Below are 54,182 nucleotides of genomic sequence, written 5' to 3'. Positions count from 1 at the left end.
AACTGGCTGATCAGGTCTTCCAGCAACGCCTCGTAGAGCATCTTCTCGCGGGCCAGGGCACGGCTTTTGGCCGACAGTGCCTTGTCTTCAAACTCTTTCAGCTCCGGGGTGATAAAGCGCTCGGCACCTTTGAGGGTCTGGCGGCGGATGTAATCTGCCGGCGCCGATTCAGCCTGTTTGCTCGGCAACTCGATGAAGTAACCGTGGATACGGTTGTAGCCGACTTTCAGGTTGGCGAGGCCTGTGCGGGCCTTTTCCCGGGCTTCCAGATCGATCAGGAACTGACCGGCGTTCTCGCTCAGCGATTGCAGCTCGTCGAGTTCGCTGTCGTAACCGGTTTTCAGCACGCCGCCGTCGCGGATCACCGCCGGCGGGTTGTCGATGATGGCTTTTTCCAGCAGCGCCGCCAGTTCCGGGTAAGTGCTGGTGGTGGCCGCCAGGCGTTGCAGGTGCGGCGCTTCCAGGTCAGCCATTGCCACTTGCAGTTGAGGCAACGCGCCGAGTGCATCACGCAGGCGGGCGAGGTCGCGAGGGCGGGCATTGCGCAGGCCGATCCGCGCCAGAATCCGCTCGATGTCGCCGATTTCCTTGAGCTGCGGCTGCAGGTTTTCAAAGCGATAGCGGTCGAGCAGGCAAGTGATCGAGGTCTGACGAGCAAGCAACACGGTCAGGTCGCGCAGCGGACGGTTGAGCCAGCGAGTCAGCAAACGGCTGCCCATGGCGGTCTGGCAACGGTCGACCACCGATTGCAGGGTGTTGTCGCGGCCACCCGCCAGGTTGGTGTCGAGTTCCAGGTTGCGGCGGCTGGCGCCGTCCAGCACCACGGTGTCGTCCAGCCGTTCATGACGCAGGCTGCGCAGATGGGGCAGGGCGGTGCGCTGGGTTTCCTTGGCATACGCCAGCAGGCAACCGGCGGCGCCGATGGCCAGGGTCAGGGTTTCGCAGCCGAAGCCTTTGAGGTCTTGGGTGGAGAATTGCTGACAGAGACTTTTCAGCGCCGAGTCGCGCTCGAAATCCCACGGTGCACGGCGACGTACCCCACGGCGTTTTTCGGCCGGCAAATCCTTTGGCCAGTCATCCGGGATCAACAGCTCAACCGGATTGACCCGCTCCAGCTCTGCCAGCAGGTTTTCCCAGCCCTTGATCTCCAGTACGGTGAAGTTGCCGCTGGTGATGTCCAGCACAGCCAGGCCGAACAGGCGCTCATCGCCCAGCACCGCCGCGATCAGGTTATCGCGACGCTCATCCAGCAACGCCTCGTCGCTGACCGTACCGGGGGTGATGATCCGCACCACTTGGCGTTCCACCGGCCCCTTGCTGGTGGCCGGATCACCGACCTGCTCGCAGATCACCACCGACTCGCCGAGCTTGACCAGCTTCGCCAGATAACCTTCCGCCGCGTGATACGGAATCCCGCACATCGGAATCGCCTGACCCGCCGACTGCCCGCGCGCGGTCAGGGTGATGTCCAGCAACTTGGCCGCCTTCTTCGCGTCTTCGTAGAAGATCTCGTAGAAGTCGCCCATGCGGTAGAACATCAGCTGGTCCGGGTGCTGATTCTTCAGGCGCCAGTACTGCTGCATCATCGGAGTGTGGGAGGACAGGTCGGAGACGGCTTTATTCATCGGATTGTCAGGCAACTCGTTCAAAGGTGTGGGGCAAAAGCGCGGCAGTGGCCGGGCTTTTCCGCGATGGGCGCAAGGTTACCATGGGCGGTCTGTCGGACGCAGGCATCGCGGCCGGGTGACAGCTATGTGGCGCAAAAGCTCGAGCATGCACGATTTATGCAAATCAGCATTTGTCTTCGCGAAAAACTTCAAGCACTATGCGCGTTATGCAAAAACGCAACGTATCTACCGTCTTAAGAGCACTGCTCGACCAGCACGGGATCTCCCCCACGGAGCTCCACCGTCGCACCGGCGTGCCTCAATCCACGCTCTCGCGGATTCTCAGCGGGAAGATCGTCGATCCTTCGGATAAACACATCTCGAAGATCGCCGAGTACTTTGCCGTGAGCACCGATCAGTTGCGCGGGCGCGCGGATGTTGCGCCCGCCGCCAACGGCGGACGCGACGAGTTACATTCCGAACTCAAGGACATAAGCCTGTGGGACGACGACACGCCAGTCGATGACGACGAGGTGTCGGTGCCCTTTCTTCGCGAGGTTGAATTGGCTGCTGGATCAGGAAGATTCGTCATCGAAGAGAGCGAACGCTCCAGCCTGCGCTTCGGCAAGCGCAGCCTGCGCCATAACGGTGTGCAGTTCGATCAGGCCAAATGCGTGACAGTGCGGGGCAACAGCATGTTGCCGGTGCTGCGCGACGGCGCCACGGTCGGGGTCAATGCCGGCAAATGCGGGATCGGCGACATCATTGATGGCGACCTTTATGCGATCAACCACAACGGTCAACTTCGGGTGAAGCAGCTCTATCGCCTGCCTACCGGTATCCGTCTGCGCAGCTTCAACCGCGATGAACACCCGGATGAGGACTACAGCTTTCAGGACATGCAGGAAGAGCAGATCGTCATCCTCGGTCACGTCTTCTGGTGGGGCATGTACGCCCGGTAACCGGATTCCTCGCTGACAAAACCCGCCTCGGCGGGTTTTTTTTCGCCTGTAGAAAACCGGCTAACCCTTGAATCGCGGGGCTTTCATGCATTCGCGCATTTCTTGTGCATAAATAAATGCATTTACGCATTGACTGTATATGCATCCATGCATATTCTTGCCACCAAGCCGCTCGACAAAGCGGCTGGCAACAACAGCTCTTTAGTTCCACAAGAACAGGCAGCGATGAACCGGCCTCAACGGTTCAGAGGGTTGGCAACTGACCCGGGTGTGCAGCGTAAAGCACCAGAAGCAGTTATCCGGCGGGCAGGGACCGCGGTCGGAAAAACAATTTGAATGGACTCGTACCGCGCCAGTAGCGCCGAAAAGTCAGCTCCTTCTCGTACACAGGATTGAAGGAAGGCGAAGGAGCGCATTACTGAAAAGCCCGGCGAGTTGCCGGGCTTTTTGGAATGCCTGCCCGATGCAGACAGATAAACCCAAGCCGCGATACAGGCGATCAAATAAGGATGTCAGCAATGAGTTTGAAAAAATATGCACGCGTAGTGAATGGCAAGGTCGACAACATTTTCGAAACGGTCAATCCGATCACCGAAGAGTTTCCCGGCGATCAGGTGTGGGTCGACGTTACCGCTATAGCTGGCCAGGTTGACTACGGCCACAACGCGATCAACACCGACGGTGTCTGGTCTTTCGCCCCCGAGTTTCCTTGGGGCCAATCGGCGTTGAGTGAACAACTGCGCAATGAAAAAACGCGTCGGTTCGACAACGTAATCACCCGTGTTGCCTCCGCCGGGCTGCAATACAAAGTTGATCTGGGCATTGCTACTACTGCGGAGCAACTGTACCTGAGCGCGTTCAAGGAGTACTGCGTGGCCTTCACTCAGGTCAATAAGCAGCCGGACTTTCCGGTGACCATCGTTTGGCCAGAGTTGCCGTAGGTCGCCAGAGATCAGTACTGAAAAGCCCGGCCATTTGCCGGGCTTTTTGGAATGCCCGCCTGGCGCACCCATCGCGCCATGGATCGTCAGGTTTGCACAGAACAATGCAGTGCCTGAACTTTATAAGGAGATGAAAATGAATCGTTATGTCTACGTTGGCAGTGCCTATCCCACCGGCTTTGCGATGGTTATCCAGATTCTGGATACGGAGGAGGGCCTGCCGACTGCGCCGATCGAGGGAGTATCGGGCGTATGGGTTGATGCGACAGGCAATACGACAGTTCAAGTCGGCTGGAAGGCTTTTCAGTCCTGGCAACCTAATGGCACTGTCATATTTGTTTTTGTTGAGCTGACCGACGAAGACCACCTCGCGCTCGCACGTGCCCGTCTTCGCAAGGAAATGGATGACGCCGTCGAATGGCTGAATTTCCACCCTCTGCATTACAAGCACGATCTGGGTATTGCCACGTCTGAAGAAGAGGCGAAGTTGCTCGCTTACAAACAGTACTTCGTTGCTCTTGGCGAGGTGAACAGTCAACCGGGCTACCCAGCCTCGATCAACTGGCCAGTGATCCCCTTCTGATTCCGTCATGAGCGGCAGTGCAAAACTGAGCGTGCATTACTGAAAAGCCCGGCCAATGCGCCGGGCTTTTTGGAATGCCTGCCTCAAGAGAAAACGATTGAAACCAACACACACACACCACTCATCAATCACCCACGGAGGCGTGACATGACAAACGAGCAACAAGCGTTGGCGGACATGCCGATCTGGCTGGTCATCCTCCTGGCCGTCGTGGGCGGGGTGTCCGGCGAAATGTGGCGTGCCGACAAGGAGGGCGCTCGCGGCTGGTCACTGTTGCGGCGCCTGGCCTTGCGCTCCGGCGCCTGCATGATCTGCGGTGTCTCGGCGATCATGCTGCTGTATGCCGCCGGGCTGTCGATCTGGGCCGCTGGGGCATTTGGTTGTCTCACCGCAATGGCCGGTGCCGACGTGGCCATCGGTCTTTACGAACGCTGGGCCGCCAAGCGCATCGGCGTCTGCGAAGTTCCGCCGCGCGATCCGCAATAACCCCTCACTTTCCTGTCTCGCTGCACGCCGTGCGGCGGGACTTCGCGTGGACATCAGAAAAAGGAGGTCAAGCATGCCCGCACCGATCCAGCAGCCTTCGCAACTGTTCATGGCGATGGCGACAGCCTTGCGCAACAGCTCCGAGCTGAACGTGCAGGTCGGCAGTCACGATGACTTCACGGCCCCCGGCGACAAGGCCTGGGTGCTGATCGACATCGAGCGAAATGCACCGGGAGAGCGCGCCGCCAATGGGCGCATCGCCCATGTGCTGACGCTGTCGTTGCAAGTCATTCCGGCGCTGTCCGCCACGGCGTTTGCCGCCTGTGACCTGATCGCCGCCCTGAAGAATCTGGTCACCGACAACCGCTGGGGCCTGTCCGGCGATCAATGCGATCTGCCGATGAACATCGATGGATTGCCGTCATTGCTCATCCGCGCCGACCAGCCGAACAAAGCCTGGACATTGTCTTTCAACCAGACCCTCTACTTGGGCCCGACCCTGCTGGACGACCCGCTCGGTACACCGAAATTCGCCCGCACCTGGGAAGTCAGCGACATCGACGATCCCGACCAATACACCACGCTGGAGGCCTGACCGATGTTCGACGCGTTACTGCGAATGCAGCTGGGCCCGATCATCGAACGCCTGGCCGAGATGGAAGCGGAAATCGAAGACCTGCACCGGCGTGCCGAAAGTTATTGCCGCATCGGCATCTGTCAGGAAGTCGATGCCGCCAGTAACACCTGCAGAGTCAGCCATGGCGGATTGCTGACACCGGCCATCAAGTTCTTCAACCCGAGTGCCGGCGCGCAGAGCGAGTCACGGATCCCGACGGTGGGTGAGCAGTGTCTGCTGTTCAACTACGGCAGCGGCGAAAGCGGCGCGCAGAGCGTGGCGTTGTTCGGCCTCAACAGTGACCGTTTTCCACCGACCTCGACGGTGCCGACGTTGACTCGTCGCGTCCATCAGGACGGCAGCGAAAGCGGCTACGACGACGCCACGCACACGCTGCATTGGCAAAACGGCCCGGCCGCCTTCAACGGTTCTCGCGAGTCGCTTGAGCTGAGCATCGGGCCGGCACGGCTGGCGATGACCCCGCAAGCGATCAACCTGCAACTGGGCGCGGTCGGGCTGACCATCGACGCCTCGGGCGTGCACTTCAGCGGCCCGTTGGTGGATCACCAGGGCCGCGTCATCAGCCCCTGAATCAAGAGCTTCCCATGATCGGAATCGAAAGAGACAGCGGGGCCACGGTCGACGACTGGCTGCAATTCGTGCAGCGCGCGACTCGGGCCCTGACCACGCCGCTGGGCACCCGGCAAAAACGGCCCTTGTACGGTTCGCTGATCCCCACGCTGCTGGGGCAGAACCTGGGCGACGACATCCTGTTACTCGCCCAGAGCCACGCGGCCCAGGCGTTCTATAACCCGCAAAACGGCATCGGCGATTTCCAGCCCGGCGTGATCGTCGCCACCCGACAGGGCGCCGGTTTGCTGCTGCGGTTTGCCGGTACCTGGAAAAACCGCCAACAGACTTTCGAGGTCGTGACATGAGCATGTTGATCCCCGGCCAGAATCAGTTGGCCGAACCCTCCTTGATCAAGGTCGATGCCTTCGAGGATCTGCTCGCCGAGTTCAAGACCTTCGTGGTCGAGTACGTCGGCGCACGTTCGCCGCAGAGCGCGGAAAAGCTCAAGACCAGCCTGGAAAACGAAAGCGAACTGCTGACCCTGGCTCTGGAGGCCTTTTGCGTTCGCCTGCAAACCCACGAACGCAAATACAACGCCCGCATCAAGCAGATGCTGGCGTGGTGGGCCACCGGCAGCAACCTTGATGCGCGGCTCGCGGACATGGGCCTGGAGCGCCAGTTGCTCGACCCGGGCGATCCGGCGGCATTCCCGCCGGTGCCGGCGATTTACGAGAGCGACGACGATGCCCGGCTGCGCTATTACCTGGCGCCCCATGCGCCGGCAGCAGGTTCGCGGATGCAGTATCGCCGCGAGGTGTTCACCCTGGGCGAACGGCCGACGGTGAAAGTCGAATCCACCGATGCGGGGGTTGTGAACGTCACTTACACCTTCGACCCGGACGGCCTCGCCGCACAGGTCAAGGACGGTAACGGTCGTCGCACCGCGCCCGGCGAAGTGCAAGTCACCGTGCTTGCCCGCGAGGGTGACGGGACGCCGTCCACGACTCTTCTCGAAGGCGTGCGTCGACACTTTGCACGGCCCGACGTTTGTCCCGAGACGGACAAGGTAACGGTGCAGGCCGCCGAGATTCAGCGCTACAAAATCCGCGTCGTGGCGAAGATTAATTCCGGCCCGGATTCGGGCCTGACCAAAGTCGCCGCCGAGCAGCATCTGCAAGCCTACGCCGACAGCTGCCATCGCCTGGAAGGCCGGGTCGACCCGAGCTGGATCGACTACACGCTGCACAGCGCCGGCGCCGTGCAATTGCAGATTCTTGAACCTCTGGATTCCGTTGTGTGCTCGGCGTTTCAAGCACCGTACTGCACGGCGGTAGAAGTCGAGGTGCAGACGCTATGACCGATCAGACACCGCGTCCGACCCTGCTGCCGGCCAACAGCTCGGCGCTGGAACGGGCACTCGACATCGGCTTCGGCGCACTACTTGATCGCGTTGCGCCGCCGTTTCCAGAACTGATGAACCCGGCCTCAACCCCCGTCGCCTTCCTGCCGTATCTCGCAGCGGATCGTGGCGTTGCCGAATGGAGCACCGACGCACCGGAAGCGGAAAAGCGCCTGACCGTCGAACTGGCCTGGCCCACCGCGCGCCAGGCCGGCACTCGCAAGGCGCTGGAGAACGCCGCCAAGGGTTTGCAGCTCAGGCCGGAAATCCGCGCCTGGTACGAACAGACCCCGCCCGGCGAGCCTTACAGCTTTTCCGTGCGGGCCTTCAGCGAACAACCCTACAGCGAAGAAATCGACGCCCGTCTCGACCGGCGCCTGGCGGATGCCAAGAGCGAACGGGACGTGCTGTCGGTGTCGGTCGGCCTCAGCGCCTTCGGCAATCACGTCATCGGCGCCGCGACCTTCTGCGGTGAGTTGACCACGGTTTATCCGGTTTTCCTCGAAGGGCTTGAGACATCCGGCGAGGCCTTCATGGCGGCGGCGCTGTACACCGTCGAAACATCCACTATTTATCCTCAGGGGGCCTGAATGGCTGACTATTACACCCTGCTCACCAACGCAGGGATTGCCTACGAAACCGCCTGCAAGGCGGCGGGCGTACCGATCAAGCTGACGCAGATTTCCGTCGGCGACGGCGGTGGCTCGGTCTACAACCCGGCCGCAACCGCCACCGCGCTGAAACGCGAAGTCTGGCGCGGACCGCTCAACGCGCTGTTCCAGGACGAGAAGAATCCGAGCTGGCTGCTCGCCGAAGTCACAATCCCGCCGGACGTCGGCGGCTGGTACGTGCGTGAAGCCGGTCTGTGGACCGACACCGGGATTCTCTACGCCATCGTCAAATACCCGGAGTCTTTCAAACCGGTGCTGGCCACGTCCGGCTCGGGCAAAGAGTTTTATATCCGCTCGATTTTCGAGACCAGCAATGCTTCGCTGGTGACGCTGCTGATCGATGACACGGTGGTCAAGGCCACCCGCGCTTGGGTCATGAGTTACCTCGCCGAAGAACTCGGCAAACTCGATGGCAAACAGTCGGTGCGTGTCGCCGCCACCGCCAACGTGGTGTTGAACGGCGCGCAGCAGATCGACGGCGTGGCGGTGATCGCCGGTGACCGCGTGCTGCTGCCGAATCAGACCCTGGCCAAGGACAACGGCCTGTGGATCGTGGCCAACGGCGACTGGGTTCGGGCCAACGATGCCAACGTCAGCGCCAAGGTCACCCCGGGCCTGACGGTGATGGTGGAAGAGGGCACGCTCAACGGCGATTCGCTGTGGCATCTGACCACAAATGCGCCGATTACCCTTGGCACAACAGCGCTGACATTCAAGATGCTGGCAGGGCGCACCGGGATTGCCGCCGGGACTTACAAGAGTCTGAGCGTCGACGAATACGGCCGCGCGACGGCCGGCTCGAATCCGGACACGCTGGCCGGTTTCGGCATCAAGGATTCGTACACCAAGGCTGAAGTCGAGGCGCTGATTGCCAAGGCCTCGGCATTGCCGGTGGGGTCGATTGTCGCGTTCCCGGTTGACTCGCCACCTCCGGGCTTTCTGGAGTTGGACAACAGCGTCAGGAGCAGCGCGACCTACCCGGACTTGAGTGCCTATCTGGGCGGCAAGTTCAACAAGGGGGATGAGGGCGTCGGGAATTTCCGGTTGCCGGAGGCGCGTGGGGAGTTTTTGCGCGGTTGGGATCATGGGCGGGGGGTGGATGCCGGTCGGGCGATTGGTAGCTGGCAGGCGGACGACAACAAGGCGCATACACACGGGACGGTCTATGACGTTATTGTCGATACATTCGCGCCCGGCGAGACCAGGCGTAACTTTCTTCAGCAATACAACAATATGGACGATGTTGTAACCAAGGCTTCGGGTGGAGCAGAAGCACGTCCCCGCAACCTCGCAGTGATGTGGTGCATCAAAGCCTGGAACGCTCCGGTCAATCAGGGAAACATCGACGTCGCCGCCCTGACCGCCGAGCTGGAAAAAATGAAATCGGCGGTACCGGTGGGCGCCTTGATGCCGTTCCCGGCTGGTGTAGTGCCGCCTGGCTATCTGGAAGCGAACGGCAGTCTTTTTCAGGACGCGCTCTATCCGCATCTTGCGACGTACCTGAACAAGAAATTCAACATCGTCGGTGACGACGCGAGCTATACGCGACTGCCGGACACTCGCGGCGAGTTTTTTCGTGGCTGGGATCACAACCGCGGTGTCGATCCAGGCCGTGCAATTGGGAGTTATCAGCTGGGTCAGGTTGAGGCGCACGAACACGGCGCGCGCGCTGGGTTGGGTATTACGGGCTCTGGCAGCAATGCGTTGGTGGCTTTCGCCAATACGGGCGTAGGGAGCTCGCTGCCGAGCGGCGCAGTTGCTCCGTATGGCGGCGCTGAAACGCGCCCGCGCAACTTGGCGGTGATGTGGTGCATCAAGGCCTGGAACACACCGGTTAACCAGGGAACGATTGATATCGCCGCGCTTGAGCAGCGGGTGATTAAACAGGAGTTTGGGCGCCTTCTGAATATTCAGAAATTCACGGAAAACGGCACCTACATTCCGACGCCGGGAATGAAGAAGGTTCGGATTCGTATTGTGGGGGGAGGGGGGGGATCTGGCGGCGCGTCGGCTACAACCGCTTCCCAGACTTCTGCGTCTGGCGGTGGTGCGGCAGGAAGCTATGCGGAAACGCTAATAACGGCGGCAGATATTGGCGCTAGCCAAGCGGTCATTGTAGGTGCTGGCGGAATCGCGGGCACGGCTTCGGGAACCAACGGAACTGGCGGCGGCGCAGGGGGGGCAAGTTCGGTAGGAGCGTTGCTGTCTGCGCCGGGTGGTTTGGGGTCAATCTACGCTATCGGGATAACTACTACAGCGTTTGGACTGATGGTGGGCGGTTATCCGGGTGCGTCAGCCTATGGAGGCAATATTGTCAACATGGCAGGCGCTCCGGGGACCCCCGGCATTACCGTGAGTGCGTCGACGCTGGCCGGCCATGGTGGTAGCGGCCCACTGGGTTCGGGTGGGAATGGAGCTGGCACCAACGGAGCGCTTCCGCCCGGTTTAGGGTATGGGGGTGGGGGTGGCGGTGTGGCCGTCGGCCCATCTTTGGCAGCGCGCAACGGCGCACCGGGCGCTGGCGGTGTTGCTATTTTCGAGGAATACGCCTGATGAAAAAATACGCCCTTCTTTACATGGGTAAGGCCGTTCAGTTGTTCGAAACCGACGGCGACATAAAGACGATGTTTCACCCGGATATGAATTGGATCGAATGCCCCGGCGAGGTCGAAGAGGGTTGGCTGTACGACGGCGAGCGTTTTGCGCCAGAAGGCGTTCCGGTGGTCTCGCTGGATGAACTCAAGGCCGCTGTGGCGGCTGAGCGCTTCGCTCGGGAGGGCGTCGGCATTGTCGTCGGCGGCCTGCAAATCGAAACGACACGCGACAGCCAGGCGCTGATTGCAAGCACCGGTCTTTCAGCCGTACTCGATCCTGAATATCGCTGCAACTTCAAAACAGTGAAGGGATTCGTCGAGATTGGCGCCGCGCAAATCATCGAAATTGCGAAAGCCGTGCGGGCGCACGTGCAGGCCTGCTTTGACCGCGAGCTGACGTTGTTACGCGCAATCGAGGCAGGCGAGTACCACGACGAAATGCTGACCGAGGGTTGGCCAGACTCATTGTCGCCCGATACCGCAGATCTCAAATAAACGCCCCGCATCCCCGGGGCGTTTTCTTTCACCCCTAAAACTTTCAACACCCGCCAAGCCCCTCCCAACGAGGGGCTTTCCCGTTTATGGAGAAACGAAAAATGGCAACCCGCCAAACCTACACCGTGCTCGTTCCATTCCCCACCGGCGGTGGGCACTGGTCGAGCGTCGGCCAGGAACTCGATCTGCTCGATGTCGAGGCCAGTGCCCTGCACAGCGCCGGTCGACTGGAGCTGAAAACAACTACCACCAAGGCCGTGAAGGCCGCTGCCAAGAAGGCTGACTGACTATGGCTGAGGTTCTGAACTTCGAGCACAACGGCATTACCGTCAATGCCACCGAATCCCCCGAGGCCATGGGTGGCCTGGGCGACAACGTCATCGGTCTGGTCGGCACCGCGCCGAAAGCCGATCCGCTGATTCCGCGTAACGCACCGTTTCGCATCAACAGCTTCACCACCCACGCACTGCTCGATCCGACAGGTTCGGAAGAGGGCACCCTGTACCACGCCGTTTACCAGATCCTCAAAGTGGTCAAGGTGCCGGTGTACGTGGTGATCGTCGAAGCGGGCGCGACCCCGGCTGACACCGTCAACGCGGTAATCGGCGGTGTTGAACCGGCCACCGGCCGCAAGCTCGGTCTGGCGGCACTGGGCAGCGTCCCGGAAGACCTGACCATCATCGGCGCGCCGGGCTTTACCGGCACCAAAGCTGTGGCCAGCGAGTTCGCCTCGTTCGGCAAGCGCATCAAGGCCCGTGTGGTGCTGGACGGCAAGGACGTCTCGGTCGCCGATCAGGTGCTGTACAGCCAGGAGCTGGGCGGTGCGGATCTGGGTTTCGACCGTTGCCTGGTGGTGCACAACATGCCGGCCGTGTACTCGAAAGCCGCGAAGAAAAACGTATTCCTCGCGCCATCCAGCCTGGCAATTGCCGCGCTGGCCAAGGTCAAGCAATGGGAAAGCCCGGGCAACCAGGTGACCTACGCCGAGGACGTGTCGCGGGTCGTTGAATACAACATCCTCGACACCTCCACCGAAGGCGATCTGCTCAACCGCTACGGCGTTAGCTACTACGCCCGCACCATCCTTGGCGGCTTCTCGCTGCTGGGCAACCGCTCGATCACCGGCAAGTTCATCAGCTACGTCGGTCTGGAAGACGCCATCAGCCGCAAGCTGGTGAAAGCCGGCCAGAAAGCCATGGCCAAGAACCTGACCAAGTCGTTCATGGATCAGGAAGTCAAACGCATCAACGACTGGCTGCAAACCCTGGTCGCCGACGAAACCATTCCCGGCGGCAGCGTGTATCTGCACCCGGAACTCAACAGCGTCGAGAAGTACAAGAACGGCACCTGGTACGTGGTCATCGACTACGGCCGCTACGCGCCGAACGAACACATGGTTTATCAACTCAACGCCCGCGATGAAATCATCGAGCAGTTCCTGGAGGACGTTCTCTAATGTTTACCAACCGCGTAAGACAGGCCATCGCGGCCACCCTGCAAGGCCTGCCGTTGTCGGCGACCGTGGAGGAATTCACTCCGCCGAAGATCGAATTCGATGTGGAAGAGATGCGTGGCGGCCGTTTCATCGTCGAAGAAATGGCCAAGGGCGGCAAAGCGCTCAATGCCAAGTTGACCCTGCAAGGCATGGGCACCGAAGTCATGCTCGCACTGGGTGTGAAGCTGGGCGACGACATCCTGCTGAACGTGCGTGAAGGCGGTCAGGATCAGGATGGCAACACCTGGTTCACCTACCACACCGTCGGCGGCAAGCTGAAATCCCTGGAGGAAACCGCGGTGAAGATGGGTGAAAAACCCAAGACCAACCTGGAGCTCTCCTGCCGCACCTACAACCGCCTGGAAAACGGCGTGCCGGTGATCGACATCGACGTGCGCACCCAGAAGTTCGTGCTCAACGGCGTCGACATCCTCGGTGATGCCCGTCGTGCGGTGCTGATGCCGTAAGCCTCGGCCAAAGGCAATCACAAAACCCTGCGGGAGTGGGCAAACCCCGCTCCCACAAGGGACTGCAACACCCCCTCAAGAATTACCAAGGAATTCATACATGTCGTGGATGCCACCCAAGCATGACCTGCTGTCGCCGATCACCGGTGACGACGGCTCGCAGATCGAATCGATCCAGCTCAAGCCGCTGTTCTACGCCGCCCAGAAAGAAGCGCTGGAACGCGCAGGCGACGATGAAGACGACCAGTTCTTTGAACTGGCGCTGCTGGCCACCGGCTTGTCGGTCAAGGAACTCGACCAGCTCAAGCGTCCGGACTACGTGACCATCGCGCAGTACGTGCACGAATTCTCGACCCGTCCGGCGTCGTACTTTCTCGAACAGGTCGAAGACGCGGAACAGTCCGACGATCCCGATCAGGTGCAACTGCTGTTGCCGCTCGCCGTCACCGGCCGCACCGTAACTTCGCTGAGCCTGGAAATGCCGGCGCTGCGGGCCACCAAAGTGATGAAGAAACTGAAAACGGCCAAGGAACGTGCCGAATTCATCACCGCCCATTGCACCGGCCTGATGATCCCCGATCTGGCCCTGTTGAGCGTGCCGGACTGGACGCAATTGCAGGTGCGCATCGACGATTTTTTAAACCAGCCGGCGGCCTTCTTTCAGAACGCGACATCGAAGTAATCCTCGATATCGTGCCGCTCATTTACCCGGTAAGTGAGGCGGAAATTCTGGAGTGGGACGCCGAAAAGGCGTTGCGCCGCTACGACATAGCGATCACTCGCCTTGGCGTGAAACAGGAGTAGAGCGGCATGGCAGAGAGCAAATTTGCGCTCACATACGCCAATGAGAGTGGCAACGCAGCAGCCGGGTTGGCGGTGGCCGATGGCTTTGGCAAACCGCTGCAGGACTTGAATCTGACTATGGCGCTGGTCAGCGTGGATATTCGCTTGCTCACGCAGGAGCAGATTAAGCTGCGGGAACTGCTGGTCAGCCAGCAGTCGTTGTTCAAGGTCGTCACGGCGCCGCCAGCCGCCAATAGTGAGCCGAAGTCAAAACTCAAGGCGGAAATCGAGCAGCGCCCGCCACCGAAAAGACTGCAATCGGCGATGGCCAACGAGACGGCGCTGGTTGAATTGAATCAGGTGCTGCACCTGAGCACGAAATCGCTTCAGGGTCTTTCGGAAAAGAACCTGGAAATCGCTAGTGATAAACGGGTTGCCCCCAGCGGGGCTACCGGCGCGGATCTGTTGCAAGTGCAACTCGCAGGGCTGCGGTCCGGCATCAGTGATGGTCTGAAGGGCGAGCAGAAAACCGAGGCGTTACAGGATTTCTCCCGTGATGCCGCCATCAATGCCTCGGCCTTCAAGATGGATGTCAAGGCGGCTGGCGAAATGTTGTCGGGCTGGCGCACCGCTTTGAAGCTTGATCAGGTGCAGAGCCAGGATCTGGCAGACGCAACCAACTACCTTGGCAACAGTGGCCTGAACGTCAAAGCCGCGGACATCGGCTCCGTCGTTCAAAGCGCCGGTCAGGACGCCAAGGCTGCCGGGATGACACCCGAACAAGTGGCTGCACTTGCGGCGGCGTTCCTCAACAGCGGCGCTGACAAGACCGATGCCGGAGCGGCGCTGAAGAGTTTCACGACGGTTCTGGGCAAGGGAGAATCCGCGTCATCGGCGCAGCGCTCGGCCTGGGCCGACATAGGTCTGAACCCGGAGTCGCTCGCGCACGGGATGAGTGGCGATGCACCCGAAACGATCAAGCTGGTTCTGGAACAACTCAAGCAACAGCCTGAGGAGAAACAGGCTTCGCTGACTAAAACGCTGTTTGGCAACAATGATGCAATCCTCGAGTTGTTGAAGAAGCCTGAGGATGTTCAAACGGCGTTCAAGCTGGTTGCTGACAAGTCCCTGTATGCAGGCTCGGCGGGAGCAACCGCTGAGGCTTATGGCAATACATCGCAGGGACGCTGGAATGCGCTGGATGCGAGTCTAAACCGGCTGTCCACGGCAGTCGGCAATGCATTGGCCCCGGTGACAGACGGCATTGCCACCGGGCTTACTGCGGTGGTCAATGGACTGAGCGCAGCGGCCGAAACCTTCCCGTTCGTCACCGCTGCACTGACATTGCTTGGGGTGGCTGCCACGCCGTTCGTGGCGGGGGCACTGAAAACCGGCGTGTCTGCAGTGCTTGATGCGGTCTCCACGAGGCTTCTGCGCCTGGCCGCAGCACGTCTTCCGTCCGAAGTCGGCGATATGATCACCGGTGACGATGACAACGGTGGCGGTCGCAAAAAGAAACGTTCGGCTCGCAAGTCGGGTCAGGGCAAGCAGGCTAAAACCACTGCGAAAAGTGCCAAGCCCCGCACGCCCGCTGTTCGTCAAAGCCTGGGCAATCGCCTGCGCGGTGCAGCGATGAAGGTCATGCCTTCGATCAAGCGTGCGGCTGCCAGGGTCTTGCCTGCGGTGCGGAGCGCCGGTGCCAAGGTCATGCCTGCGGTGCGGAGTTTCGGAGCCAAAGTCATGCCTGCGGTGCGGAGCTTCGGAGCCAAGATCATGCCGATGCTGTCCCGGATGACACCTTTGGTGGGTAAGGTCGCTGCCCCGTTAGTGGTGGCGCACGCCGCTTACACAGGCCTGAAAGGCCTGCGTGAAGGTGATGAAAAAGCGGTGGGAAGCGCAAAAGCCGAGCTGGCAGGGGCAGCCATTGGCGCTGTGATCGGCGGGTTTGTTTTTCCAGGTGTCGGCATAGGCATCGGGAGTGCCTTGGGCGGAATGGCGGGCTCATGGCTATCAGAAAAACTCGCGGACCCGCCCACCGACAAACTCGCTGCACCGGGAGATGTCGCGAAAAACCTGGTCAACGCTCCCACTCAAAGTCAAAACCAGCAAGTCACCTTCTCCCCACTGATCCAGGTCACCTGTCCGGCACCGGACACTGCCGAGCAGATTCGCTCGATCATCGGGCAACAACTGAGCGGACAATTCCACGGCGAGTTCCTGCCGCTGTTGACCAACAACCCGCTCGCCACCCGCCGCGACGCAGCCCTGACCGATGGAGTCGCCCAATGAAACAACAAATGGCACTGGGCAGTTTCATCTTCGGTCTGTCCCGGGATTTTGCGTACAGCACGCTGTCGCGAAAATCCGAGGGTGGCTGGACCGAGTTGCAGATCCTCAACAGCAAACCCAGATCCCATCAGACAGGGCAGAAGCCTGAAACCCTGACCATCTCCGGCACCTCGATGTACGCCGTGGGGATGGAACGGCTCGATGAATTGCGTGCGCTGCAAGCACTGCGTGTACCGTTGCCGTTGATTGACGGCATCGGTCGCAACTGGGGTTTGTGGCGGATCAACAGCATCGACGAAAACCAGAGCGAGGTCATCGATGACGGCACCGCGATGGTGATCAAGTGGGTCATCGGATTGTCGGAGTTCAACAATGCGTAAGGTACGAAGCGTGGCCGGTGACTCGGTGAATATGTTGCTCTACCGCGAAACCGGTCGCAGCGATGACAGCGCCGAAGAAGCCCTGTGGACACTCAACCCGACCCTGGCCGAGCACGGCCCGATCCTGCCGGCAGGTGTCTGGGTGACGCTGCCGGAACTCGATTCGAAACCCGCCGCAATCAAACCGGTTCTGGCCTGGGATTAAGGAGGCTGCATGGCACAGGGATTTACGCCGGCGATCGAAATCTACGGCGCCCACAAGGACCTGCTGAACCAGCGCCTGATCAGTTGGGAACACATCGATGCCGCTGGAATGGAGTCCGATCAACTGACGCTGGTGCTCGATCTGGAAGGCCTTGAAGGCTTGCCGACCCTGGGCGGAACCATCGGCCTGCGGGTGGGCTATCTGGAGACCGGACTGGTCGAAAAGGGCCAGTTCAAGGTGACCCGACTGACGCCGACGCTGTTCCCACTGCGCCTGACGCTTGTCGCGACCGCCGCGCCTTTCAGCGGCAAGGACGACACCGGATTCAAGGAACGGCGCACGGCCAGTCATGGCCCTATAACCCTTGGCGGACTGTTTCGCGAGCTGGTCTCGAGACACGGATTCTCGCCGCGCGTGGATCCCGAACTGGCGCTGATCAGGATCGCTCATGTCGACCAGTCGAACGAAACCGACATGGGCTTCATCACACGCCTGGCGAAAAAGTACGACGCGGTGGCCAAACCGTTCAACGACCTCTATGTACTGGCGAAACCGGCGCAGCTCAAAAACCTGTCGGGCCAGGTGATACCGGACGTCAGGCTGTCGGTGACCCAAAACAATCGGCCGGGCGATCACGCCTTCATCAGCGCCACGCTGGAAGAAACCGCCCGCACCCAGAATCAGGGTTGCAAAACCTCATTCTGGGACGGTGCTCTCGGCAAGCTGCGGGAGGTGATCACCGGTTCCGAACCCTACAAGGTCATTCGCCAGAAACTGGCCAGCGAAGAAGAAGCCAAAGCCATCGGCGAGGCCGAAGTGCGCAAGATGCTGCGCGAGAAATACAAGCTGAAGGTCACCTGCCCGGGCGATCCACTGCTGGCAGCCGAAGGTCTGCTGGTACTCGACGATACCTGGCCGGACTTCATGCGCGGTCGCTGGTCGATTGAAAAGGTCACGGCCAGCGGCAAGCGCGAGGAAAGCTATCGCTGCCTGATCGAAGCGACCGGCCGGGATCCCGAGGCAAAAGCCAAGGACTGATCCTCCGATCTCACCGCCACACGCATCACTGTGGCCACTCCCACATCCTGGAACGCTCCCCATGAAGATCTCTCCGATCCTCACGCAGCTGCGTGCGCAATGCCCAAGCCTTGCCGGCCATATCGCGACAGGTGTCGACCTGGCGCTGCTGCAAGGCGACCCGAATCTGCCGATGCCCTCGGCCCATGTTTTACCGCTGTCGGACGTAGCTAGCGCCAGCTCTTCACAGAACTCCCTCAGCCAACCGATCCGCGACCGCTTCGAAATCATCCTGGCACTCGATGCCACGGACGCCACAAAAGCGCTGGATCTGTTGCACGACCTGCGCGCCGAACTGTGGCGTGCACTGGTGGGTTTCAAACCCGATTCCAACTACAGCGCCATCGTTTATGACGGCGGCGAAACGGTCTCGATCAACAGCAGCCGCGCGTTCTACCGGCTGCGCTTTTTTGCCGAGTTCCAGCTGGGCCGCAATCTGCCAAGTCAGCCTGCGGAGAGTTGGCACGAACGCGAACTGGACGGTTTGTCGTCCTTTACCGGGGCCACCGTGCGGGTCGATGCGATCGACCCGGCCGACCCCAACCTGAAACGCCCGGGCCCTGACGGGCGCGTGGAAATGACTTTCTCTGGAGACGTAACCCCATGAGCAACCGCATCACCGTAGTGCCGGCCCCTGGCCGTGCCGTGCCGGACCCGGAAGCCGGCGACCTGCTGCCACTGGAAGGCCGTGAAGTGCTGGACAGCGCCTGGTGGCGCCGGCGTCTGGCCGACGGCGATATCACCCTCAAAACCGCAACAGCCAAACAAAAGGGAGCCAAATAATGGCGATCGGATTCAGTAACATCCCTGCGGACATTCGTGTACCGCTGTTCTATGCCGAAATGGACAACTCGGCCGCCAATAGCGCGTCCTCGTCCATGCGTCGCCTGATCGTGGCGCAGGTCAACGACAACATCGCCCCGAGCGAAGTCGGCAAACTGGTGCTGGTCTCCAGCGTGGCGCTGGCCAAGAGCATTGGCGGCCAGGGCTCGATGCTCGCCTCGATGTACGAGACCTTCCGCAAGGCCGACCCGATCGGTGAGATCTGGTGCCTGCCGCTGCACAACGCCACCGGCGCCATCGCCAAAGGCGTGCTGACCCTGACCGGCACCGCGACCCAGGCTGGCGTGCTCAACCTGTATGTCGGCGGCGTCCGCGTCCAGGCCACTGTGGTCAACGGTGCCACTGCGGCACAAGCGGCGATTGCCCTGGCACAGAAAATCAACGCCACCGCCGATCTGCCGGTGAGCGCAGCAGCGGCCGAAGGCGTCGTCACTCTGAACGCCAAATGGACCGGCGAGAGCGGCAACGACATCAGCCTGCAATTCAATCGCCTGGGCAAGAGCAACGGTGAAGAAACCCCGGCCGGCCTGACCACCGCAATCACCGCCATGACCGGCGGCGTCGGTGTGCCTGACCAGGTTGAAGCGGTTGCTGCACTGGGTGATGAGCCGTTCGAGTTCATCACACTGCCATGGTCCGACCTGGCCACCCTCAACACCTGGCAAGCGGTCATGGACGACAGCACCGGCCGCTGGTCGTGGGCCAAGCAACTGTTCGGTCACGTTTACAGCGCCAAGCGCGGCACCGTCGGCACGCTGGTGGCAGCCGGTCAGGCTCGCAACGACCAGCACATGACCATTCAGGCGCTGGAACCGGGCGTTCCGCAACCGGTGTGGGTACAAGCTGCAGCACTGACCGCGCGCACGGCGGTGTTCATCTCGGCTGACGCCAGCCGTCCGACCCAGAGCGGCAGCCTGCCGGGTGTCGATCCGGCGCCGGCGAGCGAGCGCTTCACCCTGACCGAGCGTCAGTCGCTGCTCAACTACGGCATCGCCACCGCGTACTACGAAGGCGGCTACGTGCGCATCCAGCGCTCGATTACCACCTACCAGAAAAACGCCTACGGCCAGGCTGACAACTCGTACCTGGACAGCGAAACCATGCACCAGTCGGCGTTCATCGTGCGTCGTCTGCAAAGCGTGATCACCAGCAAGTACGGTCGCCACAAACTGGCTTCCGACGGCACCCGTTTTGGCGCCGGCCAGCCGATCGTCACCCCGGCGACCATTCGCGGTGAGCTGATCGCCCAGTACGCCAAGCTCGAACTCGAAGGCCACGTGGAAAACGCCGAGCTGTTCGCCGAGCACCTGATCGTCGAGCGCGACGTGCAGGACCCGAGCCGCGTGAACGTGCTGTTCCCGCCGGATTACATCAACGGTCTGCGCGTGTTCGCACTGCTCAACCAGTTCCGCCTGCAGTACGACGACGTCGCCTGATCGGCGCGTCTGACACTGTGATTTCAGCCCACCTTGCGTGGGCTTTTTATTTGAAGGGAGTAACACCATGGGTCAACTGATTGCAGGCACCTGCTACGTCAAGGTCGACGGTGCACAACTGACTATCAACGGCGGCTGCGAAGCCCCGCTGATGGCCGTCAAACGCGAAACCGTCGTACCGGGTTTCTACAAGGAAACCGACATCGCGCCATCGTTCAAGGTGACCGCGCTGCACACCGCCGACTTCCCGCTGAAGAAGCTGATCGAAGGCACCGACATCACCGTCACCTGTGAATTCAGCAACGGCAAAGTCTATGTACTGGCCGGTGCCTACCTGGTCGAAGAGCCCGTCTCCAAAGGCGATGACGCCACCATCGAACTGAAATTCGAAGGCATCAAGGGGACCTGGCAATGAGCGGCGCCGTGAAGCTTCAGGTTGCGATCGAAGCTCACGGCGAGCCCCTGACCGAACTCGTCCTGCGCCGTCCGACGGTGCAGGAGGTGCGAGCGATCAAGGCGCTGCCGTACAAGATCGACAAGAGCGAAGAGGTCAGCCTCGACATGGACGTGGCGGCCAAATACATCGCCGTGTGCGCCGGCATTCCGCCGTCGTCGGTCAACCAGCTGGATCTGGCTGACCTCAACGCGCTGAGCTGGGCCGTTGCGAGTTTTTTCATGAGTGCGGCGTCGGAGCCATCACCGACCTGATTTCGGTCGCCTATGACCTGGCCTGGTTCTGGAAGGTTGACCCCGAACAGATGATGGCCAGGCCACTGGATGTGCTTCGCGAATCGCTGGAGCACGCGCAACGGATCAATGCGATGCAGCAGGTGCAGTGATGGCAGAAGAAACCAAAGCTAAAGCGTCGGTGCTGCTTACAGGCATCGACGAACTGTCACCCAAACTCGGCGCCCTGCGAGTGAAGGTCGATGACTTCAAGAAAAACCTCGAACAGACTGGCCTCGGCAAACTCGACATCAGCGGTCTGTTCAAGGGCGGCAGCGTGATTACGCCGTTCGTGGACGGCATCAAATCCGCCGCAGCCTTTCAGGGCAAGCTTGCCGAGGTCAGCGAGACGGCGAAAACCGTCGACCTGCCGGACACGCCCAAAGCCGCCGCGCAGAACATGAACGTGTTCAGCGCATCCATGGAGAAGGTATCCGCTGCGGTGGACGCCGCACTGGTGCCGGCGGTGGGCGCATTGGTGGTCGGGCTGGAGCCGATGCTGACCCAGGTCGGCAGCCTGCTGGCCGACAATCCGAAACTGGTCGAAGGGCTGGCGGCGGGGGCGATTGCGTTTTCCGCCATGCAGACCGCCGTCACCGGTATGACTCAGGTGATGGACGTCATGAGCATGGTGCTCAAGACCAACCCGATCATGCTGATCGCCATGGGCGTTGCGCTGGCGGCCGGTTTGATCGTGGCCAACTGGACACCAATTTCCGCGTTCTTCACCGGATTGTGGGAGGGCGTGAAAAATGCCGGGGCCAGTGCAATGGCGACATTGCGCTCAGTGCTCGACTGGCGGCCGCTGGATGCACTGGCGGCGCTGTGGGAACCGGTCACGGGGTTCTTCTCGGGAATCTGGGACAAGGTCAAGGTCGTGACCGCGCCGGTGATCGACTTCTTCAAGTCGGTTTTCTCGTGGTCGCCCGCCGGCATGATCCTGGAAAACTGGGGACCGCTGACGGGACTGTTTTCGGCGATCTGGGAACTGCTCAAGGCCTTGAGTGTGCCGGTGATGGCGTTCCTCAGAAACCTGTTTGACTTCTCGCCAATGCAGATGATCGACAGTGCATGGGGTGGTGTGGTCCGGTTCTTCGAACCGATGTTCAGCAGCCTGCGAAAAGCCGCGCAACCGGCCAAAGAATTCCTGGTGTCGTTGTTCGACTTCTCGCCGATGCAGATGATCACCAGCGCTTGGGGCGGTGTTGTTGCGTACTTCCAGCCGGTGTGGACGACGCTGCAATCGGCCGTGCAAAGCACCCGGGATACGTTGCGGGCACTGTTCGATTTTTTCCCGATGGAAATGATCACCAGCGCCTGGGGTGGTGTTGTCGGATTCTTCGAACCGATCTGGACGGCACTGCAAACGTCAGTGCAACAGGTCAAAGGCTTTTTCACCGGTCTGTTCGAGTGGTCGCCGCTGGAGCAGATTGCGCAGTACTGGCAGCCCATCGGTGAGGTTTTCTCGGCGCTGTGGGGTGTTGTGCTGGCGCTGTCCGCGCCGGTCGTGGATTTTTTGCACGGCCTGTTTGAATGGAAACCCCTGGATCAGATCATTGAGAGCTGGGGGCCGATTGTCGGGTGGTTCGGCGAGCTGTGGCAAAAGCTGCAAACCGTCATCGCACCGATCAAGGAACTGTTCGACGGTGGCTTCGCCGGGCTGATCGCCAAGGTCACCGGCAAGGTCGAAACCCTGACCGAAGCGCAACGCCAGACCAATGCCGAAGGCAAGGGGGAACTGGCGCCGGCATTTTTCGGTGCCAGCTCGAAACCCGAGGGCGGCAGTGCGTTGCAGGGCGGCTCGTTGCCGCAATCTTCCAGCGCACTGATCCAGCAAAGCGCCGCCAACAACCGTACGCAACTCGAAGGCGGCCTGACGGTGCGCTTCGAAAACGCACCGGCGGGGCTGCGCACCGATCAACCGCAAACCAATCAACCGGGGCTGGCGCTCAATTCGCGCATCGGCTATCGCTCGCTGTCCATGGGAGGTTCCAATGAACTGGCGTGACCGTTTGTTGCCGGCATCCTTTCGCGGTGTCGGCTTCTGGATCGACCAGGCGAAAACCCCGGTCGGTCGCAAGGGGCAGTTGCACGAATACCCGCAACGCGACCTGCCGTTTTTCGAGGACCTCGGCCAGCAGGCCAAGACCCACGACCTGACGGCGTTCATCATCGGTGCCGATTGCCTGGAGCAGCGCGACAAGCTGCTCCAGGCCCTGGAACAGGGCAGCGGCGAACTGGTGCATCCGTGGCTGGGGCGCTTGCAGGTCAAGGTAGGCGAGTGCGACATGACCCATACCCGCCAGGACGGCGGGATGGTGACGTTCAGTCTGAAGTTCTACCCGGACCGACCTCTGCCGTTTCCGACGGCGACGGTCAGCACGCAAAAAGTCCTGCTGATCAAGGCCGAAGGTTTACTCGGCTCGGCGGTGGCGCGCTTCGAACAGGCGATGACCCTGATCAAGGCGGCGCGGATCGGCATCGCCAATCTGCGCAACAGCCTCACCGGCGTGTACGACGTGATCAAGGAGCAGTTGAAGCCGCTGATCGCGCAGTACAAGCAGATCACCGAGCTGGTCAGGGCCGTGAAGGAGCTGCCCAAGGAAGTGGCGGCGGAGTTCAAGGGGTTGCTCGGCGATATCAAGGAGCTGAAAGCATTCGCGAAGGAGGGCTACCGTGGCGTGATTGCCGACGTGTCCCAACAGATCGAAGCCATCCGCAAGGCCGACGCGCCGAAAATCACCACCGGCAAGGACACCAACGCCGCCGCGCAGGCGATGGCCAACCTGGTGCAGGACACCCTGATCGTCAAAGTGGCGCAATGGGTGGCCTCGATGCCGGTGGCGTCGACGCCGGTGAAACTGACCTCGACACCTTCGCTGGACCAGCAATCGAAGCAGCCGGTCACGCGTCAGGAAGTGCCGGTCACCGACGATCTGCAAACGCTGCAAAAAGAGTTGAACGAAGCGCTGCAAAAGGCCCAGGACAAGGCCGACCCCGCGCACTACCAGGCCATCGCCGATGTGAAGGAAGCGCTGATCGCGCACCTCAAGGCCGTGGCTTCATCCGGTGTGCGACTGGTCAGCAAAACCTTTCAGGAAACCTTTCCGGCAGTGGTCGTGGCCTACAAACAGTTTGGCGACGCCACCCGTGTGACCGAGGTCATTCAGCGCAACGGTCTGTCTCATCCGAGCTTCCCACCCAACGAAGTCAAAGTTTCCAGGGAGTGAGCCATGAGTGAGATGGACAACCGCGTCACGCTGACCGTCAACAACATGGAATACGGCGGCTGGAAAAGCGTGCAGATCACCGCGGACCTGGAGCGCCAGTTCCGCACCTTCAAACTCGACATCACCTGGCAATGGCCGGGGCAGACCGTGGATCAGCGGATCAAGGCCGGCGACCCGTGCGAAGTGCGGATCGGCCAGGATCTGGTGCTCACCGGTTATGTGTTCAAGGCCCCGATCAGCTATGACGGGCGGCAGATCAGCCTGAGCATCGAAGGCAGTTCCAAGACCCAGGATCTGGTCGATTGTGCGGCGCGAAACATCCCCGGCCAATGGCAGGAACAGCCGCTGTTGAACATCGTCCAGGCCCTGGCCGGGGAATACTCGCAGTTTGTGGTCAACGAAATTCCCGAGACCGCGCGCCTGAGCAAACACACCATCGTCCCGGGTGAAACCGTGTTTCAGTCGATCGACCGTCTGCTCTCGCTGTACCGGGTGTTTTCCACCGATGACGCCGAAGGTCGGCTGGTGCTGGCCAAACCGGGCAGCGGCGGCCGCGCGAGCGATGCGCTGGAGCTGGGCAAGAACATTCTCTCGGCCAATGCGCCGATGGATCACAGCCAGGTGTTCTCCGAATACAAGGTGATCGGCCAGCAGAAGGGCAACGACAAGAAGAGCGGGGCGGCGGTCAGCGAGGTTGAATCCAGCGCCACCGACCTGAGCTTCAAGCGTCGGCGCACCACGATCATCAACGAAGGCTCGCAACTGACGTTCGAACTGGCCCAGCAGCGGGCCCAGTGGGAAAGCGCCACGCGCATGGGCCGGGCGCTGACCACCACGTATCAGGTGCAGGGCTGGCGCCAGTCCAACGGCGATCTGTGGCGCCACAACACGCTGGTGAAGGTCAAGGATCCGGTACTCGGTTTCGATGGCGACATGCTGATCTCCAAGGTGACGTATTCGCTGTCGGCACAAGGCTCGGTGACCACGCTGCAAGTGGCGCCGCCGCATACCTTCGACGCCAATCCGACTCCACCGAAATAGCCACCAGCCTGACATTACCTTGTGGGAGCGAGCCTGCTCGCGATAGCGGTAGACCTGTCAGTGCAGAAGTGTCTGCCAGATCGCCATCGCGAGCAGGCTCGCTCCCACAGGTGGGCGGTGGGCTGACATTCCAAGGAAACCCTATGAGCCTACTGACACGCCTGCTGGCGCGCGGCACTGTCGTGCTCGCCAATTCGGCATCCAAGCTGCAATCGCTGCAAATGCGCCTCACCGCCGGTGAAGTGAACGACGACCTGGAGCACTTCGAACCCTACGGCTTCACCAGCCACCCGCTGGCCGGTGCCGAAGGCGTCGTCACGTTTCTCGGCGGCGACCGTTCCCACGCCATCGCCCTGGTGGTCGCCGACCGCCGTTACCGCCTGCAATCGCTGGCGGCCGGCGAGGTGGCGATCTACACCGACGAGGGCGACAAAATTCACTTCAAGCGGGGGCGGATCATCGACATCGAAACCGCCACGCTCAACATCCGCGCCAGCACCGCCGTGAACTTCGAGACGCCAGTGATCAACCAGACCGGCAAGATCGTTTCCAAAGGCGATCAAGTGGCCGGCGGCATCAGTCAGATCAAGCACGTGCACGTTGGCGTGCAGGCCGGCAATGGCCAGACCGGCGCGCCGGCGGGAGGTCAGTGATGCTTTTCAGTCAGAACCTCCACGCCGCGCTGACCCGTGCGGTGCTGATCAGCCTGTTCACCTGGCGCCGTGCCGCCGACGACGATGCCCTCGACGACGAGGAGCGTTTCGGCTGGTGGGGCGACACCTTTCCCACCGTGGCTGACGATCGCATCGGCTCACGGCTGTGGCTGTTGCGCCGGGTCAAGCTGACCCGCCAGACCCAGATGGACGCCGAGTTCTATGCCCGCGAAGCCTTGCAATGGCTGATCGACGACGGCCATTGCAGCGCCATCGACATCATCAGCGAACGCCTCGACGCCCAGCGCCTGAACCTGCGCACGGTCCTGACCCTGGCCGACGGCGAGCGCCTGGACATCAACCCCGATAACAGTTGGCAGGTGATCTATGCCGTTTGAAACCCCTTCGCTGCCGGTGCTGATCAAGCGCACCCAAAGCGACCTGGCCGGCGATTCGCTGCGCCAGTCCGATGCGCAAGTCCTGGCCCGCACACTCGGCGGCGCCGCTTATGGTCTGTACGGCTACCTCGACTGGATTGCCGAGCAGATCCTGCCCGACACCGCCGATGAATCGACCCTGGAACGCATCGCCGCACTGCGCCTGAACCAGCCGCGCAAACCGGCGCAGGTCGCCACCGGCAACGTCAGCTTCAACGCGACGGCGGGCGCGGTGCTGGACGCCGATACGTTGCTGCAGTCGAGTGACGGTCGCACCTTCAAAGTCACCGCCACCCGCACCACCGTCAATGGCGTCAACAGCACCAGCATCGCCGCGCTGGAGGCCGGCAGCCTGGGCAATGCCGAGGCCGGGCTGGCGCTGACGCCGGTGCAGCCGATCACCGGCGTAGTCGGCAACAGTTTTGTGGTGCTGGCGCCGGGACTGAACGGCGGCGTGGCGCGGGAAAGCCTGGAGTCGTTGCGCTCGCGGGTCATTCGTTCCTATCGCGTGATCCCCCACGGCGGTTCGGCCAGCGACTACGAGACCTGGGCGCTGGAAGTGCCGGGCGTGACTCGTGCCTGGTGCCGAGGCGGCTTCCTCGGGCCGGGCACCGTCGGCGTGTACATCATGCGCGACGACGATCCGCAACCGGTGCCGAATGCCGATCAACTGGCCGAAGTGCAGGCTTATATCGAGCCGTTGCGCCCGGTGACTGCCGAAGTGCATGTACGTCCGCCGGTGCAGAAACCGGTGACCTATCAACTGAAGCTGACCCCCGACACCACCGCCGTGCGCGCCGCCGTCGAAACCCAGTTGCGCGACCTGCATAACCGTGAAGCCGACCTGGGCGAGGATCTGTTGATCAGCCATATCCGCGAAGCGATCAGCAGCGCGGCGGGTGAAACCGATCACGTGCTGTCGGCGCCGGTGGCGAACGTGGCCGCGGGTGACAGCGAACTGCTCACCTTCGGGGGTTGCGTATGGCTGCCATAAGAACCGCCGCGCAATACCAGGCGCAATTGCGTGCCTTGCTGCCGAGCGGCCCGGCATGGGATCCGGAGCGCGTGCCGGAGCTTGAGGAGGTGCTGGAAGGCGTCGCCGTCGAGCTCGCCCGCCTCGACGCCCGCGCCGCCGATCTGCTCAACGAGATGGACCCGGCCGGCGTCAGCGAACTGGTGCCGGACTGGGAACAGGTGATGAACCTGCCCGACCCGTGCCTCGGCGCCACGCCGCTGTTCGACGACCGTCGCCTCGCCGTGCGCCGCCGCTTGCTGGCGGTCGGCAGCCAGGCCGTCGGCTACTACCTGGAAATCGCCAAAAGCCAGGGTTACCCCAACGCCACCATCACCGAACTCGAAGCCCCGCGCATGGGCCGTTCGCGCTTCGGCGCAGCGCATTGGGGCACCTGGGAAGCGCAGTTCATGTGGACGCTCAACACTGGCGGCCGGCTGTTGCTCGGGCGGCGTTATGGCGCGAGTTACTGGGGCGAGCGCTTCGGCGTCAATCCGGGCTCGGCGCTGGAATGCCTGATCCACCGGGCGGCACCGGCGCACACCAAGGTGCACATCAACTATGACTAGGAAGGAGTGACGGGATGGATTATCCGAAGAGTGTGCCCAGCGCCGGTCTGGTGAACGGGAAATTTATCGATGAAAACCCGCTGACCGGCAAACCGGGATCGCTGATTCCGGCAGATTGGGGCAATGGCGTGACCGATGAGATCGTCAATGTGATCAGCGCTGCGGGTCTTACGCCGAATGAAAGTGACAACACCCAACTGAAAGCGGCGATTTCGACGCTTGTCGAAAAGAACAGAAACGAATCTTTTGCCAGTAAGGAAGAAGCCGAGTCGGGTACCAGCAGCAATCGGCTGATGTCGCCGCTGCGAGTGTTTCAGGCGATTGAAAAGAAACTGGTGCAAGCGACGGAAACGCTTTTTGGCTGGGCGCGCATCGCTTCGCAGGCGCAGGTCAATGCCATCGCGGATGACGCCACGATTGTGACGCCGAAAAAGCTGGGTCTGGGCGTGGCCTACAGCTTTGGCGAAAACGGCTACGTCGTTTTACCGAGCTGGCTGGGTGGCTTCACGATCCAGTGGGTGCTCATCACGGTCAGCGTCGATAAGACCTATGAATCCAAGCCCTGGCCGCTGGCGTTCAGGAACCAATGTCGCGGGGCATGGGCAAGCTACTCGCACAGCGGAAACGCCCCCTTTTTTGATATCACCACACCTCCGCTGGTGACCTACTTCGACGCAAGCCAGGTTCAGATACTGAGTAATTCCGGCGGTACGGGTTATGTCAGTGTCCTGAGTGTGGGGAACTGACATGAAACGTTTCTACAGCCGTACTACCGGCAATACCTACCTGGCGGGTTATCACACAAGCCTGCCTGACGACGCCGTCGAAATTGACGATGAACGCTACGAGGCGGTGATCGCCAATCCGGCAGCGGGCATGGATCGATCCCACGATGAGCATGGCTTGCCGACTCTGGTGGAGTTCGCTCCGGTTTCGGATGAACAGGCTGCCAGGGACGCCAAGGCCTGGCGCGACAAAGAGTTCGAACGAGTGGTCTGGCTGCGCGACCGGCATCGGGATGAATTGGAATTGATGAAGGCCACGACACTTTCCGATGCCGACTATCAGACCCTGCTCGTCTATCTGCAGGCCCTGCGCAAATGGCCGCAGGCCAAGAAGTTTCCCTCCAAACGCTCTCGGCCAAAGAAGCCGGCATGGATGGCTCTCGACTGAACGCCTGCCGCGTTCTCGACATTTGCAATCAGCGCTTCAGGTAAAGGATTGAAATATGGATTACCCAAAAAGTGTCCCCAGCGTCGGCCTGGTCGATGGCCGGTTCGTCGATGAAAACCCGGTGGCCGGAACGCCCGGTTCCTTGATTCCGGCGGTGTGGGGCAACAGCGTTACACAAGAAATTCTCAACGTGATTACCGGCGCCGGGCTGACAGCCGCCGAGGCCGATACCGGTCAGCTGCTCAAAGCCATTCAATCGATTGTCGGAAATGGCAGTCCGATGCGTTCGGTAGTAACGCGGCTGACTGCATCCAAGGCGCTGACCGATCCGGAGCTGGGGCTGGTGCTGATCGATGGCGGATCCAGTGCCGTGACGGTGACGTTGCCGCCGGCAAACGCGGCGCTGGGTGTGCGCGATGTGATTGTTCGGCGCATGGACAACAGTGGCAACCGATTGATCGTTCAGGCGTCGGGTACCGACCGCATCCGTTTTCACACGCATCTTTCACCCAGCGGTTATCCGTTTTTGGTGTTGATGGGCGGCGGTGACTGGTGGCAGTTGCGCAGCGATGCCGCCGGTAGCTGGTGGCCGGTCGGCCGGTTTGACAACACTCCACTTGGCCGGCCGTTTTTCGAGACAACCACCTTGCTCAGTCCCGGTGGTTACGGTGCGCTCAATGGCACGGTCATGAAACGTGCCGAGTGGCCCTGGTTGTGGGACCACGCCCAGCTTTCCGGAATGTTGGGCACCGAGGCCGCGCGCGCGGGCAACGAAGGTAAATGGACGTCGGGTGATGGTGCCGCAACCTTCCGTGGCCCTGAAGGGCGCGGCGAGTTTTTGCGAGTGCTGGACGAGGGGCGGGGTGTGGATGCGGCACGTGCGATGGGTTCTTTTCAGGTGGGCTCGACGCATTCGTATGCCATGGGCGCCAATGGTGCCGGAGCGGTCGGCGCGTGGTGGTCGGACAGCCTGACGAGTTTTGGTGCCGATACTCGTGAAGAACCGCAATACGTGTCCGGGCTGTACAACGGTGGCCCGGTCTTCCCTGCCGGTACGAGTTATCAGCGGGATGCCGCCAATGCCCTGCTGCTGGCATTCAAGTCCCGCCCTCGCAACATCGCCTATCCCGGCCGTATCAAGCTCATCTGAGGTGCCTATGTTCAATTATCTGTTTGACGGCTCGGGCGCCTTGTCCGGGCCTGTCGAGTTTTTTGTGACCCCGGGCATCGGTATTCAACTGCCCAGCAATGCGGTGGAGTTGTCCTTCGAGTTGCCCGCGCCAGAAGCCGGTCGTACCTGGGCCCTGATCAACGGTGTACCGCGAGAGGTGATTGACCGGCGCGGTCCGGTTTTCCGCAAGGATGGCGGCGGGCAGCAGATCTGGAGTGAGTTGGGGGAGTTGCCCGATACCCTCACAACGCAGCCCTGGCCGGGGGAATTTCATGTGTGGCGCGGCGACGCCTGGCAAGTGGATGAACAGGCCCGATTGCTCAGCATCAGCCAGCAGATGCTTGAGCAGCGCGACACGTTGCTGCGCGACGCCGTCCTGCGCATCGCCCCCCTGCAATACGCCGAAGACATCGGCGACGCCAGCCATGAAGAGCAACTGCAATTGCTCGAGTGGAAGCTTTACAGCGTGGAGCTGAATCGCATCGAAAAACAGGCCGGATTTCCCGGCGAAGTCATATGGCCGGCGGTGCCCGGCACAACCGTAACCAACTGACTGCAGCACAGGGAACCGTGTAATGGATTATCCAAACAGCATCCCCGGCGTCGGCCTGGTCAATGGCGGTTTTGTCGATGAAAACCCGGTTGCCGGCACGCCCGGATCATTGATCCCCGCCGCCTGGGGCAACAGTGTCACGCAAGAAATTCTCAACGCCATCAAGGCCGCCGGACTGACGCCGGACGAGAGCAAAACCAATCAGTTGGCAACGGCCATTGGCGCTCTCGTCGACTTCACCAAATTGAAAAACACCCCGACCACGCTGGCGGGCTACGGCATCACCGATGCAGTGGGAAGGTTGCTGGCGGTAAGGCAGATTGATGCAGTCGGGATCACGGTTTACAAGCCGAACCCGAGGGCGAAACGGATTCGCGTTCGATTGGTCGGGGCGGGTGGATCGGGGGGCGGATGCGAACCTGTTCCGACAGGCACTCAAATTCTCGGCGGTGGTGGCGGGTCCGGCGCGTATGCGGAAAGCCTGTATGACGTCACCGCGCAAATGCTCGCCGGCGTACCGGTTTCGCTGGGCGCCGGGGGCGCTGTCAGCAACACCACGGGCCTTGCGGGCGGCGGCGCTTCCTTTGGTAGCTACATGAGTGTTTCGGGAGGTGGTGGCGGGCAGAAACTGGGGATCGTGGTCACGGGCACTTCGTCAGGATTCATTCAGGGCGGGGTAGGTGGATTACTGGCTGGAGGCAATCTCTGCAGTGCTCGCGGTATCACCGGAGGTTTCGGAATGAGCAACGCCAATTGGGGGTTGCTGTCGGGTTTCGGAGCTCCGAGTCCGTTCGATGGTGGTGGCCCTTTCAGCGGGTCAAACACCGTTGGCAATGCAGGTGTTCGAGGTTCGGGCGGCAGTGGTTCCTGCTCGGTTCACGCTTCTGCGTCAATCGTGAGCGGCGCCGGCGGCAATGCCTTCTGTGAAATCTGGGAGTACGAGTAATGGCCCGTTATGCACGTATTGAAAACGGTGTTGCGATCGAAGTGATCGACACCGGTGACTACGCGATCGAGCAACTGTTCGCGCCTGCTTTCGTCGCGGCGATGGTGCAGGTGCCCGAGGGTGTGAGCGTCGAAATCGGCGCGCCGATGCCCGAGGCGGCTCGCGCTATCGAGCCTTTGCGGGAACCGCAAAGTCCTGTCATCGCTCAACCCCCAATGGTCGAGGACAAGGAGCCTCTGGCGGCAGAGCGAGTCTGGCGCCAGTCCGCGCTCGCAGCCACCGAATGGCAAGTCACCCGCCACCGCGACGAGCAGGAACTGGGACGCGGAACAACGCTCAAGGCCCAGCAATATCTGGAGCTGCTTGAGTACCGCCAGGCGTTGCGCGACTGGCCTGGTGTCCGCGCATTTGCGTCATCCGCTTCGCGGCCGTCAGTGCCGCTGTGGCTGGCCGGCCCGATGGGCTGAAGCCGTCACGCTACCCATATTTTCAGATAAGGAGATTACCCTTGGACTATCCCAAAAGCGTACCCAGCGTCGGGCTGGTGAACGGGCAATTTGTCGATGAGGATCCTGTCGCCGGAAAACCCGGCTCGCTGATTCCCGCCACATGGGGCAATGGCGTCACGCAGGAAATTCTCAGCGTCGTGCAGGCCGCCGGCATGACCCCTAACGAGGGGAACACTCATCAACTGCTCGACGCACTGCGCAGTCCGGCGTTGTTCACGACGGCTGCACAATTTGATGTCAGTCGCTCTGCCGCGACTGCCGAGTTTGTCCAGCGGGCGCTTGGCAACTACGCCAGCGCGCGCGGCATCTCCGGCTCGACCCAACTGACCCTGGCGGATATCGGCTGTTCGGTCGGGATGGGCGGAAATGCTGCGTACACCGTGACCTTGCCGGACGCCACTGCGGTGCCCAGCGGTGCAACGATCAGCCTGCATTGCCGAAACAGCGCAGCGGTCACGGTTGCCAGTAAAACCGGTACGCAGATCAGCCCCCAGGGGGCGTATCTGGGGTCGATCACGATGAACGGCGGTGAGAGTGCGACCTTCGTCCGGGAGTCGGGTGTCTGGGTCGTTTACGGCACCGCTGCGTTGAAGTATTCGGCGCTCTATGCGTCGCAGTTCGCCACGGCCGGATATCAGAAACTTCCCAGCGGCTTGATTGTGCAGTGGGTGACCGGGGGCTCCGATGCGAATGGAATCATGACGGTGTCGTTACCGATGATGTTTCCCAATGCTGTCCTCGGCGGGATCGCCAATGAAGGCTATCCGGCAGGCTGGGGCAGTTCCAACGTCACTGTCTGGGCATTCGACGGGGCCAACTCCACGACATCGACGGTTGTTGCCAGGGTTCGCAATGTCCTGGCGTCGAGTGTGAAGGCTGAACCTGGAATCTCGGGGCGCATATTGGTTTGGGGACGATAACCATGGCTATTTATTTTCATGCACAGACACGCGGCTTTGAACTGGTCGACAGCCCCTATCCGGAACCGCCTGAAGGCGCTGTGGAAATCACCCGCGCCCAATACGCCGAACTGTTTGCCGGACAGGCAAGCGGCAAGGTCATCTGCGCCAGTGCCAGCGGTCAGCCCGTTTTGATCGACCCGGTCATCTCCCCGCAGGCACTGGCTTCCCGGGAGCGCGCGTGGCGCGACAACGTCCTGCAAGACACTCAATGGCTGGTATGGCGCGACGCTGAAGAACTGGAAGTCGGCGAGGGCACGACGCTGCGAACCGAAGAATTCAAACAGCTTCTTGCCTATCGGCAGGCCCTGCGCGACTGGCCCACTGATCCGGAATTTCCGGATGTCCAGGCTCGCCCGGTAGAGCCAGACTGGCTTGAAGGCTTGCTGCGGTCGAACGGCTGAGCCGTTGACTCATTCAATGAGGAATCAATATGGATTATCCGAAAAGCATTCCCGGCTCAGGCCTGGAGAATGGCCGGTTCGTCGATGAGGACCCCATTGCCGGAAAACCGGGATCGTTGATCCCGGCCAGTTGGGGCAACAGTGTGACCCAGGAAATTCTCAACGCGATCACGGCCGCCGGTCTGACGCCGGATGAGGAGCAGACCGATCAACTGGCACAGGCCATTCGGCAACTGGCCAAGCCCGATCCGCTGCAGCAGTTTCCTGTGCAGGTGTATCGCAAGAATCTGTTGATCAATGGTGGATTCAATATCTGGCAACGCGGCACGACCAATCAAGGGCCGAACATCGGTGGCTATGTGGCGGATCGTTTTCGATGCGACTGGAACGGCAACGCAGGTGTCAGCATTTCGCGCCAGGATTTTCCCCTCGGTCAAACGGAAGTCGTGGGTGAACCCGCTTATTTCCTGCGCTGGCAGCAGGCCACCGCAGGCACGGGAGCAACGGTGCATAAAGTCGCCCAGAGCATTGAATCGGTCAGAACTCTGGCCGGGCGAACGGCTACGGTCAGCTTCTGGGCGCGATCCGATGCGACGCGTCCTTTGCGCGTCACGATTGCTCAGCAGTTCGGAACGGGCGGTTCGGAGGGTGTAGTGAAGGTTGTCGACGTCTTTCAACTGAGTACGTCGTGGAAGAAATACAGCGCAACGTTTCAGGTGCCAACCATCGCCGGGAAAATGCTGGGCGTGAATGACTGCCTGACCTTGTCGTTCGATCTGCCGCTCAACGTGTTGCAGACCGTCGATCTGGCACAGATGCAATTGGAGGAGGGGCCGGTTGCGACACCATTTGAATACCGTCCGGCGGCGGAAGAGCTGAGCCTTTGCCAGCGTTATTTTGAGAAGTCTTTTGCTAACCGTCTGCAGATCCGTTCGAACAATGGTGCCGCAACCTGCATTGGTAACTTCACCCAGGCTGCGGCAGCCAATACCGGTCAGTACGGTATGAGCATCGATATGCAGGTGCTCAAGCGCGTACAACCTACCATCGTGCTGTATTGCCCGGGAGATGCGAGCAATCAAGTCTGGCATCAGGGCCTGATGAAGGCGTGTACGGGAACCGTTTTGCAAAGCGTGACCGAGAGAAGCTTTGCCATTGCCACTGTGACTCCTGTCGGCAGTGTTCCCGGGCAGATTTTGCAGATCGAATGGACCGCGGACGCGGAAATCTAGGAGGCAAGTCCATGAGCTATCAGCTCACATCGTCTGGCGTTCTGCGCCTGGGTGATTCAGCGTTCATTCCACAGGATCCGACCAACCGTGACTGGCTCGAGTACCAGGAGTGGCTGGTTTCCGGGGGACAGGTACTGCCACTGGATCCGCCGCTAGAGAGTGCGACGGCCAATCAGGGCATGCTGGGTTTGTTCAAGCGAATGATCCAGGTGTCCCCGGACAGCACGCTGAAAACTGAGGTAAACAATGGCTGATCAGCTTTGGTCGCCAACCGTGATTCAATCGGAGCATCCAGGGAGGATCGAGCATTATGCAAATCACTGAAGACAATCTACTCACCATCATGCCCAACGCCCGCCGCCAAGCGGGCGTTTTTGTTTCTGCACTCAACGATGCGATGGCGCGCCATCGCATCGACACGCCCAAGCGTATTGCCGCGTTTCTCGCCCAGATCGGACACGAATCGGGGCAATTGCAGTACGTGCGTGAACTGGGCAACAACCAATACCTGAGCAAATACGACACAGGCACGCTGGCGTTGCGATTGGGCAACACGCCCGAGGCCGATGGCGACGGGCAGAAGTATCGCGGGCGCGGGCTGATCCAGATCACCGGCCGCACCAACTATCGCCAGTGCAGCCTCGGGCTGTTTGGTGACGAGCGCTTGCTGGCGCTGCCGGAACTGCTGGAGCAACCGCTATGGGCGGCCGAGTCCGCCGCGTGGTTCTGGGCGCAGAACGGCCTGAACGAACTGGCGGATCAGGACCAGTTCAACAGCATCACCCGGCGGATCAACGGCGGGTTGAACGGCTTGCAGGATCGACTGGAGCTTTGGGGGCGGGCGAGGGCGGTGTTATGCCAGCCTTCGGTTTGAGCGTCTGGCGGCTGCTCGGTCTGGTGCTGCTGGCCGCAGTATCGGCAGCGCTGGCCTGGCAGTTTCAGGACTGGCGCTACGGTCGCCAACTGGCCGAGCAGGCGCGGTTGCATGCCGAAACCCTCAATCAGCTGACTTCGGCCGCTGCCACCGCGCAACAGGCCGAGCAGGACAAGCGTCTGGCCCTGGAGCAACGGCTCGCGGCCAGCGAACAAACCCATTACCGAGCACTGAACGATGCCCAACGTGATCAGGATCGCCTGCGCGATCGCCTTGCCACTGCTGATCTGCGCCTGTCAGTCCTCATCGACGCAGGCGACGCTGCCCAAGGCTGTGGTGTGCCAGCCGCCTCCGGCGCCAGCGGCGTGGATCATGCAGCCATACGCGCCCGACTTGACCCGGCGTATGCTCGACGAATTGTCGCCATCACCGGCGAAGGCGACCGCGGACTGATCGCCTTGCAGGCCTGTCAGGCCTATATCAGAGCGCTGGCTCCTGCACATTTTGAATAAGCTTGTGTATTGAAAGCGCAACCGGCTCGTGTACGGTGGTACCCATTCCATCCGATCCGGAGCGCGCCGTGAAAGAAATCACTCAACTGGCGGCCGAACTTGGCCGACGTCTGCAATTGCTCAATGCCCACGTCACTACGGCCGAGTCCTGTACCGGTGGCGGGATTGCCGAAGCCATCACCCGCATTCCTGGGAGTTCGGCGTGGTTCGAGGCGGGTTACGTGACCTACTCCAACCGCCAGAAAACTCAGCAATTGAATGTGCCGACGGAGCTGTTCGGCACCGTGGGTGCGGTCAGTCGCGAGGTGGTCGAGGCCATGGTGCGGGGCGCCCAGGAAAAAAGCCTGGCGCGGTTTGCCGTGGCGGTCAGCGGTGTGGCCGGGCCGGACGGTGGTTCGCCGAACAAACCGGTGGGCACCGTATGGCTGGCGTGGGGCGTGGGCGACCAGATTTCCAGTGAGGTCCAGCACTTCTCCGGCAACCGCGACGAAGTTCGCCGACAAACGGTGAAGGCCGCGCTAGAGGGCTTGCTGCGACTAGCGGCACGAGAAATCGAAAATCAGGGGTAGGCGATCCGTGAACGCTGTGGAATAATACTGGCTACTTATACAGGTGTTGGCCGTCAGGCCTTATTGATTACGTGAGGACTTTAATGGACGACAACAAGAAGAAAGCCTTGGCTGCGGCCCTGGGTCAGATCGAACGTCAATTCGGCAAGGGTGCCGTAATGCGTATGGGCGATCAGGACCGTCAGGCGATCCCGGCCATTTCCACCGGCTCTCTGGGTCTGGACATCGCACTCGGCATCGGCGGCCTGCCAAAAGGCCGTATCGTTGAAATCTACGGTCCTGAATCTTCCGGTAAAACCACACTGACGCTGTCCGTGATCGCCCAGGCTCAAAAAGCTGGCGCGACCTGCGCCTTCGTCGACGCCGAACACGCCCTCGACCCTGAGTACGCCGGCAAGTTGGGCGTCAACGTCGACGACCTGCTGGTTTCCCAGCCGGACACCGGCGAACAGGCCCTGGAAATCACCGACATGCTGGTGCGCTCCAACGCCGTTGACGTGATCATCGTCGACTCCGTGGCCGCTCTGGTGCCAAAGGCTGAAATCGAAGGCGAAATGGGTGACATGCACGTGGGCCTGCAAGCCCGTCTGATGTCCCAGGCGCTGCGTAAAATCACCGGTAACATCAAGAACGCCAACTGCCTGGTGATCTTCATCAACCAGATCCGCATGAAGATCGGCGTGATGTTCGGCAGCCCGGAAACCACCACCGGTGGTAACGCGCTGAAGTTCTACGCCTCGGTTCGTCTCGACATCCGCCGTACTGGCGCGGTGAAGGAAGGCGACGAAGTGGTCGGCAGCGAAACCCGCGTCAAGGTTGTGAAGAACAAGGTGGCTTCGCCGTTCCGTCAGGCCGAGTTCCAGATTCTCTACGGCAAGGGTATTTACCTGAACGGCGAGATGATCGACCTGGGCGTACTGCACGGTTTCGTCGAGAAGTCCGGCGCCTGGTATGCCTATGAAGGCACCAAGATCGGTCAGGGCAAGGCCAACTCGGCCAAGTTCCTGGCGGACAACCCGGAAGTCGCGGCCAAGCTCGAGAAGCAACTGCGTGACAAGCTGCTGTCGCCAGCCGTGATCGCCGACTCCAAGGCTTCTGCGGTCAAAGAGACCGAAGACGACCTGGCTGACGCTGACATCTGATTGCACCGATGACAACCGCCGTACTCGATACCCTCGTCGCGGTGCGGCGAACCGCCATGGACCTGCTCGCACGCCGCGAGCATGGTCGAGTCGAGCTGACGCGTAAACTGCGTCAGCGTGGCGCTCCCCCCGAGATGATCGAAACAGCCCTCGACCGTTTGACGGAAGAAGGGCTGCTTTCCGAAGCCCGTTATCTTGAAAGCTTTGTTTCCTATCGCGCCCGCTCCGGTTACGGCCCACTGCGGATTCGCGAAGAACTGAGCCAACGCGGTTTGCAACGCGCCGATATCGAACTCGCCTTGCGTGAGAGCGGTATCAACTGGCAGGAGCAGCTAACGGACACGTGGCAACGGAAGTTCTCCGGACAGCTTCCCGGCGATGCCAAGGAACGCGCCAGACAAGGTCGATTCCTGGCGTATCGGGGATTCTCGATGGAGATGATCAACCGTTTGTTCAGCGGCAGAGGGATGGACGATTAAATCGCTCCAGCTTCAGCTCAGCTTCATCTAAAAAATAAAAACGGCCCGCTATTTCGATAGCGGGCCGTTTTTTTTTGCCTTCACGTAACCTTCGACGGTTCGCGGGTGCGTTGCGCGGTCTGGGGTTTTGACTGGGCCCAGTTTTCCGGCAGGTTGATGTAGTCCACCAGTTCCCGCAGACGCCCGTGATTTCGCGCATTGAAGGCAAATGCCAGGCGCGTCAGGTGGCTGAATTGAGCCTCGTCGTGTTTTTCGCCAGCGTAGGCGTGTTGATGGAACTGATCGCTCAGGCACAGATCGGCAAAAGCCTCCTGCATATGGTCGAGGGCCTGATCGCTAAGTTTGTGATTCATGCGAATGACAAACTGGCGCTTGAGCCAGCGGCTGGAATGGAAGTTGCCGTAGAACTGGTTGATCTGCTCCACCGCCTCTTCAACGTTGTAGACCAGGCGCATCAGCTTCAGGTCGGTCGGCAGGATGTAGCGGTTTTCCTCCAATTGCTGACGGATGAAATCCAGCGCGCCTTGCCAGAACGTCCCGCCCGGTGCGTCCAGCAGAACCACCGGCACCAGGGGACTTTTGCCGGTCTGGATCAGCGTGAGCACTTCCAGCGCTTCGTCCAGGGTGCCAAACCCACCGGGGCACAACACCAGCGCGTCGGCTTCCTTGACGAAGAACAGCTTGCGGGTGAAGAAGAAATGGAACGGCAGCAGGTTGTTGGTACCGTCCACCGTGGGGTTGGCATGTTGCTCGAAGGGCAGGGTGATGTTGAAGCCCAGGCTGTGATCGCGGCCGGCACCTTCATGAGCGGCGGCCATGATTCCGCCGCCGGCACCGGTGATGACCATCATGTTCGAGCGAGCCAGCGATGCCCCGAGTTCCCGAGCCATGGCGTAAAGGGGATGTTCGACCGGTGTACGAGCCGAGCCGAACACCGTGACCTTGCGTCGTCCCTTGAACTGTTCGAGCGTGCGAAAGGCCTGTTCCAGTTCGCGCAGGGCTTGCAGGGTGATCTTGGCGTTCCAGCGGTTGTGGTCTTCCTGGGCCATGCGCAGCACGGTCAGGATCATGTCGCGGTAGATGGGGGAATTCGGGCTGTTGGGTGACACCAGGTTGAGTTGTTCTTCGACCTTGCTGATGAGGTCGTGGCCGCTTTCCTGAAAATGACGGCTGAGCAGGTCATTCGGTTGGTAAGGCATGCAACTTCTCCTTCTGCACAGAGCTTCCGGCCCTGACGTGCGACGTCAGTGCCGCGCTGCAAGAAAACAAACAGCCGGCAGCTCCTTTCCTGCCGTTAATAAAAGATCGGGAATACGTTGAATCTAGACCCTCAATGCATTTTTCGCTCACTGAGCATCGCGCCGCAAAGTCTTTGCTGGCAACTGCTTATTGCCGCTTTGCGAGGTGTTTTCACCGCTCGTCCGATGCAGCGTCGAGGGCTGAATGCTCTGATTTACTAAGTTAAAGGCGCCTTACGACAACTTTGCGTCAACGAGCGTACGCAAGGTGCACGCTATTCAAGGATTTGCGGGTGGCAAGGAGGCGGGACACATGGCCAGAGTCATTCTGGAGATCGATGCGCAGCTGTATCGATTGTTGAAAGCATCGGCCGAGACCAACCATGTGAGTCTCGAAGAGGAGTGCTGCCGACGCCTGGCGGGAGGGGAGCGCCGCTCGCGTTACTTGCAGGCCTTGTTGGCCGAGCTGCGCGCCGAGGATGAACAGCGGCGCGCCACGTCGAGATGATTACTTCTTCTTCGCTGGAGCCGCTTTCGGGCAATCCGATTCCTGGTAGCTGGCGGAGCCGATCGCCTTGTTGGTTTTCACTTCGGTGAAGTCGTAACGCATGATCGCGCCCTTGGCCATCAGCTTGCGGTACGACGGGTTGTTGCAGACCGAAGCGCCCAGCTGGAAATACACGGCTTTGGGATCGGCGCGCATTTTGTCGGCGTGGCTCTTTTGCACGCTCAGGTGATTGACCAGCGTGGTGCCTTCGACGGTGTAGCCCTGATCAAGAATGTCTTCGTTGATCGCCCGTGGCGTGCCGACGCTGCTTTGTGCGGCGACATTGCGCAGCTCTCGGTTCAGATTCTGCTCACTCAGGGATGCAGCCTGAGCGCTGAAGGACGAAGCCAGCAGAATGGCAGCGGTGGGAACGATAAGGCGCAGCATGAAACTCTCCTGGTTCAGTGACTGGTGGTTCGACCAGCCACGTGACTGTGCGTTCAGTGGCGGCGAATTATAGGGGAGCCGGTCGGGAGGGTACAGGCTTGTCCCCGTCGCTCTGGTAAACTGCCGCCCTTTATTGCCCTGCCGAGTGTCGTTCGTGTCGAGTTTTCCTGTCTGCCGGTGCCGCCTGCGATGAATCATGCCCCCAACGCCGTGGCCCGCCTGCGCGATCAGCGCGAGGACGAAGGCATCAAGCCGATCCAGGCCCGTGGCTTTCGTTCCCCGCGCTGCCGCGATTGCCGGGTGATCATCAGCCATTGCCTGTGTGCCTGGCGGCCGACGGTTGATGCGCGCTCTGGCGTTTGCCTGATCATGACCGGCAAGGAAGTGTTCAAGCCGAGCAATACCGGCTGGTTGATCGCCGACATCGTGCGCGACAACCATGCCTTCATCTGGTCGCGGACCGAGCCCGACGAGCAACTGCTGGCGCTGCTGAACGACCCGCAATGGCAGCCGTATCTGGTGTTCCCTGGCGAGTATGTCGAACCTTCGCGGGTGACCAACACCGTAGATCTCGATAGCAGCAAGCGCCCGCTGTTCATTCTGCTGGACGCAACCTGGACCGAAGCCCGGAAGATATTCCGCAAGAGCCCGTATTTCGACCGTTTGCCGATCCTGAGCCTGTTACCCGACAAACTCTCGCGCTATCGCCTGCGCCGCTCGACCCGCAGCGAGCACCTGTGCACCGCCGAAGTGGCGGCGCTGTGCCTGGAGCTGGCCGGCGATTCAGACGCGGCGTCGGCGCTGGATGCCTATTTCGATGTGTTCAGCCAGCATTACCTGGGGGCCAAGCAGCAACTGGAGGTCAATGTGTTGACGCCGGCCCACGCCGAATTGCTGCCCTATATCCGAAACGCGGCGCCAGTACCGGCCTGATCCTGGCCCATACTGCTAAAGCAGTGGCCGTGCGGCTTGACCACCCCGGCTTCGCTGGTCATGCTTGGCGCCGATTGGGGTGCGGCCAAGGTTTGAAACGCCGCTTTTGTTCGTGATTGGCGTTGAACGTGCCCCTGTGGATGCCGCTGCCGGGCGGTATCTGGATTTGCTTTGGCACGACCCGAATGCGCGGGCCTGCCATCAAAAACAGGATCATTTGAAAAATGGCCACATACGACATCCTGATTGCCGATGATCACCCTCTTTTTCGTAGCGCACTGCATCAAGCGGTGACGATGGGCCTTGGCCCGGATGTACGCATGGTAGAGGTGGCGAGCATCGCGGAGCTGGAAACCCGCCTGACCGAAAAGGCTGACTGGGATCTGGTGCTGCTGGACCTGAACATGCCGGGTGCTTTCGGGTTTTCCGGGCTGGTGATGCTGCGCGGTCAGTACCCGCAGATTCCGGTGGTGATGGTTTCGGCCCAGGAAGAAGCCTCGGTGATGGTCAAGTCCCGGGAATTCGGCGCCAGTGGCTTCATTCCCAAGTCCAGCGATCTGAGCGTGATTCAGGAAGCGGTGCGCAAAGTGCTGGACGGCGACGTGTTCTGGCCGCCCCAGGCGTTCGAGGCGGTCAGCGTTTCGGATGAAGCCAAGGCCGCCAGCGATGGCCTTGCAAGCCTGACACCGCAGCAGTTCCGGGTGTTGACCATGGTCTGCGAAGGCTTGCTGAACAAGCAGATCGCCTACGAGCTGAGTGTGTCGGAAGCGACCATCAAGGCCCACGTCACGGCGATTTTCCGCAAGTTGAACGTGCGGACCCGGACCCAGGCAGCTTTACTGCTGCAACAACTTGAGTCAATTCCGAGCCAGTAAGCACTGGCGTCTTCACGCTTTTTTGACTTTCGTTGCTCTAGCTTCCCCACTTCCTTTCGGTCGGTTATCTACTTTATGTCACCTTTCAAGGGCCAGACGGGCCTGAAACGCATCCTCAACGCTTCCGGTTACTCGCTGGACGGCTTGCGCGCCGCCTTCACCGGCGAAGCGGCTTTCCGGCAACTGGTGCTGCTCAACGTGGTGCTGATTCCGCTGACGTTTTTCCTTGATGTCAGCCGGGTCGAGCAGGCGCTACTGATCGCCGTGTGCCTGCTGGCGCTGATCGTCGAGCTGTTGAATTCGGCGGTGGAGGCGGCTATCGACCGCATCTCGCTGGAGTTGCACCCGCTGTCCAAGAACGCCAAGGACATGGGCAGTGCCGCGCAATTCGTGGCACTGAGCATGATCGCTCTGGTGTGGGCGGTGATTCTGCTTTAAGCGATGCTCGGCAGAACGATCTCGTCGCTGCGCTGCACCCCGGCGGTGAAGGCGCGGCATAGATCGAGGAATTCGCGCATGGCGGAAGTCTGATACTTCTGTTTGTGCCAGATGAAATAGAACTGCCGCGCCAGATCCAGATCCGGCGTCTCCACCGGCACCAGGCTGCCGCGCCGGAAGGCGTCACGCAGCGCCAGACGCGAAATGCAGCCAATCCCCAGACCTGATTCCACCGCGCGTTTGATCGCTTCGGTATGTTCCAGCTCAAGCCGGATGTTCAGCGCGCTGCGGTGATGCCGCATCGCCTGATCGAAGGTCAGGCGCGTCCCCGACCCCTGTTCCCGCAAAATCCACGCTTCGTGCGTCAACTCTTCCATGGTCGCGCTGCCGCGTTTGGCCAACGGATGCTGCGGGGCGCAGAACACCACCAGTTCATCCTCGACCCAGCTCTGCACTTCGATGTCCGGGTGGCTGCAATCGCCCTCGATTAGACCCAGATCAATTTCGTAATGAGCCACTTGTTGCACGATATTGGCAGTGTTCTGTACGTGCAGTTTCACCTGGCTTTCGGGGTGGCGCTGCATGAAACCGCCGATCAGCAGCGTCGCCAGGTAATTGCCGATGGTCAGGGTCGCGCCCACCGACAGCGAGCCGAAACCGGATTTGCCGTTGAGCAGGTCTTCGATTTCCTTGGCCTGATCGAGCATGGCCACCGCTTGCGGCAACAACTGTTTGCCGAGGGCGTTGAGGCTCAGGCGTTTACCGGCGCGGTCGAACAGCTGGCAGCTGGACTGGCGCTCCAGTTCGGTTATGGATGTGCTGGCGGCCGATTGCGACAGGTTGAGCAGACCCGCAGCACGGGACACGCTTTCCTGCTGGGCGACGGCGACGAAGACTTGCAGTTGACGAAGAGTAAATCGCATATCGATATAACCGATAACCCTTATCTTAATAATCCAGTTAACAGATATTGTCGGCGCTATTAGAATGCGATGCAATTGCGCACCGTCGGCATTCTTCAATACGAGCCGGGCAGGCGCAGATCAATCTCCAGGAGTCCCACGTACATGAGCAACATGAACCACGAGCGTGTCCTCAGTGTTCATCACTGGAACGACACTCTGTTCAGCTTCAAGTGCACCCGCGATCCGGGCCTGCGCTTCGAGAACGGTCAGTTCGTGATGATCGGCCTGCAACAGCCAAACGGCCGCCCGCTTATGCGCGCTTACTCGATCGCCAGCCCGAACTGGGAAGAGCATCTCGAGTTCTTCAGCATCAAGGTGCCGGACGGTCCGCTGACCTCCCAGCTGCAGCACCTGAAGGAAGGCGACGAGATCATCATCTCGAAAAAACCGACCGGCACCCTGGTGCTGGACGACCTGAACCCGGGCAAGCACCTGTACCTGCTGAGCACCGGCACCGGTCTGGCGCCGTTCATGAGCGTGATCCAGGACCCGGAAACCTACGAGCGCTTCGAGAAAGTGATCCTGGTTCACGGTGTTCGTTACGTCAACGAAGTCGCCTACCGCGAATTCATCACCGAGCACCTGCCGCAGAACGAGTTCTTCGGCGAGGCGCTGCGTGACAAGCTGATCTATTACCCGACCGTGACTCGCGAGCCGTTCGAGAATCAGGGCCGTCTGACCGATCTGATGCGCAGCGGCAAGCTGTTCAGCGACATCGGCCTGCCACCGATCAACCCGCAGGACGACCGCGCGATGATCTGCGGCAGCCCGAGCATGCTCGACGAGACCAGCGAAGTGCTCGACAGCTTCGGCCTGAAGATCTCGGCGCGTATGCGCGAGCCGGGTGACTACCTGATCGAGCGCGCATTCGTCGAGAAGTAAGCTGTTTATAGGTGACGCAGAGCGTCACTGGATGCATTCCCACGCAGACGGTTCGACGCCTCGACGTGGGAACGATCAGCCCGCATTGCCTGAGAAGGCAGCGCGGGCTTTTTCGTTTTCGCGATTCAGTCAGCGGCGGGGATGACTTCCAGGACGCGGATCTGCTCCGGCGTCGGATAGTGCCAGCGCACATCCAGATCCCAGAGCTGCGCGCCGTATTCGCGTTCGGGCGCGGGCGTCTGGTACGCCGGGCGCGGATCCTGAGCCAGGCATTGCTCGATCAACTCGACCAGGGGCTCGGCCAGGCGCTGAGCGTGCGTATGCGCCTGTTGTAGCGCCGCGTCCGTCCACTGCACGTCGATCAGTTGCGGCGCGGCACTGGCGATTCTGTTGGAGGCGTCAGCAATGATGTCGGCGTAGGGCACGTAGGGTTTGATGTCGAGAATCGGCGTGCCGTCCAGCAGGTCGATGCCGGAGATAAACAGGCGATTGGCCTCGACCTTGTCCAGCTTCACCACCGACTGGCCGATGCCATTCGGCCGGTGCGTGGCGCGGGTGGCGAACACGCCCATGGACTTGTTGCCACCGAGACGCGGAGGGCGGACTTTGAGTCGCGGCTTGTCTTCCAGCGCCTGATGGAACAGGAACAGCAGCCAGACATGACTGACCTGCTCGAGCCCCTGCACAGCGTCGCCCTGATCGAACGGTGCCACCAGTTCCAGCACGCCACGGGCGGCGGGGGCCAGTTGCGGCTGGCGCGGGATGGCGAACTTCTCCTTGAAGCAGGAGCGGACGAAGCCGATGGGGGAGACGCTGTAAGTCATGGTGTGCATTCGAAGCGGAGCAGGGCGGGCATGATAACCCGGCAGGCTTCAAGTCTGGTGCTGACAGATCTGGCGCTATCGCCGCATCGCAGCGATAGCTTCACCGCCGATGTCAGAGGCTGAACCCGCCATCCAGCGGAATGATATTCCCGGTCATGTAGGCCCCGGCAGTACTCGCCAGGCTGATCGCCAGTGCTGCCATTTCTTCCTCGCGGCCCCAACGTTTCATCGGAATCAGCGCGGTGTCTTCGGCAAGTGCCTGCTGGTCGTTGCCGATGTGCTGGGTCATCTTGCTCGGGAAACGCCCCGGTGCGATGACGTTGACGTTGATGTGCTGGCTCACCAGTTCCCTAGCGAGAATCCGCGACAGCTGATGCAGGGCAGCCTTGCTCGGCCCGTAGGCGTAGGCCTGTTCACCAAAGGAAGAAATCCCCGCCACCGAGCCGATGTTGATGATCCGCGCCGGATTGGCCGCCGACCCGGATTTACGCAACAACGGCAGAAACTGCTGGATGCAACTGAACACCGAGGTCACGTTGAGCTGCATGACCTTCTCCCAGCCCTTGACCGGGTAGCTCTCCAGCGGCGCGCCCCATGTCGTGCCGGCGTTGTTCACTAGGATGTCCAGATGCGTGATCTGTTCGCCCAGTCGCTCGGCCAGCTCTTTCACGCCTTCTTCGGTCGCCAGATTCGCCGCCATACCCAAACAAGTGCCCAGAGCACTGAGTTCTTCAGCGGTTTGATGACAGGCTTCAGCGTCACGGGAACAGACGTACACGCGGGCGCCGGCCTCGACAAAGGCCTTGGCGATCATTTTGCCGATACCGCGGGTGCCGCCGGTCACCAGGGCGGTGCGGCCTTGCAGGGAGAAATACGGGTGCATGGCGAATCCTGAGGGCTAGGGTTCAGTACACCCTAGGCCATGCGGCCAGCTTCGAGCTACAAGTTTCAAGCTGCAAGCAAAGTCAAATGCTTGCAGCTTGCAGCTCGAAACTTGTAGCTGCTTTCTACGCTCTCACGCGGAGCGTGAGCCCCTTGAGGAAATTGCGCAGCAACTGATCGCCACACGGGCGGTAGTTGGTGTGGCCTACCTTGCGGAACAAAGCGCTCAGTTCAGGCTTGGATACCGGGAATTCGGCGGCCTTGAGGATTGCGTGCATGTCGTCTTCCTTCAGTTCGAAGGCCACGCGCAGCTTTTTCAGGATGATGTTATTGGTCACCGGCACTTCGATCGGCAGCGGCGGACGGCTTTCGTCCTTGCCGCGCTTGAAGATCACCAGACCGTCGAGGAAGTGCGCGATGACTTCGTCCGGGCAGCGCACGAAGCCTTCTTCGTCTTCTTCTTTTTTGTCGAGGTACGTCACGACATCAGCCAGCGTGACGTCCAGGCCGCCAAGTTTGATGATCTCGACCACTTTCTTGTCGCTGATGTCGAGCATGTAGCGCACGCTGCGCAGAACGTCGTTGTGAACCATGTGTGCAATCCTGATCTTTTCGCTGTGGGCATCACGCGGGCGCGATGCCGGAAATGTAGGGTGGCTTGCGAGCCTTAGAATTTCTCTTTGCCGGACAGGTAGCGCCACTGGCCGACCGGCACCTTGCCGATGGACACGCCGCCGATGCGGATGCGGCGGATGCCGATGACCTTCAGGCCGACCGCTTCGCAGAACTGGGCGATGATCCCCGGCTGCGGGTTCTTCATGGCGAAGCGCAGACGGTTTTCGTTCTGCCAGCTGGCCTTGACCGGCGGCAGCTCCTTGCCCTTGTGGGTGAGGCCGTGCTGCAGTCGGTTGAGGCCGTGGGCAACCATGTCGCCTTCGACTTCGACGACGTATTCCTGCTCGATCTTGGCCGCGTCGGCGGTGAGCTTGCGCAGCACCTTCCAGTCCTGGGTGAACACCAGCAGGCCGCTGGCCTTGGGTTGCAGGTCGGCGCTGGCGGTCAGCCGCAGGAAATGTCCGCGCAGCGGACGCTTGCCGTAGCGGTGTTCTTCGCTGAGGGTTTCGGCGTTCAGCAACTGCATGGCGCTGTCGACATCCATGCCCGCCGGCACGTTGAGCAGGAGGGTCACCGGCTCCGGCGCGGTGGCCTTGGCGTCCTTGTCGAGCTCGACCTTCTGGTCGCCGACCTTGAACTGCGGCTCGTCGATGACTTCGCCGTCCACGGTGACCCAGCCGCCCTCAATGAACAGCTCGGCCTCCCGGCGGGAGCAACCGACCAGCTCGATGAGGCGTTTGGAGAGGCGAATCGGGTCAGTCATGACAGGGGCCGTAACAAAAAAGGGGTGGGCATTGTACCTGCCTGGGGCCGGTTAAGCCCGGAACGATTTTTACCGCTTGGCTTTTTGTGAGAGCGAGCCTGCTCGCGATGAGGCCTTTAGTCTCGATATCAATGTCGACTGTCAGATCGCCATCGCGAGCAGGCTCGCTCCCACAGTTGATTTCTGTCTTGTCAGCCGTGTTGCGAGCGCTGCTGATTCTGCCGCAGACGCATATGCAGCAGTGGATACGGCTGGCCCATGCCATCGACTTCCGAGCGGCCGATCACCTCGAACCCTTGCTTGAAGTAAAACCCCAGGGCCTGCGGGTTCTGTTCGTTGACGTCCAGTTCGTCGGCGTTCAGGTGCTCCATGGCGTACTTCAGCAGTTTCTTGCCAAGGCCCTGGCCGCGATGGGCCGGGTCGATGAACAGCATTTCAATCTTGCCCGCCGCGACGCCGGCAAACCCGGTGATGCGCTGATGGCTGTCCCGGGTGCAGATCAGCATCACCGCATCGAGGTAGCGGGTCAGCACCAGATTCTTCAGCAGCTCGATGTAGGATTCCGGCAGGAAATCATGGGTCGCGCGGACCGAGGCCTCCCAGACCCGGGTCAGTTCCTGATAATCGCTGAGTTTCGGCGTGTGGATGACCGAATGCTGACGCATGCCCGATAGCCTCTTTGTCATGGATGAGGGAGTCCTTCCCACCCCAAACGATAGCCGTAAAAAAGCCCCGCATCTCGTAAAAGAGAGCGGGGCTTTCTGTATTTTTCGCGCTTAGATCTGTTCGGCCCAGAGGTCGTATTCGTCGGCGTCGGTCACCTTGCACCAGACCTTATCGCCCGGCTTGAGGTTGCTGCCGTTGTCGATGAACACGTTGCCGTCGATTTCCGGGGCATCGAAGAAGCAGCGGCCGACCGCACCTTGCTCGTCGACTTCATCCACCAGCACTTCGATTTCACGGCCGATGCGCATTTGCAGGCGCGCCGAGCTGATGGCCTGCTGGTGCGCCATGAATCGTTCCCAGCGATCCTGCTTGACGTCGTCCGGAACCATTTCCAGATCCAGATCGTTGGCTGGAGCGCCTTCGACCGGCGAGTACTGGAAGCAGCCGACGCGGTCGAGCTGGGCTTCGGTCAGCCAGTCCAGCAGGTACTGGAAGTCTTCTTCGGTTTCGCCGGGGAAGCCGACGATGAAGGTCGAACGGATGATCAGGTCCGGGCAGATTTCGCGCCAGTTCTTGATCCGCGCCAGAGTCTTGTCTTCGAACGCCGGGCGTTTCATCGATTTCAGGACTTTCGGGCTGGCGTGCTGGAACGGGATGTCCAGGTACGGCAGGATCTTGCCGGCGGCCATCAGCGGGATCAGCTCGTCAACGTGCGGGTACGGGTAAACGTAGTGCAGACGTACCCAGACGCCGAGGGTGCTCAGCGCTTCGCACAGTTCGGTCATGCGGGTTTTCACCGGCGCGCCGTTCCAGAAACCGGTGCGGTATTTGACGTCAACGCCGTAGGCGCTGGTGTCCTGGGAAATCACCAGCAGTTCCTTCACGCCGGATTTGACCAGACGCTGGGCTTCGTCGAGCACGTCGCCCACCGGACGGCTGACCAGTTTGCCGCGCATCGACGGGATGATGCAGAAGCTGCAGCTGTGGTTGCAGCCTTCGGAAATCTTCAGGTACGCGTAGTGACGCGGGGTCAGCTTGATGCCTTGCGGCGGCACCAGGTCGATCAGCGGGTTGTGATCCTGCTTCGGCGGCACGACTTCGTGCACGGCGTTGACCACTTGCTCGTACTGCTGCGGACCGGTGACGGCCAGCACGCTCGGGTGCACGTCACGGATATTGCCTTCTTCCACGCCCATGCAGCCGGTCACGATGACCTTGCCGTTTTCCTTGATCGCTTCACCGATGACTTCCAGCGATTCGGCCTTGGCCGAGTCGATGAAGCCGCAAGTGTTGACCACGACCACGTCGGCGTCCTGATAGGTGGACACCACGTCATAGCCTTCCATACGCAGCTGGGTCAGGATGCGCTCGGAGTCGACCAATGCTTTCGGGCAACCCAGAGATACGAAGCCAACCTTTGGATTGGCCGGCGCAGGAGTGGTGGACATGTCTAACCTCGGTGTTTTGTGACATCGATTACCTTGTTCAGGAACCGACGGACGGGCGCTTGAACTGCGCCTCTGATCAAAAAGTGCGCAATTCTAGCGACGAGCAGCGCACTTGACCAGCTTTATGCAGGGAAATACGACGAGTGCTGCGCTATGCTTCGCGCCGTTGCGCTTTACTGAATTTTTACAGTCAAGAAAACGTCTGTTACAGGGCGTAAAAACGCGCATGCTGCACACAAAGCATAGTGCTTCATATAAGAAGCCGGTCTGGGAATCAGGAGTGTTGGATGGGTCAGGCAAGTAGTCACGCGGCAGGCGCCGAAGGTTCGGCCACCAAGCCGCTGAGCATGCTGGTCGCGGCGGTCGGGGTAGTTTACGGCGACATCGGCACGAGCCCGTTGTACACCCTCAAAGAAGTGTTTTCCGGCGCTTACGGTGTGCCCGTCAATCACGACGGAGTGCTCGGCATTCTGTCGCTGATTTTCTGGTCGCTGATCTGGGTCGTTTCAATCAAGTACATGATGTTCGTCCTGCGCGCCGACAACCAGGGCGAGGGCGGGATCATGGCGCTCACCGCGCTGGCGCGGCGGGCAGCAGCGGGGCGCAAGCGGTTGCGCACGTTGCTGGTGGTCTGCGGGCTGATCGGCGCGGCGCTGTTCTATGGCGACAGCATGATCACCCCGGCGATTTCCGTGCTCTCGGCCATTGAAGGTCTGGGCCTGGCCTTTGACGGCATCGATCACTGGGTGGTGCCGCTGTCACTGGTGGTGCTGGTCGGGTTGTTTCTGATCCAGAAGCACGGAACGGCGCGGATCGGCATTCTGTTCGGGCCGATCATGGTCACCTGGTTCCTGGTCCTCGGCGCCCTCGGCGTCTACGGTATCAGCCACTACCCGGAAGTGCTGCACGCGATGAACCCGGTCTGGGCCGTGCGCTTTTTCATGGTTCATACCGGCATGGGCGTGGCCATCCTCGGCGCCGTGGTGCTGGCGCTGACCGGTGCCGAAGCGCTGTACGCCGACATGGGCCACTTCGGTCGCAAGCCGATTGCCCGTGCGTGGTTCCTGCTGGTGCTGCCGGCGCTGGTGCTCAACTACTTCGGTCAGGGCGCCTTGCTGCTGGAGAACCCGGAAGCGGCGCGCAACCCGTTCTACCTGCTGGCGCCGAGCTGGGCATTGATTCCGCTGGTCGGCCTGTCGACCCTGGCCACGGTGATCGCCTCCCAGGCGGTGATTTCCGGCGCGTTCTCTCTGACCCGTCAGGCGATCCAGCTCGGTTACATCCCGCGCATGTACATCCAGCACACTTCCAGCGACGAGCAGGGCCAGATCTATATCGGCGCCGTGAACTGGTCGCTGATGGTCGGCGTGGTGTTGCTGGTGATCGGCTTCGAATCCTCCGGCGCCCTGGCCTCGGCCTACGGCGTGGCAGTGACTGGCACGATGCTGATGACCACGATTCTGGTCTCGGCAGTCATGTTGCTGCTGTGGAAATGGCCACCGATTCTGGCGGTGCCGGTGCTGATCGGCTTCCTGCTGGTGGACGGTCTGTACTTCGCCGCCAACGTGCCGAAAATCGTCCAGGGCGGTGCCTTCCCGGTGATCGCCGGTATCGCGCTGTTCGTGCTGATGACCACCTGGAAGCGCGGCAAGCAACTGCTGGTCGAGCGCCTCGACGAAGGCGCGCTGCCGCTGCCGATCTTCATCAGCAGCATCCGCGTGCAGCCACCGCACCGTGTGCAGGGCACAGCCGTGTTCCTCACCGCCCGCTCCGACGCCGTGCCGCACGCGCTGTTGCACAACCTGCTGCACAACCAGGTGCTGCATGAGCAAGTGGTGCTGCTGACGGTGGTCTACGAAGACATCCCGCGCGTCCCACCATCCCGACGTTTCGAAGTCGAAGCCCACGGCGAAGGCTTCTTCCGGGTGATCCTGCACTTCGGCTTCACCGACGAACCGGACGTGCCGCAGGCGCTGAAACTGTGCCATCTGGACGACCTCGATTTCAGCCCGATGCGCACCACCTACTTCCTCAGCCGCGAAACGGTCATCGCCTCGAAACTCGAAGGCATGGCCCGTTGGCGTGAAGCGTTGTTTGCGTTCATGTTGAAGAATGCCAATGGGAACCTGCGGTTCTTCAATCTGCCGCTGAATAGGGTGATTGAGTTGGGGACGCAGGTGGAGATGTAAACCGGCGTCATCAAAAAGCCCCCGTCAGCCTTGTGGCTGGCGGGGGCTTTTTCGTTTTTGTGCCGTTACATGCTTTCTGGCAGTTCTGCCTCAGATTCGGTCTTCGTTCGCGCAGGTCGCGGCATCAGGGCCTTCATCACGTCGTCGACCAAGGCCTTGCCGATTATCGTCAGGTAATGCGCGGCCCAGGCGTGGCGGTCGCTTTCCTTGTCGTAGGCGGCTTCCTCGGCGAAGGATTTGGCGAGGAACAACAGGTCTGAAGCCTGGGACAGTGCTTCGACGATGGGGACGCCGGAGCGAACGTTGAGTAACGCCTGATCCGAGCTGTAGAGGAAAGAGGTGAAACCGATGGTCGTCAGGTCTGAAGGTGATGAAGGACTTTGTTTGCTCATTGTTTCGCTCCATAAAACGAGGAGCTGCCGCATTCGTTACCACACGAATGGGTGGCAGCTGTACGCAGGGTGGTAAACCGGGGGAGCAAAGAAACCGGCAGACCCGAAGGTCTCCCACGCACAGCCGCCATGACTCGAATTGCAGGCATAAAAACACCTGAGCCGTGTTTGGAATGCTGTTGCACTTTGCCTTGCCGGGTTACCACACCCGATCACTGAAATAGTCAGCGACCTCTGGAGAGTATCCCGTCGAAAAACAGTGCAATAGGGCGGCAAAGTGCCCAAACACGAGATTAGGAGTTTGCCTACAAGGTATGCGGACGTCATCTGATATTGCGACACCAGACGTAAACGAAACTAAACGTTGATGGCGGTTTTGCGCGGCTTTGGTGCGGCAGATGAATGTGGAGTTGACGACTCGAAAAGGCCAATGAAGCAGGTGTCCACGTTTTATGGAATGTGGACACCTGGCGTTTTCAGTTTCATGAAGAGTCAAGCATTGAATGAAAAAGCCCCCGCAACCATAAGGCTGCGGGGGCTTTTTGGTGGTGCGCTTCAGATCACTCTTCCGCCACCTGCGCCGTGTTCTGGCGCTTCTCGATCAAGTCCACAAGACGCTTGGCCAGCGCCGGGTAGTTCTCGTCGAAGTGATGGCCGCCAGGCAGTTTCACTGCTTCGCCCACCGCGGTTTTGTCGGTGCAGCCGCTTTCATCGGTTTCTTCTTCACCGTAGATGCACACGACCTTGGCCGGTGGCAGCTTGGCCATTTCCGGGCCGGTGGCGGCTTCTTTGCCGGCGTTGCCGAGCCAGCCTTCGACTTCGATTTCGAAGCTGCCGGTGCGGGCGAAGGCCAGCAGGATGATTGCGTCGACGCGTTGCTGCTCGGTTTCCGGCAGGCGGTTGTAGATGGCCGGGAGGACGTCGGCGCCGAACGAGTAGCCGGTCAGGATGAAGCGCTTGGTGCCCCATTTCTGGCGGTAGTGCTGCATCAGTTCGGTCAGGTCCAGCGCGCTCTGTTCCGGGCTCTTGTGCTGCCAGTAGTAGCGCAGGGTGTCGATGCCGACGACCGGGTAGCCGATCTTGGCCATTTCTCCGGCCACGTCGCGGTCCAGATCGCGCCAGCCGCCGTCACCGGACAGGAACAGGGTCACGGTGTCCTTGGCCTGGCCGGCCGGGACTTCCACCACCGGGATCTGCAGACCACCGTTGGCCTTGTCGCCGCCGACGAGGATCTTGCGCAGTTCGTTGTTCAGCACTTGCGGCAGGTTGATGTCGTAGTCGCTGATGCTGGTTTCGGCGTTCGGTTGGTCGCGCACGAAACCGGCGCTGGTGTCGTCCGGGTTGTCGTTCCACGCCACCAGCCAGTGGCCGTGGGCGGCGGCTTTCGGCAGCAGGTGGGTGCAGCCGGGTTTTTCCAGGGCCAGGTCGACGGAGACGGCCTGGGCCTTGTCGTCTTTCTGTTCGGACAGCCAGCGCCACGCCAAGACGGCGCCGGGGCCGATGCCGCTGACCAGGGTCGCCGGGCCGTTCAGTTCACGCAAGCCGGCTTGCAGGGCACGGCTTTGCAGCAGGCAGTCCTTGGGCAGGATCACCTGGACGATCTGCGCCGAGGCGCTGCGGCTCAGGGTGGTCAGTTGCTTGTCACTGAGCTTCTGGTCGTCGTTGACCGCCACCAGCACCTGAGCCTTGGGCTTGGTGCCAGGGATGACCCGGGTCATGGCAGCACCGTCGGCCGGGGTGAGCTGTTCGAGGGTCGGTTCCGGTGCCGGGCGTTTGAGGTACCAGAAACCGCCACCGGCAATCGCGGCCAGCACCAGCAGTGCGACCAGGATGTACTTCAGGGAGCGTTGAATCATCAGCGTTTCACCAATCCAGTCAAGCCGCCCGCGATCAGGGCAGCAGTGTCGGCCAGCGCCACCAGCGGATCCAGTCCGGCGGGCACGGCCATATAACGGGGTTCCCAGTCAGGCTGGAACTTGTCTTTGAAGCGGCGCAAGCCTTGGAAGTTGTACAGCTGCTCACCACGGCGGAAAACCATCGAGCCC

General features: G+C 60.9%; 65 protein-coding genes (2 of these 65 running past the window's edge). 52 read left to right on the top strand and 13 right to left on the bottom strand.

Features of this window, described 5'->3' with window-relative positions; translation table 11 throughout:
- Positions 1–1,625: the 5' portion of a DNA mismatch repair protein MutS gene (gene mutS / locus CAF80_RS03315; RefSeq protein WP_085666845.1), read on the bottom strand. The gene continues 958 nt to the left of window position 1, outside the view; only the first 1,625 of its 2,583 coding nucleotides appear in the window; it begins with the start codon at positions 1,623–1,625; the stop codon falls past the left edge of the window.
- Positions 1,626–1,834: 209 nt separating this feature from the next.
- Between mutS and CAF80_RS03310 the strand changes: the two genes are divergently transcribed.
- The 46 genes from CAF80_RS03310 (at position 1,835) to recX (ending at position 38,093) form a co-directional block, all read left to right on the top strand.
- Positions 1,835–2,569 (top strand): XRE family transcriptional regulator, encoded by a 735-nt coding sequence (locus tag CAF80_RS03310; RefSeq protein WP_085666844.1) that lies wholly within the window; start codon positions 1,835–1,837, stop codon positions 2,567–2,569.
- Between the two features lie 518 nt (positions 2,570–3,087).
- A complete protein-coding gene (locus tag CAF80_RS03305) occupies positions 3,088–3,510 on the top strand; it encodes a tail fiber assembly protein (RefSeq protein WP_235375918.1) in 423 nt (140 codons plus the stop codon).
- A gap of 136 nt (positions 3,511–3,646) precedes the next feature.
- Positions 3,647–4,093, top strand: coding sequence for a tail fiber assembly protein (locus CAF80_RS03300; RefSeq protein ID WP_052266599.1), 447 nt, complete (start codon positions 3,647–3,649; stop codon positions 4,091–4,093).
- Between the two features lie 147 nt (positions 4,094–4,240).
- Positions 4,241–4,579 carry a phage holin family protein gene (locus CAF80_RS03295; RefSeq protein ID WP_039771226.1) on the top strand — a complete coding sequence of 113 codons (339 nt, stop codon included), beginning with the start codon at positions 4,241–4,243 and terminating at the stop codon, positions 4,577–4,579.
- 73 nt (positions 4,580–4,652) lie between these two features.
- Positions 4,653–5,174 carry a hypothetical protein gene (locus CAF80_RS03290; protein ID WP_039771228.1) on the top strand — a complete coding sequence of 174 codons (522 nt, stop codon included), beginning with the start codon at positions 4,653–4,655 and terminating at the stop codon, positions 5,172–5,174.
- Between the two features lie 3 nt (positions 5,175–5,177).
- Complete coding sequence (locus CAF80_RS03285) at positions 5,178–5,786, top strand: phage baseplate assembly protein V (protein WP_039771230.1); 609 nt, start codon at positions 5,178–5,180, stop codon at positions 5,784–5,786.
- A gap of 14 nt (positions 5,787–5,800) precedes the next feature.
- Positions 5,801–6,133 carry a phage baseplate protein gene (locus tag CAF80_RS03280; RefSeq protein WP_074691315.1) on the top strand — a complete coding sequence of 111 codons (333 nt, stop codon included), beginning with the start codon at positions 5,801–5,803 and terminating at the stop codon, positions 6,131–6,133.
- Positions 6,130–7,125, top strand: coding sequence for a baseplate J/gp47 family protein (locus CAF80_RS03275; RefSeq protein ID WP_085666843.1), 996 nt, complete (start codon positions 6,130–6,132; stop codon positions 7,123–7,125). Before CAF80_RS03280 ends, CAF80_RS03275 begins: the two co-directional genes overlap by 4 nt.
- Positions 7,122–7,757 (top strand): phage tail protein I, encoded by a 636-nt coding sequence (locus CAF80_RS03270; RefSeq protein ID WP_085612309.1) that lies wholly within the window; start codon positions 7,122–7,124, stop codon positions 7,755–7,757. The genes CAF80_RS03275 and CAF80_RS03270 overlap by 4 nt, the downstream gene beginning before the upstream one ends.
- Positions 7,758–10,391 (top strand): phage tail protein, encoded by a 2,634-nt coding sequence (locus tag CAF80_RS03265; RefSeq protein WP_256578088.1) that lies wholly within the window; start codon positions 7,758–7,760, stop codon positions 10,389–10,391.
- Positions 10,391–10,927 (top strand): DUF4376 domain-containing protein, encoded by a 537-nt coding sequence (locus CAF80_RS03260; protein WP_081353140.1) that lies wholly within the window; start codon positions 10,391–10,393, stop codon positions 10,925–10,927. The genes CAF80_RS03265 and CAF80_RS03260 overlap by 1 nt, the downstream gene beginning before the upstream one ends.
- 101 nt (positions 10,928–11,028) lie before the next feature.
- Complete coding sequence (locus CAF80_RS03255) at positions 11,029–11,214, top strand: hypothetical protein (protein ID WP_064593825.1); 186 nt, start codon at positions 11,029–11,031, stop codon at positions 11,212–11,214.
- A 2-nt stretch (positions 11,215–11,216) separates the two neighbouring features.
- Positions 11,217–12,383, top strand: coding sequence for a hypothetical protein (locus tag CAF80_RS03250; RefSeq protein ID WP_064379034.1), 1,167 nt, complete (start codon positions 11,217–11,219; stop codon positions 12,381–12,383).
- Positions 12,383–12,889 (top strand): phage major tail tube protein, encoded by a 507-nt coding sequence (locus CAF80_RS03245; protein WP_007954868.1) that lies wholly within the window; start codon positions 12,383–12,385, stop codon positions 12,887–12,889. The genes CAF80_RS03250 and CAF80_RS03245 overlap by 1 nt, the downstream gene beginning before the upstream one ends.
- A 100-nt stretch (positions 12,890–12,989) precedes the next feature.
- Positions 12,990–13,571: a phage tail assembly protein gene (locus tag CAF80_RS03240; RefSeq protein WP_085666842.1), complete on the top strand. Its 582-nt coding sequence runs from the start codon at positions 12,990–12,992 to the stop codon at positions 13,569–13,571.
- 128 nt (positions 13,572–13,699) lie between these two features.
- Complete coding sequence (locus CAF80_RS03235) at positions 13,700–15,961, top strand: phage tail tape measure protein (RefSeq protein ID WP_085666841.1); 2,262 nt, start codon at positions 13,700–13,702, stop codon at positions 15,959–15,961.
- Positions 15,958–16,341 carry a phage tail protein gene (locus CAF80_RS03230; RefSeq protein ID WP_007954886.1) on the top strand — a complete coding sequence of 128 codons (384 nt, stop codon included), beginning with the start codon at positions 15,958–15,960 and terminating at the stop codon, positions 16,339–16,341. The genes CAF80_RS03235 and CAF80_RS03230 overlap by 4 nt, the downstream gene beginning before the upstream one ends.
- Entirely contained in the window at positions 16,334–16,546 is a 213-nt protein-coding gene (locus tag CAF80_RS03225) for a tail protein X (protein ID WP_039771248.1), read from the top strand. Before CAF80_RS03230 ends, CAF80_RS03225 begins: the two co-directional genes overlap by 8 nt.
- Positions 16,547–16,555: 9 nt before the next feature.
- The gene (locus CAF80_RS03220; RefSeq protein ID WP_039771250.1) at positions 16,556–17,584 is read left to right on the top strand and encodes a phage-like tail protein; all 1,029 of its coding nucleotides are present in this window, start codon (positions 16,556–16,558) and stop codon (positions 17,582–17,584) included.
- Positions 17,585–17,645: 61 nt separating this feature from the next.
- Positions 17,646–18,230, top strand: coding sequence for a hypothetical protein (locus tag CAF80_RS03215; protein WP_074691331.1), 585 nt, complete (start codon positions 17,646–17,648; stop codon positions 18,228–18,230).
- A complete protein-coding gene (locus tag CAF80_RS03210; protein WP_039771254.1) occupies positions 18,227–18,406 on the top strand; it encodes a DUF2635 domain-containing protein in 180 nt (59 codons plus the stop codon). Before CAF80_RS03215 ends, CAF80_RS03210 begins: the two co-directional genes overlap by 4 nt.
- Complete coding sequence (locus CAF80_RS03205) at positions 18,406–19,902, top strand: phage tail sheath subtilisin-like domain-containing protein (RefSeq protein WP_039771256.1); 1,497 nt, start codon at positions 18,406–18,408, stop codon at positions 19,900–19,902. The genes CAF80_RS03210 and CAF80_RS03205 overlap by 1 nt, the downstream gene beginning before the upstream one ends.
- A gap of 67 nt (positions 19,903–19,969) precedes the next feature.
- Positions 19,970–20,317, top strand: a complete 348-nt coding sequence (locus tag CAF80_RS03200) for a phage tail tube protein (RefSeq protein ID WP_007908779.1) — start codon at positions 19,970–19,972, stop codon at positions 20,315–20,317.
- The gene (locus tag CAF80_RS03195; RefSeq protein WP_003222226.1) at positions 20,314–20,610 is read left to right on the top strand and encodes a phage tail assembly protein; all 297 of its coding nucleotides are present in this window, start codon (positions 20,314–20,316) and stop codon (positions 20,608–20,610) included. The genes CAF80_RS03200 and CAF80_RS03195 overlap by 4 nt, the downstream gene beginning before the upstream one ends.
- Positions 20,611–20,740: 130 nt before the next feature.
- Complete coding sequence (locus tag CAF80_RS03190; protein WP_074691333.1) at positions 20,741–22,636, top strand: phage tail protein; 1,896 nt, start codon at positions 20,741–20,743, stop codon at positions 22,634–22,636.
- A complete protein-coding gene (locus CAF80_RS03185) occupies positions 22,623–23,858 on the top strand; it encodes a DNA circularization protein (RefSeq protein ID WP_039771262.1) in 1,236 nt (411 codons plus the stop codon). The genes CAF80_RS03190 and CAF80_RS03185 overlap by 14 nt, the downstream gene beginning before the upstream one ends.
- 3 nt (positions 23,859–23,861) lie before the next feature.
- Entirely contained in the window at positions 23,862–24,899 is a 1,038-nt protein-coding gene (locus CAF80_RS03180; RefSeq protein WP_074691334.1) for a phage baseplate assembly protein, read from the top strand.
- Between the two features lie 143 nt (positions 24,900–25,042).
- Positions 25,043–25,552, top strand: coding sequence for a phage baseplate assembly protein V (locus CAF80_RS03175; protein WP_074691335.1), 510 nt, complete (start codon positions 25,043–25,045; stop codon positions 25,550–25,552).
- A complete protein-coding gene (locus tag CAF80_RS03170; RefSeq protein ID WP_007954906.1) occupies positions 25,552–25,950 on the top strand; it encodes a phage GP46 family protein in 399 nt (132 codons plus the stop codon). Before CAF80_RS03175 ends, CAF80_RS03170 begins: the two co-directional genes overlap by 1 nt.
- Complete coding sequence (locus CAF80_RS03165) at positions 25,940–26,983, top strand: baseplate J/gp47 family protein (protein WP_074691337.1); 1,044 nt, start codon at positions 25,940–25,942, stop codon at positions 26,981–26,983. Before CAF80_RS03170 ends, CAF80_RS03165 begins: the two co-directional genes overlap by 11 nt.
- Complete coding sequence (locus CAF80_RS03160; RefSeq protein ID WP_039771270.1) at positions 26,971–27,570, top strand: YmfQ family protein; 600 nt, start codon at positions 26,971–26,973, stop codon at positions 27,568–27,570. Before CAF80_RS03165 ends, CAF80_RS03160 begins: the two co-directional genes overlap by 13 nt.
- Before the next feature lie 14 nt (positions 27,571–27,584).
- On the top strand, positions 27,585–28,316 hold the full coding sequence (locus CAF80_RS29175) for a hypothetical protein (RefSeq protein ID WP_039771272.1): 732 nt from the start codon (positions 27,585–27,587) through the stop codon (positions 28,314–28,316).
- 1 nt (position 28,317) lies between these two features.
- Positions 28,318–28,743 carry a phage tail assembly chaperone gene (locus tag CAF80_RS03150; RefSeq protein ID WP_039771274.1) on the top strand — a complete coding sequence of 142 codons (426 nt, stop codon included), beginning with the start codon at positions 28,318–28,320 and terminating at the stop codon, positions 28,741–28,743.
- Positions 28,744–28,798: 55 nt separating this feature from the next.
- Positions 28,799–29,893, top strand: a complete 1,095-nt coding sequence (locus tag CAF80_RS03145; protein WP_074691339.1) for a phage tail protein — start codon at positions 28,799–28,801, stop codon at positions 29,891–29,893.
- 7 nt (positions 29,894–29,900) lie between these two features.
- Entirely contained in the window at positions 29,901–30,467 is a 567-nt protein-coding gene (locus CAF80_RS03140; RefSeq protein WP_074691341.1) for a tail fiber assembly protein, read from the top strand.
- Between the two features lie 22 nt (positions 30,468–30,489).
- Positions 30,490–31,413 (top strand): hypothetical protein, encoded by a 924-nt coding sequence (locus CAF80_RS03135; protein WP_039771280.1) that lies wholly within the window; start codon positions 30,490–30,492, stop codon positions 31,411–31,413.
- Positions 31,413–31,880: a phage tail assembly chaperone gene (locus CAF80_RS03130; protein WP_085666840.1), complete on the top strand. Its 468-nt coding sequence runs from the start codon at positions 31,413–31,415 to the stop codon at positions 31,878–31,880. The genes CAF80_RS03135 and CAF80_RS03130 overlap by 1 nt, the downstream gene beginning before the upstream one ends.
- A 41-nt stretch (positions 31,881–31,921) precedes the next feature.
- Positions 31,922–32,842 (top strand): hypothetical protein, encoded by a 921-nt coding sequence (locus CAF80_RS03125; protein ID WP_039771284.1) that lies wholly within the window; start codon positions 31,922–31,924, stop codon positions 32,840–32,842.
- A 2-nt stretch (positions 32,843–32,844) separates the two neighbouring features.
- Positions 32,845–33,285 (top strand): phage tail assembly chaperone, encoded by a 441-nt coding sequence (locus CAF80_RS03120; protein WP_039771286.1) that lies wholly within the window; start codon positions 32,845–32,847, stop codon positions 33,283–33,285.
- 29 nt (positions 33,286–33,314) lie between these two features.
- Positions 33,315–34,517, top strand: coding sequence for a carbohydrate binding domain-containing protein (locus CAF80_RS03115; RefSeq protein ID WP_085666839.1), 1,203 nt, complete (start codon positions 33,315–33,317; stop codon positions 34,515–34,517).
- Between the two features lie 11 nt (positions 34,518–34,528).
- The gene (locus CAF80_RS03110) at positions 34,529–34,771 is read left to right on the top strand and encodes a hypothetical protein (RefSeq protein ID WP_039771290.1); all 243 of its coding nucleotides are present in this window, start codon (positions 34,529–34,531) and stop codon (positions 34,769–34,771) included.
- 56 nt (positions 34,772–34,827) lie between these two features.
- A complete protein-coding gene (locus tag CAF80_RS03105) occupies positions 34,828–35,391 on the top strand; it encodes a glycoside hydrolase family 19 protein (protein WP_085666838.1) in 564 nt (187 codons plus the stop codon).
- On the top strand, positions 35,373–35,903 hold the full coding sequence (locus CAF80_RS03100; protein ID WP_074691355.1) for a lysis system i-spanin subunit Rz: 531 nt from the start codon (positions 35,373–35,375) through the stop codon (positions 35,901–35,903). The genes CAF80_RS03105 and CAF80_RS03100 overlap by 19 nt, the downstream gene beginning before the upstream one ends.
- 68 nt (positions 35,904–35,971) lie before the next feature.
- Positions 35,972–36,472, top strand: a complete 501-nt coding sequence (locus CAF80_RS03095; RefSeq protein WP_074691357.1) for a CinA family protein — start codon at positions 35,972–35,974, stop codon at positions 36,470–36,472.
- 83 nt (positions 36,473–36,555) lie between these two features.
- Complete coding sequence (recA, locus tag CAF80_RS03090; protein WP_003222269.1) at positions 36,556–37,614, top strand: recombinase RecA; 1,059 nt, start codon at positions 36,556–36,558, stop codon at positions 37,612–37,614.
- 8 nt (positions 37,615–37,622) lie between these two features.
- Positions 37,623–38,093, top strand: a complete 471-nt coding sequence (gene recX, locus CAF80_RS03085; protein ID WP_039771298.1) for a recombination regulator RecX — start codon at positions 37,623–37,625, stop codon at positions 38,091–38,093.
- A gap of 80 nt (positions 38,094–38,173) precedes the next feature.
- On the opposite strand, the gene CAF80_RS03080 is transcribed toward recX, so the two are convergent.
- Positions 38,174–39,292, bottom strand: coding sequence for a TIGR00730 family Rossman fold protein (locus CAF80_RS03080; RefSeq protein ID WP_074691359.1), 1,119 nt, complete (start codon positions 39,290–39,292; stop codon positions 38,174–38,176).
- 352 nt (positions 39,293–39,644) lie between these two features.
- Here CAF80_RS03080 and CAF80_RS03075 point away from each other — a divergent pair, with 352 nt between their 5' ends.
- Positions 39,645–39,839: a hypothetical protein gene (locus CAF80_RS03075; protein ID WP_074691361.1), complete on the top strand. Its 195-nt coding sequence runs from the start codon at positions 39,645–39,647 to the stop codon at positions 39,837–39,839.
- Here CAF80_RS03075 and CAF80_RS03070 read toward each other — a convergent pair whose 3' ends face one another.
- On the bottom strand, positions 39,840–40,265 hold the full coding sequence (locus CAF80_RS03070) for a PA3611 family quorum-sensing-regulated virulence factor (protein WP_011332746.1): 426 nt from the start codon (positions 40,263–40,265) through the stop codon (positions 39,840–39,842).
- Positions 40,266–40,454: 189 nt separating this feature from the next.
- On the opposite strand from CAF80_RS03070, the gene CAF80_RS03065 reads away from it, so the two are divergent.
- The 3 genes from CAF80_RS03065 (at position 40,455) to CAF80_RS03055 (ending at position 42,511) form a co-directional block, all read left to right on the top strand.
- A complete protein-coding gene (locus tag CAF80_RS03065) occupies positions 40,455–41,198 on the top strand; it encodes a tRNA-uridine aminocarboxypropyltransferase (protein ID WP_074691363.1) in 744 nt (247 codons plus the stop codon).
- A gap of 224 nt (positions 41,199–41,422) precedes the next feature.
- Positions 41,423–42,073: a response regulator transcription factor ErdR gene (gene erdR, locus CAF80_RS03060; protein ID WP_007954938.1), complete on the top strand. Its 651-nt coding sequence runs from the start codon at positions 41,423–41,425 to the stop codon at positions 42,071–42,073.
- Positions 42,074–42,148: 75 nt separating this feature from the next.
- Positions 42,149–42,511 (top strand): diacylglycerol kinase, encoded by a 363-nt coding sequence (locus CAF80_RS03055; RefSeq protein ID WP_039771303.1) that lies wholly within the window; start codon positions 42,149–42,151, stop codon positions 42,509–42,511.
- Here CAF80_RS03055 and CAF80_RS03050 read toward each other — a convergent pair.
- Positions 42,508–43,434 (bottom strand): LysR family transcriptional regulator, encoded by a 927-nt coding sequence (locus CAF80_RS03050; protein ID WP_007954941.1) that lies wholly within the window; start codon positions 43,432–43,434, stop codon positions 42,508–42,510. The two genes, CAF80_RS03055 and CAF80_RS03050, sit on opposite strands and share 4 nt — an antisense overlap.
- 144 nt (positions 43,435–43,578) lie before the next feature.
- Here CAF80_RS03050 and fpr point away from each other — a divergent pair, with 144 nt between their 5' ends.
- Entirely contained in the window at positions 43,579–44,358 is a 780-nt protein-coding gene (gene fpr / locus CAF80_RS03045; protein ID WP_003222277.1) for a ferredoxin-NADP reductase, read from the top strand.
- Positions 44,359–44,483: 125 nt separating this feature from the next.
- On the opposite strand, the gene tsaA is transcribed toward fpr, so the two are convergent.
- From tsaA to rimO, 6 genes are all read right to left on the bottom strand, one after another.
- The gene (gene tsaA / locus CAF80_RS03040) at positions 44,484–45,182 is read right to left on the bottom strand and encodes a tRNA (N6-threonylcarbamoyladenosine(37)-N6)-methyltransferase TrmO (RefSeq protein WP_166742332.1); all 699 of its coding nucleotides are present in this window, start codon (positions 45,180–45,182) and stop codon (positions 44,484–44,486) included.
- A gap of 112 nt (positions 45,183–45,294) precedes the next feature.
- Entirely contained in the window at positions 45,295–46,065 is a 771-nt protein-coding gene (locus CAF80_RS03035) for an SDR family oxidoreductase (protein WP_085666836.1), read from the bottom strand.
- Between the two features lie 124 nt (positions 46,066–46,189).
- Positions 46,190–46,657, bottom strand: coding sequence for a DUF1456 family protein (locus CAF80_RS03030; protein WP_039771308.1), 468 nt, complete (start codon positions 46,655–46,657; stop codon positions 46,190–46,192).
- 74 nt (positions 46,658–46,731) lie between these two features.
- Positions 46,732–47,442, bottom strand: a complete 711-nt coding sequence (locus tag CAF80_RS03025; RefSeq protein WP_085666835.1) for an rRNA pseudouridine synthase — start codon at positions 47,440–47,442, stop codon at positions 46,732–46,734.
- A gap of 191 nt (positions 47,443–47,633) precedes the next feature.
- Entirely contained in the window at positions 47,634–48,107 is a 474-nt protein-coding gene (locus CAF80_RS03020; RefSeq protein WP_085647830.1) for a GNAT family N-acetyltransferase, read from the bottom strand.
- A 111-nt stretch (positions 48,108–48,218) separates the two neighbouring features.
- Complete coding sequence (gene rimO, locus CAF80_RS03015; protein WP_039771314.1) at positions 48,219–49,556, bottom strand: 30S ribosomal protein S12 methylthiotransferase RimO; 1,338 nt, start codon at positions 49,554–49,556, stop codon at positions 48,219–48,221.
- A 347-nt stretch (positions 49,557–49,903) separates the two neighbouring features.
- Between rimO and CAF80_RS03005 the strand changes: the two genes are divergently transcribed.
- Positions 49,904–51,745 carry a potassium transporter Kup gene (locus CAF80_RS03005; RefSeq protein WP_371916404.1) on the top strand — a complete coding sequence of 614 codons (1,842 nt, stop codon included), beginning with the start codon at positions 49,904–49,906 and terminating at the stop codon, positions 51,743–51,745.
- Between the two features lie 65 nt (positions 51,746–51,810).
- Here CAF80_RS03005 and CAF80_RS03000 read toward each other — a convergent pair whose 3' ends face one another.
- The 3 genes from CAF80_RS03000 to mprF all read right to left on the bottom strand — a co-directional run.
- Positions 51,811–52,137 carry a DUF3077 domain-containing protein gene (locus CAF80_RS03000; protein WP_039771318.1) on the bottom strand — a complete coding sequence of 109 codons (327 nt, stop codon included), beginning with the start codon at positions 52,135–52,137 and terminating at the stop codon, positions 51,811–51,813.
- 560 nt (positions 52,138–52,697) lie between these two features.
- Entirely contained in the window at positions 52,698–53,993 is a 1,296-nt protein-coding gene (locus tag CAF80_RS02995) for a virulence factor family protein (RefSeq protein ID WP_074691372.1), read from the bottom strand.
- On the bottom strand, positions 53,993–54,182 hold the 3' portion of the coding sequence (gene mprF, locus CAF80_RS02990; RefSeq protein ID WP_074691373.1) for a bifunctional lysylphosphatidylglycerol flippase/synthetase MprF. Its footprint extends 2,450 nt past the window's final position; 190 of the gene's 2,640 nt are visible here — the last part of the coding sequence; the start codon falls outside the window, past its right edge; its stop codon occupies positions 53,993–53,995. The genes CAF80_RS02995 and mprF overlap by 1 nt, the downstream gene beginning before the upstream one ends.

This window comes from Pseudomonas sp. B34(2017) (assembly GCF_002112915.1).
In the GTDB taxonomy this organism is placed as follows: domain Bacteria; phylum Pseudomonadota; class Gammaproteobacteria; order Pseudomonadales; family Pseudomonadaceae; genus Aquipseudomonas; species Aquipseudomonas pharyngis.
The sequence above is the reverse complement of the archived record's forward strand: the minus strand, read 5'-3'. Positions and strand labels throughout refer to the sequence as shown.

Excerpts from the sequence above, each read along its gene's own strand:
- CAF80_RS03285 (WP_039771230.1), top strand. The coding sequence starts at position 5,178 with ATGTTCGACGCGTTACTGCGAATGCAGCTGGGCCCGATCATCGAACGC.
- CAF80_RS03240 (WP_085666842.1), top strand. The coding sequence starts at position 12,990 with ATGTCGTGGATGCCACCCAAGCATGACCTGCTGTCGCCGATCACCGGT.
- CAF80_RS03115 (WP_085666839.1), top strand. The coding sequence starts at position 33,315 with ATGGATTATCCGAAAAGCATTCCCGGCTCAGGCCTGGAGAATGGCCGG.
- CAF80_RS03235 (WP_085666841.1), top strand. The coding sequence starts at position 13,700 with ATGGCAGAGAGCAAATTTGCGCTCACATACGCCAATGAGAGTGGCAAC.
- CAF80_RS03145 (WP_074691339.1), top strand. The coding sequence starts at position 28,799 with ATGGATTACCCAAAAAGTGTCCCCAGCGTCGGCCTGGTCGATGGCCGG.
- CAF80_RS03055 (WP_039771303.1), top strand. The coding sequence starts at position 42,149 with ATGTCACCTTTCAAGGGCCAGACGGGCCTGAAACGCATCCTCAACGCT.
- CAF80_RS03215 (WP_074691331.1), top strand. The coding sequence starts at position 17,646 with ATGAAGATCTCTCCGATCCTCACGCAGCTGCGTGCGCAATGCCCAAGC.
- CAF80_RS03170 (WP_007954906.1), top strand. The coding sequence starts at position 25,552 with ATGCTTTTCAGTCAGAACCTCCACGCCGCGCTGACCCGTGCGGTGCTG.
- tsaA (WP_166742332.1), bottom strand. The coding sequence starts at position 45,182 with ATGACTTACAGCGTCTCCCCCATCGGCTTCGTCCGCTCCTGCTTCAAG.
- CAF80_RS03075 (WP_074691361.1), top strand. The coding sequence starts at position 39,645 with ATGGCCAGAGTCATTCTGGAGATCGATGCGCAGCTGTATCGATTGTTG.
- CAF80_RS03150 (WP_039771274.1), top strand. The coding sequence starts at position 28,318 with ATGAAACGTTTCTACAGCCGTACTACCGGCAATACCTACCTGGCGGGT.
- CAF80_RS02995 (WP_074691372.1), bottom strand. The coding sequence starts at position 53,993 with ATGATTCAACGCTCCCTGAAGTACATCCTGGTCGCACTGCTGGTGCTG.
- CAF80_RS03310 (WP_085666844.1), top strand. The coding sequence starts at position 1,835 with ATGCAAAAACGCAACGTATCTACCGTCTTAAGAGCACTGCTCGACCAG.
- fpr (WP_003222277.1), top strand. The coding sequence starts at position 43,579 with ATGAGCAACATGAACCACGAGCGTGTCCTCAGTGTTCATCACTGGAAC.
- CAF80_RS03260 (WP_081353140.1), top strand. The coding sequence starts at position 10,391 with ATGAAAAAATACGCCCTTCTTTACATGGGTAAGGCCGTTCAGTTGTTC.
- CAF80_RS03300 (WP_052266599.1), top strand. The coding sequence starts at position 3,647 with ATGAATCGTTATGTCTACGTTGGCAGTGCCTATCCCACCGGCTTTGCG.
- CAF80_RS03270 (WP_085612309.1), top strand. The coding sequence starts at position 7,122 with ATGACCGATCAGACACCGCGTCCGACCCTGCTGCCGGCCAACAGCTCG.
- CAF80_RS03100 (WP_074691355.1), top strand. The coding sequence starts at position 35,373 with ATGCCAGCCTTCGGTTTGAGCGTCTGGCGGCTGCTCGGTCTGGTGCTG.
- CAF80_RS03130 (WP_085666840.1), top strand. The coding sequence starts at position 31,413 with ATGGCCCGTTATGCACGTATTGAAAACGGTGTTGCGATCGAAGTGATC.
- CAF80_RS03110 (WP_039771290.1), top strand. The coding sequence starts at position 34,529 with ATGAGCTATCAGCTCACATCGTCTGGCGTTCTGCGCCTGGGTGATTCA.
- CAF80_RS03190 (WP_074691333.1), top strand. The coding sequence starts at position 20,741 with ATGGCAGAAGAAACCAAAGCTAAAGCGTCGGTGCTGCTTACAGGCATC.
- CAF80_RS03175 (WP_074691335.1), top strand. The coding sequence starts at position 25,043 with ATGAGCCTACTGACACGCCTGCTGGCGCGCGGCACTGTCGTGCTCGCC.
- CAF80_RS03120 (WP_039771286.1), top strand. The coding sequence starts at position 32,845 with ATGGCTATTTATTTTCATGCACAGACACGCGGCTTTGAACTGGTCGAC.
- CAF80_RS03000 (WP_039771318.1), bottom strand. The coding sequence starts at position 52,137 with ATGAGCAAACAAAGTCCTTCATCACCTTCAGACCTGACGACCATCGGT.
- CAF80_RS03030 (WP_039771308.1), bottom strand. The coding sequence starts at position 46,657 with ATGGTTCACAACGACGTTCTGCGCAGCGTGCGCTACATGCTCGACATC.
- CAF80_RS03005 (WP_371916404.1), top strand. The coding sequence starts at position 49,904 with ATGCTGGTCGCGGCGGTCGGGGTAGTTTACGGCGACATCGGCACGAGC.
- CAF80_RS03035 (WP_085666836.1), bottom strand. The coding sequence starts at position 46,065 with ATGCACCCGTATTTCTCCCTGCAAGGCCGCACCGCCCTGGTGACCGGC.
- CAF80_RS03025 (WP_085666835.1), bottom strand. The coding sequence starts at position 47,442 with ATGACTGACCCGATTCGCCTCTCCAAACGCCTCATCGAGCTGGTCGGT.
- CAF80_RS03225 (WP_039771248.1), top strand. The coding sequence starts at position 16,334 with ATGCGTAAGGTACGAAGCGTGGCCGGTGACTCGGTGAATATGTTGCTC.
- CAF80_RS03295 (WP_039771226.1), top strand. The coding sequence starts at position 4,241 with ATGACAAACGAGCAACAAGCGTTGGCGGACATGCCGATCTGGCTGGTC.
- CAF80_RS03135 (WP_039771280.1), top strand. The coding sequence starts at position 30,490 with ATGGATTATCCAAACAGCATCCCCGGCGTCGGCCTGGTCAATGGCGGT.
- CAF80_RS03255 (WP_064593825.1), top strand. The coding sequence starts at position 11,029 with ATGGCAACCCGCCAAACCTACACCGTGCTCGTTCCATTCCCCACCGGC.
- recA (WP_003222269.1), top strand. The coding sequence starts at position 36,556 with ATGGACGACAACAAGAAGAAAGCCTTGGCTGCGGCCCTGGGTCAGATC.
- CAF80_RS03210 (WP_039771254.1), top strand. The coding sequence starts at position 18,227 with ATGAGCAACCGCATCACCGTAGTGCCGGCCCCTGGCCGTGCCGTGCCG.
- recX (WP_039771298.1), top strand. The coding sequence starts at position 37,623 with ATGACAACCGCCGTACTCGATACCCTCGTCGCGGTGCGGCGAACCGCC.
- CAF80_RS03065 (WP_074691363.1), top strand. The coding sequence starts at position 40,455 with ATGAATCATGCCCCCAACGCCGTGGCCCGCCTGCGCGATCAGCGCGAG.
- CAF80_RS03305 (WP_235375918.1), top strand. The coding sequence starts at position 3,088 with ATGAGTTTGAAAAAATATGCACGCGTAGTGAATGGCAAGGTCGACAAC.
- CAF80_RS03050 (WP_007954941.1), bottom strand. The coding sequence starts at position 43,434 with ATGCGATTTACTCTTCGTCAACTGCAAGTCTTCGTCGCCGTCGCCCAG.
- CAF80_RS03245 (WP_007954868.1), top strand. The coding sequence starts at position 12,383 with ATGTTTACCAACCGCGTAAGACAGGCCATCGCGGCCACCCTGCAAGGC.
- CAF80_RS03165 (WP_074691337.1), top strand. The coding sequence starts at position 25,940 with ATGCCGTTTGAAACCCCTTCGCTGCCGGTGCTGATCAAGCGCACCCAA.
- CAF80_RS03200 (WP_007908779.1), top strand. The coding sequence starts at position 19,970 with ATGGGTCAACTGATTGCAGGCACCTGCTACGTCAAGGTCGACGGTGCA.
- CAF80_RS03230 (WP_007954886.1), top strand. The coding sequence starts at position 15,958 with ATGAAACAACAAATGGCACTGGGCAGTTTCATCTTCGGTCTGTCCCGG.
- CAF80_RS03160 (WP_039771270.1), top strand. The coding sequence starts at position 26,971 with ATGGCTGCCATAAGAACCGCCGCGCAATACCAGGCGCAATTGCGTGCC.
- CAF80_RS03140 (WP_074691341.1), top strand. The coding sequence starts at position 29,901 with ATGTTCAATTATCTGTTTGACGGCTCGGGCGCCTTGTCCGGGCCTGTC.
- rimO (WP_039771314.1), bottom strand. The coding sequence starts at position 49,556 with ATGTCCACCACTCCTGCGCCGGCCAATCCAAAGGTTGGCTTCGTATCT.
- CAF80_RS03180 (WP_074691334.1), top strand. The coding sequence starts at position 23,862 with ATGAGTGAGATGGACAACCGCGTCACGCTGACCGTCAACAACATGGAA.
- CAF80_RS03290 (WP_039771228.1), top strand. The coding sequence starts at position 4,653 with ATGCCCGCACCGATCCAGCAGCCTTCGCAACTGTTCATGGCGATGGCG.
- CAF80_RS03250 (WP_064379034.1), top strand. The coding sequence starts at position 11,217 with ATGGCTGAGGTTCTGAACTTCGAGCACAACGGCATTACCGTCAATGCC.
- CAF80_RS29175 (WP_039771272.1), top strand. The coding sequence starts at position 27,585 with ATGGATTATCCGAAGAGTGTGCCCAGCGCCGGTCTGGTGAACGGGAAA.
- CAF80_RS03205 (WP_039771256.1), top strand. The coding sequence starts at position 18,406 with ATGGCGATCGGATTCAGTAACATCCCTGCGGACATTCGTGTACCGCTG.
- CAF80_RS03105 (WP_085666838.1), top strand. The coding sequence starts at position 34,828 with ATGCAAATCACTGAAGACAATCTACTCACCATCATGCCCAACGCCCGC.
- CAF80_RS03020 (WP_085647830.1), bottom strand. The coding sequence starts at position 48,107 with ATGCGTCAGCATTCGGTCATCCACACGCCGAAACTCAGCGATTATCAG.
- CAF80_RS03275 (WP_085666843.1), top strand. The coding sequence starts at position 6,130 with ATGAGCATGTTGATCCCCGGCCAGAATCAGTTGGCCGAACCCTCCTTG.
- erdR (WP_007954938.1), top strand. The coding sequence starts at position 41,423 with ATGGCCACATACGACATCCTGATTGCCGATGATCACCCTCTTTTTCGT.
- CAF80_RS03195 (WP_003222226.1), top strand. The coding sequence starts at position 20,314 with ATGAGCGGCGCCGTGAAGCTTCAGGTTGCGATCGAAGCTCACGGCGAG.
- CAF80_RS03220 (WP_039771250.1), top strand. The coding sequence starts at position 16,556 with ATGGCACAGGGATTTACGCCGGCGATCGAAATCTACGGCGCCCACAAG.
- CAF80_RS03280 (WP_074691315.1), top strand. The coding sequence starts at position 5,801 with ATGATCGGAATCGAAAGAGACAGCGGGGCCACGGTCGACGACTGGCTG.
- CAF80_RS03070 (WP_011332746.1), bottom strand. The coding sequence starts at position 40,265 with ATGCTGCGCCTTATCGTTCCCACCGCTGCCATTCTGCTGGCTTCGTCC.
- CAF80_RS03265 (WP_256578088.1), top strand. The coding sequence starts at position 7,758 with ATGGCTGACTATTACACCCTGCTCACCAACGCAGGGATTGCCTACGAA.
- CAF80_RS03080 (WP_074691359.1), bottom strand. The coding sequence starts at position 39,292 with ATGCCTTACCAACCGAATGACCTGCTCAGCCGTCATTTTCAGGAAAGC.
- CAF80_RS03185 (WP_039771262.1), top strand. The coding sequence starts at position 22,623 with ATGAACTGGCGTGACCGTTTGTTGCCGGCATCCTTTCGCGGTGTCGGC.